The sequence below is a fragment of the Planococcus kocurii genome (genome assembly GCF_001465835.2).
In the GTDB taxonomy this organism is placed as follows: Bacteria; Bacillota; Bacilli; order Bacillales_A; family Planococcaceae; genus Planococcus; species Planococcus kocurii.
The window spans coordinates 403,700-461,370 of sequence record NZ_CP013661.2 but is presented as its reverse complement, the minus strand read 5'-3'; the positions used below and the strand labels follow the sequence as shown (position 1 = coordinate 461,370).

At 41.0% G+C, this 57,671-nt stretch carries 60 protein-coding genes, 1 pseudogene, 1 riboswitch and 3 other annotated features (2 of these 65 running past the window's edge); of the genes and pseudogenes, 53 read left to right on the top strand and 8 right to left on the bottom strand.

What is annotated here, in order from left to right; genetic code table 11:
* From rarD to AUO94_RS02285, 11 genes are all read left to right on the top strand, one after another.
* Positions 1–70: the end of an EamA family transporter RarD gene (gene rarD / locus AUO94_RS02330; RefSeq protein ID WP_058385748.1), read on the top strand. It extends 848 nt beyond the left edge of the window; the window shows 70 of its 918 coding nt (coding positions 849–918); its start codon lies beyond the left edge, outside the window; its stop codon occupies positions 68–70.
* A 73-nt stretch (positions 71–143) separates the two neighbouring features.
* A complete protein-coding gene (gene sppA / locus AUO94_RS02325) occupies positions 144–1,157 on the top strand; it encodes a signal peptide peptidase SppA (protein ID WP_058385747.1) in 1,014 nt (337 codons plus the stop codon).
* Positions 1,158–1,169: 12 nt separating this feature from the next.
* Positions 1,170–1,748, top strand: coding sequence for an RDD family protein (locus tag AUO94_RS02320; protein WP_058385746.1), 579 nt, complete (start codon positions 1,170–1,172; stop codon positions 1,746–1,748).
* A 36-nt stretch (positions 1,749–1,784) separates the two neighbouring features.
* Complete coding sequence (tpx, locus tag AUO94_RS02315) at positions 1,785–2,291, top strand: thiol peroxidase (protein ID WP_058385745.1); 507 nt, start codon at positions 1,785–1,787, stop codon at positions 2,289–2,291.
* Positions 2,292–2,342: 51 nt separating this feature from the next.
* Complete coding sequence (locus AUO94_RS02310) at positions 2,343–3,266, top strand: class I SAM-dependent methyltransferase (RefSeq protein WP_058385744.1); 924 nt, start codon at positions 2,343–2,345, stop codon at positions 3,264–3,266.
* Between the two features lie 75 nt (positions 3,267–3,341).
* Positions 3,342–3,527, top strand: a complete 186-nt coding sequence (locus AUO94_RS02305) for a hypothetical protein (protein ID WP_058385743.1) — start codon at positions 3,342–3,344, stop codon at positions 3,525–3,527.
* A gap of 133 nt (positions 3,528–3,660) precedes the next feature.
* Complete coding sequence (locus AUO94_RS02300) at positions 3,661–3,924, top strand: RDD family protein (RefSeq protein WP_058385742.1); 264 nt, start codon at positions 3,661–3,663, stop codon at positions 3,922–3,924.
* A 91-nt stretch (positions 3,925–4,015) separates the two neighbouring features.
* Positions 4,016–4,171, top strand: coding sequence for a hypothetical protein (locus tag AUO94_RS17190; RefSeq protein ID WP_156423924.1), 156 nt, complete (start codon positions 4,016–4,018; stop codon positions 4,169–4,171).
* Positions 4,172–4,584: 413 nt separating this feature from the next.
* Positions 4,585–5,961, top strand: coding sequence for a Na+/H+ antiporter NhaC (gene nhaC, locus AUO94_RS02295; protein WP_058385741.1), 1,377 nt, complete (start codon positions 4,585–4,587; stop codon positions 5,959–5,961).
* A 143-nt stretch (positions 5,962–6,104) separates the two neighbouring features.
* The gene (locus AUO94_RS02290; protein WP_058385740.1) at positions 6,105–6,524 is read left to right on the top strand and encodes a universal stress protein; all 420 of its coding nucleotides are present in this window, start codon (positions 6,105–6,107) and stop codon (positions 6,522–6,524) included.
* Positions 6,525–6,615: 91 nt separating this feature from the next.
* Positions 6,616–6,957, top strand: a complete 342-nt coding sequence (locus tag AUO94_RS02285) for a zinc ribbon domain-containing protein YjdM (RefSeq protein ID WP_058385739.1) — start codon at positions 6,616–6,618, stop codon at positions 6,955–6,957.
* Between the two features lie 58 nt (positions 6,958–7,015).
* Here the strand turns inward: AUO94_RS02285 and queE are convergent, their stop codons facing one another.
* From queE to queC, 3 genes and pseudogenes are all read right to left on the bottom strand, one after another.
* Positions 7,016–7,723 carry a 7-carboxy-7-deazaguanine synthase QueE gene (gene queE, locus AUO94_RS02280; protein WP_058385738.1) on the bottom strand — a complete coding sequence of 236 codons (708 nt, stop codon included), beginning with the start codon at positions 7,721–7,723 and terminating at the stop codon, positions 7,016–7,018.
* Positions 7,720–8,144: pseudogene (queD, locus tag AUO94_RS02275) on the bottom strand (6-carboxytetrahydropterin synthase QueD). The gene queE and the pseudogene queD overlap by 4 nt, the downstream one beginning before the upstream one ends.
* Positions 8,141–8,806: a 7-cyano-7-deazaguanine synthase QueC gene (gene queC / locus AUO94_RS02270; RefSeq protein ID WP_058385736.1), complete on the bottom strand. Its 666-nt coding sequence runs from the start codon at positions 8,804–8,806 to the stop codon at positions 8,141–8,143. Before queC ends, queD begins: the two are co-directional and overlap by 4 nt.
* A gap of 6 nt (positions 8,807–8,812) precedes the next feature.
* Positions 8,813–8,856, bottom strand: a riboswitch (PreQ1 riboswitch).
* 120 nt (positions 8,857–8,976) lie between these two features.
* On the opposite strand from queC, the gene AUO94_RS02265 reads away from it, so the two are divergent.
* On the top strand, positions 8,977–9,915 hold the full coding sequence (locus AUO94_RS02265; RefSeq protein ID WP_058385735.1) for an NADP-dependent oxidoreductase: 939 nt from the start codon (positions 8,977–8,979) through the stop codon (positions 9,913–9,915).
* A 52-nt stretch (positions 9,916–9,967) separates the two neighbouring features.
* Here the strand turns inward: AUO94_RS02265 and AUO94_RS02260 are convergent, their stop codons facing one another.
* Positions 9,968–10,435, bottom strand: coding sequence for a universal stress protein (locus AUO94_RS02260; protein WP_058385734.1), 468 nt, complete (start codon positions 10,433–10,435; stop codon positions 9,968–9,970).
* Positions 10,436–10,664: 229 nt separating this feature from the next.
* Positions 10,665–11,762 carry a M24 family metallopeptidase gene (locus tag AUO94_RS02255; RefSeq protein ID WP_058385733.1) on the bottom strand — a complete coding sequence of 366 codons (1,098 nt, stop codon included), beginning with the start codon at positions 11,760–11,762 and terminating at the stop codon, positions 10,665–10,667.
* A gap of 100 nt (positions 11,763–11,862) precedes the next feature.
* Between AUO94_RS02255 and AUO94_RS02250 the strand changes: the two genes are divergently transcribed.
* Together AUO94_RS02250 and AUO94_RS02245 are read left to right on the top strand one after the other, a co-directional pair.
* Positions 11,863–12,543, top strand: a complete 681-nt coding sequence (locus tag AUO94_RS02250; protein ID WP_058385732.1) for a metal-dependent hydrolase — start codon at positions 11,863–11,865, stop codon at positions 12,541–12,543.
* 390 nt (positions 12,544–12,933) lie between these two features.
* Complete coding sequence (locus AUO94_RS02245) at positions 12,934–14,241, top strand: DRTGG domain-containing protein (protein WP_058386927.1); 1,308 nt, start codon at positions 12,934–12,936, stop codon at positions 14,239–14,241.
* An 87-nt stretch (positions 14,242–14,328) separates the two neighbouring features.
* On the opposite strand, the gene AUO94_RS02240 is transcribed toward AUO94_RS02245, so the two are convergent.
* The gene (locus AUO94_RS02240) at positions 14,329–14,634 is read right to left on the bottom strand and encodes a YtpI family protein (protein WP_058385731.1); all 306 of its coding nucleotides are present in this window, start codon (positions 14,632–14,634) and stop codon (positions 14,329–14,331) included.
* Positions 14,635–14,726: 92 nt separating this feature from the next.
* Here AUO94_RS02240 and AUO94_RS02235 point away from each other — a divergent pair, with 92 nt between their 5' ends.
* The 30 genes from AUO94_RS02235 (at position 14,727) to AUO94_RS02085 (ending at position 48,144) form a co-directional block, all read left to right on the top strand.
* Positions 14,727–15,671 carry a DHH family phosphoesterase gene (locus AUO94_RS02235; RefSeq protein WP_058385730.1) on the top strand — a complete coding sequence of 315 codons (945 nt, stop codon included), beginning with the start codon at positions 14,727–14,729 and terminating at the stop codon, positions 15,669–15,671.
* An 18-nt stretch (positions 15,672–15,689) separates the two neighbouring features.
* On the top strand, positions 15,690–18,746 hold the full coding sequence (gene dnaE / locus AUO94_RS02230; RefSeq protein WP_237150205.1) for a DNA polymerase III subunit alpha: 3,057 nt from the start codon (positions 15,690–15,692) through the stop codon (positions 18,744–18,746).
* 113 nt (positions 18,747–18,859) lie between these two features.
* Positions 18,860–19,510 (top strand): FadR/GntR family transcriptional regulator, encoded by a 651-nt coding sequence (locus AUO94_RS02225; protein WP_082707490.1) that lies wholly within the window; start codon positions 18,860–18,862, stop codon positions 19,508–19,510.
* Positions 19,494–20,366 carry an acetyl-CoA carboxylase, carboxyltransferase subunit beta gene (gene accD / locus AUO94_RS02220; RefSeq protein ID WP_058385728.1) on the top strand — a complete coding sequence of 291 codons (873 nt, stop codon included), beginning with the start codon at positions 19,494–19,496 and terminating at the stop codon, positions 20,364–20,366. Before AUO94_RS02225 ends, accD begins: the two co-directional genes overlap by 17 nt.
* Positions 20,359–21,327, top strand: coding sequence for an acetyl-CoA carboxylase carboxyl transferase subunit alpha (gene accA, locus AUO94_RS02215; RefSeq protein ID WP_058385727.1), 969 nt, complete (start codon positions 20,359–20,361; stop codon positions 21,325–21,327). Before accD ends, accA begins: the two co-directional genes overlap by 8 nt.
* A gap of 177 nt (positions 21,328–21,504) precedes the next feature.
* Positions 21,505–22,464, top strand: a complete 960-nt coding sequence (pfkA, locus tag AUO94_RS02210) for a 6-phosphofructokinase (protein WP_058385726.1) — start codon at positions 21,505–21,507, stop codon at positions 22,462–22,464.
* Positions 22,465–22,486: 22 nt separating this feature from the next.
* A complete protein-coding gene (pyk, locus tag AUO94_RS02205) occupies positions 22,487–24,247 on the top strand; it encodes a pyruvate kinase (protein ID WP_058385725.1) in 1,761 nt (586 codons plus the stop codon).
* 24 nt (positions 24,248–24,271) lie between these two features.
* Positions 24,272–24,658 carry an FxsA family protein gene (locus tag AUO94_RS02200; RefSeq protein ID WP_058385724.1) on the top strand — a complete coding sequence of 129 codons (387 nt, stop codon included), beginning with the start codon at positions 24,272–24,274 and terminating at the stop codon, positions 24,656–24,658.
* Positions 24,659–24,845: 187 nt separating this feature from the next.
* On the top strand, positions 24,846–25,961 hold the full coding sequence (gene citZ / locus AUO94_RS02195) for a citrate synthase (protein ID WP_058385723.1): 1,116 nt from the start codon (positions 24,846–24,848) through the stop codon (positions 25,959–25,961).
* 95 nt (positions 25,962–26,056) lie between these two features.
* Positions 26,057–27,325, top strand: coding sequence for an NADP-dependent isocitrate dehydrogenase (gene icd / locus AUO94_RS02190; RefSeq protein ID WP_058385722.1), 1,269 nt, complete (start codon positions 26,057–26,059; stop codon positions 27,323–27,325).
* 187 nt (positions 27,326–27,512) lie between these two features.
* Positions 27,513–28,451 carry a malate dehydrogenase gene (gene mdh / locus AUO94_RS02185; protein WP_058385721.1) on the top strand — a complete coding sequence of 313 codons (939 nt, stop codon included), beginning with the start codon at positions 27,513–27,515 and terminating at the stop codon, positions 28,449–28,451.
* Positions 28,452–28,606: 155 nt separating this feature from the next.
* Entirely contained in the window at positions 28,607–29,053 is a 447-nt protein-coding gene (locus AUO94_RS02180; protein WP_058385720.1) for a MaoC/PaaZ C-terminal domain-containing protein, read from the top strand.
* Between the two features lie 75 nt (positions 29,054–29,128).
* Positions 29,129–29,836, top strand: a complete 708-nt coding sequence (locus AUO94_RS02175; protein ID WP_058385719.1) for a response regulator transcription factor — start codon at positions 29,129–29,131, stop codon at positions 29,834–29,836.
* The gene (gene pnpS / locus AUO94_RS02170; RefSeq protein WP_058385718.1) at positions 29,833–31,230 is read left to right on the top strand and encodes a two-component system histidine kinase PnpS; all 1,398 of its coding nucleotides are present in this window, start codon (positions 29,833–29,835) and stop codon (positions 31,228–31,230) included. The genes AUO94_RS02175 and pnpS overlap by 4 nt, the downstream gene beginning before the upstream one ends.
* A 14-nt stretch (positions 31,231–31,244) precedes the next feature.
* On the top strand, positions 31,245–32,462 hold the full coding sequence (locus tag AUO94_RS02165) for a carboxylate--amine ligase (RefSeq protein WP_058385717.1): 1,218 nt from the start codon (positions 31,245–31,247) through the stop codon (positions 32,460–32,462).
* A gap of 171 nt (positions 32,463–32,633) precedes the next feature.
* Positions 32,634–33,599, top strand: coding sequence for an FtsH protease activity modulator HflK (gene hflK / locus AUO94_RS02160; RefSeq protein WP_078080302.1), 966 nt, complete (start codon positions 32,634–32,636; stop codon positions 33,597–33,599).
* Positions 33,599–34,570: a protease modulator HflC gene (gene hflC, locus AUO94_RS02155; protein WP_058385716.1), complete on the top strand. Its 972-nt coding sequence runs from the start codon at positions 33,599–33,601 to the stop codon at positions 34,568–34,570. Before hflK ends, hflC begins: the two co-directional genes overlap by 1 nt.
* A gap of 67 nt (positions 34,571–34,637) precedes the next feature.
* The gene (gene polA, locus AUO94_RS02150) at positions 34,638–37,274 is read left to right on the top strand and encodes a DNA polymerase I (protein ID WP_058385715.1); all 2,637 of its coding nucleotides are present in this window, start codon (positions 34,638–34,640) and stop codon (positions 37,272–37,274) included.
* Positions 37,275–37,289: 15 nt separating this feature from the next.
* Positions 37,290–38,159 carry a bifunctional DNA-formamidopyrimidine glycosylase/DNA-(apurinic or apyrimidinic site) lyase gene (gene mutM / locus AUO94_RS02145; protein WP_058385714.1) on the top strand — a complete coding sequence of 290 codons (870 nt, stop codon included), beginning with the start codon at positions 37,290–37,292 and terminating at the stop codon, positions 38,157–38,159.
* Positions 38,160–38,168: 9 nt separating this feature from the next.
* Positions 38,169–38,774, top strand: a complete 606-nt coding sequence (coaE, locus tag AUO94_RS02140; protein WP_058385713.1) for a dephospho-CoA kinase — start codon at positions 38,169–38,171, stop codon at positions 38,772–38,774.
* Between the two features lie 102 nt (positions 38,775–38,876).
* Positions 38,877–39,896, top strand: coding sequence for a glyceraldehyde-3-phosphate dehydrogenase (locus AUO94_RS02135; protein ID WP_058385712.1), 1,020 nt, complete (start codon positions 38,877–38,879; stop codon positions 39,894–39,896).
* A 316-nt stretch (positions 39,897–40,212) separates the two neighbouring features.
* The gene (gene speD / locus AUO94_RS02130) at positions 40,213–40,596 is read left to right on the top strand and encodes an adenosylmethionine decarboxylase (RefSeq protein ID WP_058385711.1); all 384 of its coding nucleotides are present in this window, start codon (positions 40,213–40,215) and stop codon (positions 40,594–40,596) included.
* Positions 40,597–40,710: 114 nt separating this feature from the next.
* Positions 40,711–41,187, top strand: a complete 477-nt coding sequence (nrdR, locus tag AUO94_RS02125; RefSeq protein ID WP_058385710.1) for a transcriptional regulator NrdR — start codon at positions 40,711–40,713, stop codon at positions 41,185–41,187.
* A gap of 11 nt (positions 41,188–41,198) precedes the next feature.
* A complete protein-coding gene (locus AUO94_RS02120) occupies positions 41,199–42,569 on the top strand; it encodes a replication initiation and membrane attachment family protein (protein WP_058385709.1) in 1,371 nt (456 codons plus the stop codon).
* A complete protein-coding gene (dnaI, locus tag AUO94_RS02115; RefSeq protein WP_058385708.1) occupies positions 42,570–43,505 on the top strand; it encodes a primosomal protein DnaI in 936 nt (311 codons plus the stop codon).
* Between the two features lie 62 nt (positions 43,506–43,567).
* Positions 43,568–43,805: a binding site (T-box leader), on the top strand.
* Positions 43,806–44,024: 219 nt separating this feature from the next.
* Positions 44,025–45,953: a threonine--tRNA ligase gene (gene thrS, locus AUO94_RS02105; protein ID WP_058385706.1), complete on the top strand. Its 1,929-nt coding sequence runs from the start codon at positions 44,025–44,027 to the stop codon at positions 45,951–45,953.
* Between the two features lie 57 nt (positions 45,954–46,010).
* Positions 46,011–46,151: a sequence feature (ribosomal protein L20 leader region), on the top strand.
* An 83-nt stretch (positions 46,152–46,234) separates the two neighbouring features.
* On the top strand, positions 46,235–46,741 hold the full coding sequence (gene infC / locus AUO94_RS02100) for a translation initiation factor IF-3 (RefSeq protein WP_038703546.1): 507 nt from the start codon (positions 46,235–46,237) through the stop codon (positions 46,739–46,741).
* A gap of 27 nt (positions 46,742–46,768) precedes the next feature.
* A complete protein-coding gene (gene rpmI, locus AUO94_RS02095; RefSeq protein ID WP_008432253.1) occupies positions 46,769–46,969 on the top strand; it encodes a 50S ribosomal protein L35 in 201 nt (66 codons plus the stop codon).
* A gap of 167 nt (positions 46,970–47,136) precedes the next feature.
* Complete coding sequence (gene rplT, locus AUO94_RS02090; protein WP_058385705.1) at positions 47,137–47,496, top strand: 50S ribosomal protein L20; 360 nt, start codon at positions 47,137–47,139, stop codon at positions 47,494–47,496.
* 369 nt (positions 47,497–47,865) lie between these two features.
* A complete protein-coding gene (locus AUO94_RS02085) occupies positions 47,866–48,144 on the top strand; it encodes a DUF1294 domain-containing protein (RefSeq protein ID WP_058386924.1) in 279 nt (92 codons plus the stop codon).
* Between the two features lie 9 nt (positions 48,145–48,153).
* On the opposite strand, the gene AUO94_RS02080 is transcribed toward AUO94_RS02085, so the two are convergent.
* Positions 48,154–48,540: a hypothetical protein gene (locus AUO94_RS02080; RefSeq protein ID WP_058385704.1), complete on the bottom strand. Its 387-nt coding sequence runs from the start codon at positions 48,538–48,540 to the stop codon at positions 48,154–48,156.
* A 93-nt stretch (positions 48,541–48,633) separates the two neighbouring features.
* Here AUO94_RS02080 and AUO94_RS02075 point away from each other — a divergent pair, with 93 nt between their 5' ends.
* The 3 genes from AUO94_RS02075 (at position 48,634) to AUO94_RS02065 (ending at position 51,482) form a co-directional block, all read left to right on the top strand.
* Entirely contained in the window at positions 48,634–49,119 is a 486-nt protein-coding gene (locus tag AUO94_RS02075; protein ID WP_058385703.1) for a dUTP diphosphatase, read from the top strand.
* 76 nt (positions 49,120–49,195) lie between these two features.
* Positions 49,196–50,284 (top strand): M42 family metallopeptidase, encoded by a 1,089-nt coding sequence (locus tag AUO94_RS02070; protein WP_058385702.1) that lies wholly within the window; start codon positions 49,196–49,198, stop codon positions 50,282–50,284.
* A 235-nt stretch (positions 50,285–50,519) separates the two neighbouring features.
* Positions 50,520–51,482 carry a nuclease-related domain-containing protein gene (locus AUO94_RS02065; RefSeq protein ID WP_058385701.1) on the top strand — a complete coding sequence of 321 codons (963 nt, stop codon included), beginning with the start codon at positions 50,520–50,522 and terminating at the stop codon, positions 51,480–51,482.
* Here AUO94_RS02065 and AUO94_RS02060 read toward each other — a convergent pair.
* Positions 51,465–51,776: a hypothetical protein gene (locus AUO94_RS02060; RefSeq protein ID WP_062429925.1), complete on the bottom strand. Its 312-nt coding sequence runs from the start codon at positions 51,774–51,776 to the stop codon at positions 51,465–51,467. The genes AUO94_RS02065 and AUO94_RS02060 overlap by 18 nt on opposite strands.
* Before the next feature lie 142 nt (positions 51,777–51,918).
* Between AUO94_RS02060 and AUO94_RS02055 the strand changes: the two genes are divergently transcribed.
* The 6 genes from AUO94_RS02055 to pheT all read left to right on the top strand — a co-directional run.
* Positions 51,919–52,134, top strand: a complete 216-nt coding sequence (locus tag AUO94_RS02055; protein ID WP_058385699.1) for a helix-turn-helix transcriptional regulator — start codon at positions 51,919–51,921, stop codon at positions 52,132–52,134.
* Complete coding sequence (locus AUO94_RS02050) at positions 52,124–52,627, top strand: hypothetical protein (RefSeq protein ID WP_058385698.1); 504 nt, start codon at positions 52,124–52,126, stop codon at positions 52,625–52,627. Before AUO94_RS02055 ends, AUO94_RS02050 begins: the two co-directional genes overlap by 11 nt.
* Positions 52,624–53,067: a small multi-drug export protein gene (locus AUO94_RS02045; protein WP_058385697.1), complete on the top strand. Its 444-nt coding sequence runs from the start codon at positions 52,624–52,626 to the stop codon at positions 53,065–53,067. The genes AUO94_RS02050 and AUO94_RS02045 overlap by 4 nt, the downstream gene beginning before the upstream one ends.
* A gap of 170 nt (positions 53,068–53,237) precedes the next feature.
* Positions 53,238–54,005 (top strand): TrmH family RNA methyltransferase, encoded by a 768-nt coding sequence (locus AUO94_RS02040; protein ID WP_058385696.1) that lies wholly within the window; start codon positions 53,238–53,240, stop codon positions 54,003–54,005.
* Between the two features lie 45 nt (positions 54,006–54,050).
* Positions 54,051–54,277 (top strand) — a binding site (T-box leader).
* Between the two features lie 38 nt (positions 54,278–54,315).
* Positions 54,316–55,353 (top strand): phenylalanine--tRNA ligase subunit alpha, encoded by a 1,038-nt coding sequence (gene pheS, locus AUO94_RS02035; protein WP_058385695.1) that lies wholly within the window; start codon positions 54,316–54,318, stop codon positions 55,351–55,353.
* A 14-nt stretch (positions 55,354–55,367) separates the two neighbouring features.
* Positions 55,368–57,671, top strand: partial view of a phenylalanine--tRNA ligase subunit beta gene (gene pheT, locus AUO94_RS02030; protein ID WP_058385694.1) — the 5' portion only. 96 nt of this gene lie beyond the right edge of the window; only the first 2,304 of its 2,400 coding nucleotides appear in the window; it begins with the start codon at positions 55,368–55,370; its stop codon lies beyond the right edge, outside the window.

Sequence of the window (57,671 nt, the reverse complement as noted above, 5' to 3'; positions counted from 1 at the left end):
TTTGTTTACTTCTTCAAAAATTTTGGAGGCACGGGGAATTCGAAAGGCAAGCAGGAAAATTTCGGTTTAGTGTTTCTTTTTGTTGAAACATTTGTGCGTGTTTCACGTATAGTAAGAGTAGAACTAAGGAGGGAATGGTATAAATGAATACAAAAAGATGGATTGCTCTAGTTGTAGCGGCAGCTGTACTCGGAATTTCATTGGTTATCAACTCGGCATTTGCTTTTCTTCAAGGTGGTTTTACTGAAGGTGTTGACGAACTCGTAGCGAATACGCAATCAAGTTTTTCGGAAGTTGTGGTAGAAGATGGAGATTTTGATAACCGTGTAGCTGTTTTAAATGTAGATGGTGTGATTCAAGACACGGGAGATGCAGCTTCACTGTTTGGAACGACTGGTTATAACCACTCTTTCTTTATGGAACAATTAGAAAATGTTAAAGAAGATCCTACGGTTAAAGCCGTTGTACTTACCGTAAATTCACCGGGTGGTGGCGTTGTGGAGTCGGCGGAAATTTACGATAAGATTATTGAAATTCAAGAAGAAACAAAAAAACCATTTTACGTATCAATGGGAGCAGTAGCTGCATCAGGTGGCTATTATATTGCAGCACCAGCAGAAAAGATTTTTGTTAACAAGGAAACCGTAACTGGCTCTATCGGTGTCATTATGCAAAGTGTCAATTATGGTGAACTAGCAGACAAACTGGGTGTGGATTTTGTGACGATCAAGTCGGGTCCATATAAAGATATTATGAGCCCAACTCGTGACATGACAGAAGAGGAACGCGTAATTCTTCAAGAAATGCTAGATGATTCATACGAGTCGTTTGTCGATGTAATTGAAGAAGGTCGTGACATGACAGAAAAAGAAGTAAAAGCTGTGGCAGACGGACGTATCATGAATGGACGTCAAGCAGTAGAGGCGAATTTAGCGGATGATTTCGGATTCGAGGAAGACGTAATCGCACAAGTAAAAACTGATTTCGATTTAGGTAATGCACAAGTATTCCAATACGGAGCTTCGCAAGGCTGGGGTTCGCTTTTATCCATGAAAATGAATTCGTTTTTCGGTAACGATCTCGAAACACAAATGATTACAAAAATGCTAACTGAATACAGTTCTCCACGTATGATGTATTTATACGGTGAAAAATAAGGAGGGACCACAATGACAGACCACGAAACGAATGAAACCACAGTGGAAGTGCCCGTCACGAAACAGCGTCCTGAAAGCGGAGGATTTGAAGAAGTTCTTTTTTACGAACGGAAACCGGCTGGATTTTGGGTGCGATTTTGGGCTTATTTAATCGATTTACTGGTTATTGCGGGTCTTACTGCTATTCTAGTCAAACCTATATTTGCTTTGACAGGAATAGAAACAACCAGTATTCCTTGGTATGCGCCGTATGCAATTGTATCGGCCATCCTCTTTTACGGCTATTTTGTGTTAATGACAAAATTCTTTTGTCAAACTGTCGGAAAGATGGTTATGGGGATCCGTGTAGTGTCTTTGAAGTCCGATAGCATCTCTTGGATGACGCTCCTGTTCCGCGAGTGGATTGGTCGCTTTCTTTCCGTGACCATTTTGCCGCTCTACTGGATTGTTGGCTTTACACCGTTAAAACAAGGCGTCCACGACTACATTGCTGACACGACAGTTGTTCATGAAGAGTCTTTTAGAAAAAATAGATTGATGAAGAAAAAGCATATAGAGGGGTCTGGGTTGCATGACACCCAAGCATTTTAGTATGATAAAGAGACTAATGAAAGGGAGGCGTATTGATTGGTACAAATTACATTCAAGAATAATCCGATGACTTTACCTAACAAAGAAGTGAAGGTTGGAGATCAAGCTCCAGATTTTACTGTGTTATCACCAGACTTATCACCTGTAACACTTAAAGACACAACTGGAAAGATTCGGTTGGTTAGTGTGGTTCCATCATTGGATACGGGTGTTTGTTCAGATCAAACGAGACGTTTCAGTGACGAAGCCGCATCTCTGGGGGACAATGTAGAAGTACTCGCCATCTCAGTTGATTTACCATTTGCTCAAAAACGTTGGACAGACATCAACAAAGTAGATGCTATTACAACTTTGTCGGATCATCGTGACTTGTCATTCGGTGAAGCTTACGGATTGACGATGCAAGAGCTTCGACTTCTAGCTCGTTCAGTTTTCGTACTTGATGAAAACGACAAAGTTACTTATGTAGAGTATGTAGCTGAAGGAACAGATCATCCCGATTACGAAAAGGCTTTAGATGCAGTTAAAGAATTAACAAAATAATACAAGAAACCCACTCGAGAGAGTGGGTTTCCTTATTGAGGACGGCGAATTATGAATTCAGCAATGGAAAAAACGTTTAATTTTATTGATAATCACACAACAGAAATTCAGAAAGAACAAGAAAACGCCTACCTGGAAAGTTTATTGACGACTACTGAAAATTGGTTGGATGGACTTATCAAGTTAGAAGCGGATGCCAGCAAAGAAGAAGTTCGTAAAGCACTTCAGCTAGCTGTGTTAAAAGGCATGAAAGAGCACATTCAACCACATCATCAAATGACGCCTGACGCACTTGGGTTATTGGTTGGTTATTTGGTTGAGTTGTTTGTCAAAAAAGATCAAGCAGTCATTTTAGACCCGGCAGTTGGAACAGGTAATCTATTGTTAACAGTCATGAATTACTTGGACGGCCGCTTGACAGGAGCGGGCGTAGAGCTAGATGATCTTCTCGTGCGTCTTGCTTCAAATGCAGGGAATTTAGTAGAACAACCCATTACGTTCTATCTACAAGATGCACTTCAGCCTTTATTGATTGATCCAGTAGACGTTGTCGTTTCAGATTTACCGGTCGGTTATTATCCCGACGACGAAACCGCAGCCACTTATGAACTAAAAGCAGATGAAGGCATGACGTATGCACATCATTTGTTTATCGAACAATCGTTAAAACACACGGCTGATGGTGGTTATTTGTTTTTCATCGTCCCGAAAGCGTTATTTGAATCCGAGCATGCCAGTCAATTGCATAGTTTTTTGAAAAAACATGCGCATATTCAATCCGTTATGGAATTGCCAGATAGCTTATTTAAAAACTCAGCGCATGCTAAAGGGATTCTCGTCTTACAGAAAAAGCAAGAAGGTATTAAAGCGCCGAAAGAAGTTTTGTTGGCACGTGTTCCGAATATGTCTAAGCCCGAATCCATGTCTCAATTCTTTTCTCAAGTTACTAGTTGGTTTAAAGAAAACAAAGAATAGAGCAGGGAAGTTATGCTATACTAAAGGTATAAAAACATCCATATGCACCATTTTTAACGAAAAGAGGGATGCGCAATGACTGAGTCAAACGAAGAACCAAAAAAAGTGAGTCTTCAAGAAGCTGTAAAACGCCAACTTGAAGCTAAGAAAAACCAAGCTTCAGACAAATTATCTGGTGGTAACGGTTCACTATCGACTAAAAAGATGAAGAGCCAGCAATCAAAGAAAGTTAGTAATAACCGCCGTAAAATGGGTACGTGATCGATTACGTTACTTAATGTTAAGATGGGGTTAAAAGAGACAAGGATTATTCCTTGTCTCTTTTTTTAGAATTAGCCGTTAAACCTTTATTTTCAACTAGGTCGTGAATAGTGACTGAGGGTGGAGGTCTTTGATGTATGCGGGATTGTGGCTTCGTTTAAAAGCGTTTGCACTTGATTATGTGTTGATTTTTTCCGATATGGGAGTATTGTTTATTGTATCCGTGATTTTCATTCCTTCCATACAACAGGGGTTTCAAGCTTCACGAATTATTGCTCAACTAACGGGCTTCATATTGCTTACGCTACCTGTTTCTCTCTGTTTTATCGTTGCAGACTCAAAAATGGGTAAGCAATCGTTTGGGAAATATAAAATGGGTATTGTCGTAACAGATTAAGAACCAAAAGCCTTTGTTGATAGGTCGAGCAATGAGTCGGACGTTTTTGAAGTTTTTACCATGAGAGCTTTCTCACTTTATGGTGTATCGAATGATTCAGTTAAGAGCTGAGGAATTAGAATTACTAGACTATCTAGTTTGGGGATGGATTTATGGATGGGTTTTTCTTTCTATTTTGATGGTTATTTTTACAAAAAATAAACAGACGCTTTATGATTGGTTAACGAAAACCTATGTCTTCAAATAAAACTTAACTCAAAGTATTGACTTGTCAGAGAAGACTGGTAAAATTTATTTCAATATACTTTTAAAAATGACTAGTCGAGTCGTTCGAAAAAATTTTCTTATGTCGTTGCTCTAGATTAGTATGAACTTTACTGGATTTAAAGTGGTAAGCCGTATTTTTTCATTACGTAAGTGTTTAAATAAGTCGATCGATGGTTTAGTAGGCAATTTGTGTGCAGCAGCAAGAGACTGAATGGTAGGTGTAAATTCAGGCAGCAAATGGGATGAAATACGTCATCAGTTTTGATCGATTCGCAAAGAGTGGATGTTTGGTAAGCTAGAACATCAAATTGGGTGGTAACGCGGAGAAAACCTTCGTCCCTTTATTGGGACGGGCGTTTTCTCTTTTTTTTTTATAAAAAAGGAGAGTTTGTCATGCATAATATCAAATCAGTCATCACGCCAAGAGTTTCAGAAGCTATTTTAATAACAACTGCTATCTTTCTATTAATCAGTGTCAGTATTATTCGATTTAAATCAGTTCCACATCTTCCTATCTTATTTTCGGTTTTGTTGCTATTCGGTTATGGATTGTTAAAGAAAGTGTCCTACCGAACACTGGAAAAAGGATTAGTTGATGGTGCAGGTGCGGGAATGAGCGCAGTTTTTCTGTTTTTCTTTATCGGTATGCTCATTAGTAGCTGGATGATTAGCGGTACCATTCCAACGTTGATATACGCAGGCTTTACCTTGATTTCTATGACGTTTTTTTATGCTATTGTCTTTATCGTCACATCATTAATTGGATTGTCTATTGGTAGCTCACTCACGACGGTTGCAACGATTGGTGTGGCTTTTATCGGGATGGCGACGGCAATGGATTTGTCATTAGCCATAACAGCTGGTGCAATTGTTTCAGGCGCATTTTTTGGGGATAAAATGTCTCCGTTGTCAGACACAACAAATTTATCTTCGACCATTGTCGGTGTAGATTTGTTCGACCACATTCGCAATATGGGATGGACGACAATTCCCGCTTTTGTCATAACTCTAGGGTTGTTTGTATGGCTTTCTCCGGAGGCGACGGGAGCTAGTGTGCAGAACATCTCGATCTTTAAAGAAGGACTGTTAGCTACAGGCATGATTCACGGGTATACGCTTGTTCCATTAGTCGTGCTTATTGTTTTAACCTTGGCGAAAACACCTGCTTTAATGACGCTGGCATTAAGTTCAATATCAGCCATTGCGATTTCTTATCTGCATCAAACGTCTACAGCTTCCGAGATTTTTAAGGTGCTATTTAGCGGATATGTGTCTTCTACTGGTATCACAGAGATTGATAGTTTGTTGTCACGTGGTGGAATGGAGAGCATGATGTTCACGGTAGCCTTAGTACTGCTCGCGCTTAGTATGGGTGGATTGCTATTTACTTTAGGGATTGTTCAATGTTTGTTAGCTAAAGTAGAGAGCGTACTGAGAAAAGTTTCGTCGGTTATTGCGGCTTCGGCATTAACCGCAATCGGTATCAATATTCTGATCGGTGAACAATACTTGTCCATTTTATTGACGGGACAGGCATTTAAAGAGCCTTACGACAAAGTAGGACTCGCAGGGAAAAACTTGAGTCGCGTGATGGAAGATGCTGGAACAGTCGTCAACCCACTTGTTCCTTGGAGCGTATGTGGAATTTTCATTACGGGTGTTATTGGCGTTCCGACACTGGAGTATTTACCATTCGCATTCTTTTGTTTGCTATCGCCTGTTCTAACGATTTTATTTGGATTCACCGGAAAAACGCTAACATACAAGTAAATAACGACTATAAAGAGAAAACAGCTGACGTTTATCGTCATCTGTTTTTCTAGAGAAGCAGGGAATTTCAATAGAAAGTCGAATAGTGTCAGTAGAGGGTACTTATTGCAAAGTCACGGAAACTAGTTTAAAGGGGTGGAGAAATGTATCAATCAATTTTAGTCGCTATAGACGGTTCTGAAAATGCTGAACGAGCTGGAAAGCAAGCTGCCCAACTCGCAACGTTAGTGAAAGGGACAGAAGTGACAATCGTATACGTTTCTGATTTTGATGAAGACAGCAATGAAAAGGTTCACGATGGTGGTCAGCTCGAGTTTGAATTGTCGCGAAAGAAAAAAATTCAACCGATCAAAGAAGCTTTAGAACGTGGAGAAGTCTTTTACAAAATTGAAATGATGCACGGTCGTCCAGCACCCGTGATTATTGAAATGGCCAATGAAGGGGAATTTGATTTGGTTGTGATTGGCAGCAGGGGATTAAAGCCAGTATCGGCGCTAGTACTTGGCAGTGTCAGTCAGAAAGTTGTCAATCACGTGCATTGTCCCGTACTAGTCGTAAAATAACTCAGACGGACGAGTGGATAGTTCTGGTATACTGGTAAAAAGATTGTTGGTATTACTGATTAACTGACTAAAAGATCAGCTGGAGGAGAAAATGACTACATTACCGAATTGTCCTAATTGTAATTCTGAATATACGTATGAAGACGGCAATCTGTTTGTCTGTCCTGAATGTGCACATGAATGGAATTTAGCGATTGAAGCTGAACAGGATGAAAAAGAAAAAATCGTCAAAGATGCAAACGGAACGGTATTAAAAGATGGGGATGCTGTAACAGTCATTAAAGACTTGAAAGTCAAAGGCAGTTCGTCAACTTTGAAAATTGGAACAAAAGTAAAAAGTATCCGTTTGGTTGATGGTGATCACGACATTGATTGTAAGATCGATGGTTTTGGTCCGATGAAACTAAAATCGGAATTTGTTAAAAAAGCATAACACGAAAAAAACTCCGTCGACCTTTTGAGGTCGACGGAGTTTTTTCGTGTTTATCTGTTTAAACGCCGCGTTTATTGCCCCATACTAAAGTATGCAATTGCGGCAACACTTTGGCATCATTCATAATAGGGGACTGAATATGGTAATCAATTAATTGTTCGTATCTATGAAGTAAGGTAGTCACTAACTGCAAATCATCTGTCGTTGCAGTGTCTTCGTTACCTGTTTGTAAGAAAAATGGAACTGCCGGGTAACGCTGGTGAAGTTTTTCTGCATAAGCAAAGTCAATTTCGTCAAAAATAACAACTTTCAGGCTGACATTGGCATTTTGCAGTTTTTCTATAAATACATCTAGTTTCGTTACATCTGTTTTCATACCAGAACTAGGTGGTTTTGGTGACAAGGTAATATCATCGATTTCTATCATCCACTCTTGCCAAAGAGATGCCTGCGTTTCTACAGCCACTTTCCAGCCTTGCAAATGGCACAAATCAACGAGTTCACCGATACCTTTATGGAGAGCGGGATTGCCACCGGATATGGTGACATGCGAAAAGGCCTTGCCACCGGTTTGGATGAGTTCCTCAACGATTTCAGTAGGTTGTTTGGAGACGCTTGTGCCTGTGCCATCCCAAGTGAATTTAGAATCACACCAAGAACAGGAATAATCGCATCCTGCTGTGCGCACAAACATGGTTTTTTGTCCCATTACCATGCCCTCACCTTGAATGGTTGGACCGAAAATTTCCATCACTGGAATTCTCATAACAAGTCCTCTTGTTTCGGACGGAATACAACATAACTGGTTGGTGTTTCACGAACGATAACTTGCAGACAGTTGGGACGGTTGCTGGTCGCTTGCAGCATCGTTTGAATCGACTGCCACACTTGCTTAGCAAGAAGCTCGGTGGTCGGAAATTTAGTGGCAAATTCCGGATGATCGTTCAAGACACTGTGGTCGTATTTTTATGAATCAGTTCTTTTAATAATTTAAAGTCAATTAGAAAACCAATGGCGTCAAGTTCGTTACCTGCGATTGTAATGTTGAGGTGATACGTATGGCCGTGCATGACTTGGCATTTCCCTGCTTCTTCACTTGGAATAAAATGCGCTGCTGAAAAATGAAAGTCCTTATTGAGCTCAAATTGGAAATCGTGTGGAATTGTCGGATAAAATTGCTGCATCATGCTCTAACACCAGCCATTTTTTTATCCTGATAGCGAGCAAGTCCATCATTTCGCAATTTGCAGGCAGGACATTCGCCACAACCAGTGCTCGGGATGCCGTTATAGCAAGTTAAGGTCTTGTCTTGAATAAATTCAAAAGCACCAAGTGTATCAGAAAGTTCCCAAACCTCGGTTTTGTCGAGCCACATTAACGGCGTATGGATGATAAACTGCTTGTCCATTGCTAAATTTAATGTGACATTTAGTGAACGAATAAACGTATCACGACAATCGGGATAACCGCTGAAGTCGGTTTGACTTACTCCAGTAATTAAATGTTGGCAACCGATAGCGTCTGCATAAACTGCTGCAAAAGATAAAAATAAGTGATTTCTGCCTGGTACAAAAGTAGATGGCAATTCACCATCTTCTGCGGTCACGTCGATATCATCACGTGTTAACGCATTTGCTGAGAGTTGATTGATCAAAGTCATATCCAATACCTTAAATGATACACCTAGTTCTTCAGCGATTTTTCTGGCACACTCAATTTCAGCCGAATGACGCTGGCCGTAATCAAAAGTGACGGTTGCTACTTCTTTGAAATTCTTGATTGCCCAAAATAGGCAAGTGGTACTGTCTTGGCCACCGCTGAAAACGACGACTGCTTTTTCTTTTTTCATCTGTAACACTCCTTAGTTTTTTAGAGAGGGAGTTTGCGAACCTCTTTTAGCGAACAGTGTTAATAATAACATAATGTACCAGAAAAGAAGACTATAAATGCAAGTCTCCGGAAGGTGTACTATTTCTGAAATAGGGTATATTTATAGAATAAGGAAAGGGGATGTTTGACATGAGAGCAATTATTATCGACAGTTATGGTGGTACAGAACAACTGAAAGAAAGAGAAGTAGAAAAACCAACTATCAACGAAAATCAGGTGCTAGTTGAAGTTCATGCCACTTCTATAAATCCAATTGACTGGAAATTACGTGAAGGCTATTTAAAAGAAATGTTACCTTGGGAATTCCCGATTATTTTAGGTTGGGATGCAGCGGGTGTGGTTGCTGAAATTGGCACAAACGTTAAGCATTTCAAAGTAGGCGATCGTGTCTTTACGAGACCTGCGACAACACGTCAAGGGACTTATGCAGAATTTGTGCCAGTAGAAGAACAGCTATTAGCTCATATGCCAGAAAGCATGACTTTTGAAGAAGGCGCGGCAATTCCATTAGCTGGGCTAACTGCTTATCAATGCCTTGTCGACTTTGCCGAAGTTAAAAAAGGAGATAAAGTATTGATTCATGCGGGAGCCGGTGGAGTGGGAAGTATGGCCATTCAAATTGCTAACAGCATCGGAGCGTATGTAGCGACGACTGCAAGTGACAAAAACGATGAACTGGTCAAATCACTAGGTGCAAACCGTGTCATTAATTACAGTGAAGAAGATTTTAGTGAGTTACTGGAAAACTTTGATGCAGTATTAGACACAATGGGTGGAGAAGTACTAGATAAAAGTTTCAAAGTCTTGAAAAAAGGCGGGAAACTGATTTCGATTGCAGGTCAGCCTTCTGCAGAGAAAGCGCAAGAGCACGAAGTAAAAGCAAGCAGCTTTTGGTTAGAGCCGAGCGGTGAGCAATTACATCAGCTGGCTAATTTGTTTGTATCAGGAGAATTTAAACCTGCGATTGGTCACGTGTTTGAGTTTAGTGAGCAAGGGTTAAAAGATGCACACGAACTTAGCGAAACTCATCATGCTCGCGGAAAAATTATTATCAAAGTGAAATCTTAATAAAACGAAAAAATCCTTTCACATGAGTGAAAGGATTTTTTCGTTTTACGTATTAACCTGTTGGTGCATCGTCTTGAGCTTCTTCAGTACGTACAACCAATACATCACATTTTGCTGAACGAACAATGTGTTCTGAAACGCTACCGATTAGGAAACGTTCAACCGCATTTAATCCGGTAGCACCACAGATAATTAAATCCGCTTCAACTTTTTGTGCCAAATCTCTTGAAATCATTGTTTTAGGAGAACCATAATCGACAACAATGTTCACTTTTTCAACACCACCGGCTAACGCTTCTTTTTTATACTCTTCTAATAAATCTTCAGCAAACTTTTGAGCACGGTCAGCAATCGAGCGATCGTACGCTTCAATTGCAGCGAACGAACGGGTATCGATTACGTTTACCAAATTTAATGTAGCGTTATTCCGTCCAGCAATACCAACTGATTTTTTAAATGCCCACTCAGCTTCTTTCGAACCATCGACTGCTACAAGAATTTGACTGTATTTTAATGTCATCCTACATTCCTCCTTTATCTCTCTTTGTAAACATTCGCTAAAACTATCTAAGTTCCTGCTAAATTGGATGTAATTTCGTGAATTTTTTGTCTAATTAAAGGCGTCTTTTGACATGGTAATTAGATGAATAGAAATAAATAGCTAGCAGTAAAGTGATGGTTTAAACCAATCGTTCAATTTACGGTAAATGAAAAGCGACATCAGAATTTTTCTGGTGTCGCTGTGTCTATTAATTATGGATAATTTGAAGTTCTTTCGGGAATTTTGTCAGTACTTCGTAACCATCTGCAGTTACAGCGACGTCATCTTCAATACGAACGCCGATTTTACCAGGAATATAAATACCAGGCTCTAATGTAAAGACCATTCCTTTTTCCATTTTTATCGAATTCTCTCCATGAATAGAAGGGAATTCATGAACATCGATGCCTAAACCATGTCCTAAACGGTGTGTGAAATACTCACCGTATCCTGCATCTGTAATTACTTTACGTGAAATTTGATCAAGTTCAGCAGCTGTAACGCCAGGTTTGACCGCTTCAAGAGCAGCTGTTTCAGAACGATAGACAATATCATATACAGCCTTTTGCTCTTCACTAGGTTCTCCAAGCGCTAATGTACGGGTAATATCTGAGCAATAGCCTTTATGAACAACGCCAAGGTCAAACAATACCAAGTCGCCATTTTTCAATTTACGATCGCCAGTTTTACCGTGTGGTGAAGCCGCTTTGTCTCCAGCCAATACAGTTGTATCGAACGACATATGCGTAACGCCACGTTTTTTTAACGCTAATTCAATTTCTGTCATGACTTCAATTTCAGTAATGCCTTCTTTAATTGTTTTTGCAGCTACTTCAATCGCGTAATCAGCTAATGCCGCTGCTTCACGTAATATTCGAAGTTCTGCGTCATCTTTTATTACACGCATAGCATTTAACTGATCGTCTAGTTGTACAATTGTACGCGGCTCAAAGAATGAGAGAATCGCTTCGGAGCGATCTACTGTCATATGCGCTTTTTCAATTGCCATTGTTTTTAATTCAATGCCACGCGATTTTGCTGTTTTATATAAAATTTCCATGGAATTTTGTGTGTCTTCGTGACCGACGATTTCGCCTGTCCACCCAGCATTCTTTGCATCTGGAATTTCCATTTTAGGACAAATTAAAAAGGGTTCAGCTTCTGCGAATATCATGACACCTAGTAGACGTTCATGTGGATTACTTTTGAAACCACTAACGTAAAAAACGTTGTAGGGATCTGTAATAAATGCCGCATCAATTGAATGTTGTTTCAGGTAATCTTGTAGTTGGTTAATTTTTATCATATGTATTCCTCCTCTATATGTGTAGCATATCAAAAAACAGGGTATAAATCAGCTATATGACTTGAATTCACTATATTCAAACATCAATTGGAGGGATTTTATGCACGTCTCATATCATGGTCATTCTATTGTGAAAATCAAAACAGGTGAATATACTATTTTAATTGATCCATTTATTAACGGCAATGAGTTCACTGATTTAACGGTCGAAAAAGAAAGGCCAGATGTGATCCTCTTAACACATGCCCATAACGACCATGTTGGCGATACCGTCGAACTAGCGAAAAAAAGTAATGCGCAAGTTATAGCTGTATTTGAACTAGCTAATTATTTAGACAGTCTCGGTGTAAACGCAGTAGGTATGGGGTTAGGCGGCGCACACGAATTCGAGTTTGGTGTGGTAAAGTTCACAAAAGCATTTCACAGTTCTTCTTTCACAACAGCAGAAGGTGAAGTCGTTTATGGTGGCATGCCAGCTGGAATTTTATTTACAGCAGAAGGCAAAACAATTTACCATGCAGGTGATACAGAAGTGTTTGGTGACATGAAGATGTTAGGTGAGCGAAATGATATTGATGTGGCGTTTGTACCAATTGGCGATCATTTTACAATGGGGCCAGAAGATGCAGCTTATGCGGTCGAATTATTACAACCGAAAGTGGTTGTTCCGATCCATTACAATACATTCCCGCCCATTAAGCAAGATCCTGAGTACTTTAAGTCGTTAGTAAAAGATGCACAAGTAAACATTTTACAGTCAGGCGAAAGCATTAAACTGTAGCACATAAAACAACCCGAAGAGTAAAAACTTTTCGGGTTGTTTTATGCCGTTTATGCCTGTCGGACCAAAACGCCCGTCTCCACTTTTCGATTTGTCTAGTTGCGCCGGGCTGCTCCTCGGGACATAAGCCACAGTGTCAGTGCGGCTGAAGAAATGCCGCTCGGCCACTGCGTCTTATGCCTGTCGAACCAAAACGCCCGTCTCCACTTTTCGATTTGTCTAGTTGCGCCGGGCTGCTCCTCGGGACATAAGCCACAGTGTCAGTGCGGCTGAAGAAATGCCGCTCGGCCACCGCGTCTTATGCCTGTCGGACCAAAGCGCCCGTCTCCACTTTTCGTGTACTTATGCTACACTGTAAGGTAAAGGAACGTAGAAAGAATGGGTGAAATCATGGCGACTAAGCATGAACAAATACTGGATCATATTGAGACTTTAGCTGTGGGGGAGAAAATCTCGGTACGGCGTATTGCGAAGGATTTGCAGGTCAGTGAGGGAACGGCTTACCGCGCGATTAAAGAAGCAGAAACAAACCGATTGGTGTCGACCATTGAACGTGTGGGGACAATTCGTATTGAACGTAAAAAGAAAGAAAATATTGAACGATTGACCTATGCTGAAATTGTCAATATTGTTGATGGGCAAGTGCTGGGTGGTAGAGCTGGGCTGCACAAATCCCTCAACAAATTTGTTATTGGGGCCATGCAGCTAGAAGATATGATGCGTTACACAGAAGCAGGCAATTTACTAATTGTTGGGAATCGTTATAAAGCACATGAATATGCACTTCGTGCAGGTGCGGCAGTACTTGTGACCGGTGGATTTGAAGCATCGGATGGCGTAAAAAAATTAGCGGATGAATTCGAGCTTCCGATTATTTCGACTAGCTACGATACGTTTACGGTTGCCACAATGATTAATCGAGCCATTTACGATCAATTAATTAAAAAGGAAATTTTGTTAATTGAAGATATTTTAATTCCGCTAGAAGAAACCGATCATTTAAATCTTAAGGAACCCATTCGTCGTTATCACGAATTAAATGAAGAAACGACACATGGTGGCTTCCCAGTAGTGGACCAATCCAATCGATTGGTCGGCATTATTACTTCGCGTGATGTGATTGGGCATCCGCCTACGGAATTAATAGAAAAAGTCATGACTAAAGATCCCATTACCGTCTCAATGCAGACCAGTGTTGCGGCGGCAGGACATCGTATGATTTGGGAAGGCATTGATTTACTGCCTGTTGCGGACGACTCTGGCAAATTGAAAGGCGTTATTAGTAGGCAAGATGTGTTAAAAGCGATTCAAACGGCTCAACGCCAGCCACAACAAGGCGAAACAATTGATGATATCATCAAAAGTCAACTTCACCAACAAACTAGCGACAAACTATTGCTCGAGTTTCGCGTGACACCTCAAATGACGAATGCTTATGGTTCGATTTCTCATGGTGCGTATACCATGATTTTAACCGAAGCGGCATCGGCAATATTAAAAACGAAAAACCGAAAAGATAGTGTATTAGAAAACTTAACCATTTATTTTTTGAAGCCGGTTCAGTTGGATGTGCTGGTGTACGTCAAACCAACCATTTTGGACATTAGTCGAAAATCTGCCAAAGTTGAAGTTGAAGTATCTTTGGAAAACGAAATCGTCGGAAAAGCCATGTTGACTTTCCAATTACTAGATCGTTAAAGCAAAAAGACCTCTAAAAGGCAGCAGGCACACTCAGTAAACGAGTGTGCCTGCTGCCTAATTAGTCTGTCGGGCAAATGGAATCACTTATGGATTCAAATCTGCTTCTTCTTCCAGAAATACATGATAATGACGCGCCGCTTTGTAGTTGTAATAAACCAAAGCTAGACCAAGAACAATGAAAATAGTTGAAATGATGTACGTAATCACGGTTTGAAAAACGAATAGTTGATTGACACCAAAAAAGGCGACAAAACTTCCCAACGCCATCGATGCACGTGCAGCATACCATTTTTTTCGAATGGGCAAAACGGTGCGTGTGCGGAATTGCTTTGTTTTGTTATAAAAATAAATGACAAATGATACAATAATTAAAACGACAAAAATGAACATAAGGACCTCCTGAATTCCAAAACTCATTATCATTGTACTGAGAACTGAGTAAAATTGCGAATGGATTTCCTTATAAATGGAGGAACTCGGAAATGAACAGTCAAATCATCGACACAATTAAGCAATACAGCACCATTATTATTCATCGTCATGTGCGACCCGACCCGGATGCGTATGGTTCACAACTTGGTTTAAAGTACTTGCTGGAACAAAACTACCCAGACAAGCGTATTTTAGCTGCCGGTACACACGATTACACGATGGATTTTTTAGATTTTCCTGACACTGTCGAAGATCAAGATTTCGAAGGGGCTTTAGTAATTGTCACAGATACTGCCAATACAGAACGTGTGGATGACCAACGCTATAAGACAGGCGACAAACTCATCAAAATTGATCACCATCCAAATGACGATGCCTATGGAGACATCGTGTCTGTGGATACAACGGCTAGTTCAGCATCTGAATTGGTTTATGACCTTTATACATATGGTCGTGAACATGAAGACTGGAACATGTCAGCAAAAGCAGCTCGTTTATTGTATGCAGGAATTATTGGTGACACTGGACGATTCTTATTTCCAAGTACCACACAAAAAACTTTTTCAGTTGCCGGTGAGTTGATCAAATACGATTTTGATCGCAATGCGCTGCATAACGGCATGTACGAAATGGATCGTAAATTATTGCATTTGCAAGGATATATGTACCAGAACTTCAAAATGGATGAAAATGGTGCGGCGTATGTTAAAATCACCAAAGACATTTTAACAGAATTTGATGTTACAGCAACAGATACTTCTTTATTGGTTGGTTCGCTTGGAAATGTAAAAAATATAAAAGCGTGGGTTATTTTGATTGAAGAAGACCGTGAAATTCGAGTTCGATTGCGTTCGAAAGGGCCCGTTATTAACGAGTTGGCTAAAGAATTTGGTGGCGGAGGTCACCCGCTGGCTTCTGGGGCAACTGCGTATTCATGGCAAGAAGCTGACCGTGTTATTGATCGTCTAAAAGAAATTTGTGCAACTGCAAATTAAGGAGGGAGTTTATTGTCAATGGTTTATCCGCATATAAGCACATCAGCCGATTTGCTGAAAAGCACGGTGCGCCTTGACGAACTTTTCCCTTATTTAAAGGAACAAGGAGCCACATCAGTCGCAATCGTTAATACAAAATTGTATGGCATTTTACCGTTTTGGGAAGAATGTCGTCGTGCAGATATTCACGGAGTAATTGGTTTATCAGTTTTTATCGAATACGAAGAGCAGCATTATCCAATCATTTTGTATGCCCAGACCAATAAAGGTTATGGCAACTTACTGAAAATCTCCAGTGCTCTTTCGACGAGAGACAAAGAGGCAATACCTGAACAATGGTTAAAAGCTTATAAAGAAGGCTTGATTTGTGTCATTCCAAACAAAGCAGAGTGGCTATTAGCTGATCGAAGTCAGGTTTTCCAATTTGTAAAAGACTTGTTTGGTGTTTGCGCTTTTGGAAGTCTTGAACGTCCAGGTGGTGTTAAGTCTCAATACGAGTCGACGTTTATTGAATTGTGCGACACCATCCAATTACCCATTATCGCAACACACGAAAGTCGTTATTTGCGTGAGCAAGATGCATTTGCTTATGAAGTGGCATCTGCGATTGGTCAAGGGCTAAAGATGAACGATCCGCAAAGGCATGAACCGGAGCACACGAGTGCCTATATTCCAAGCCCTAAAGAATTGGAATCTTGGTTTGTAGATCATCCGGAATGGCTCTTGCGTACAACAGAACTGATGGCAAGTTGTCACGTAACAATTCCAATGAATCAGCAATTGCTGCCGGTTTTTCCTGTGGATGAAAAAGTTGACAAAGCGACTTTTATTGCGGAGCTATGCAAATTGGGGTTAGCTGAACGGAAAGTCGGATTTTCAGAAATTTATCAGCAGCGTTTAGACTACGAATTATCGGTCATCGCTAAGATGGGCTTTATCGATTATTTCTTGATTGTTGCAGATTTTATGAAATATGCCAGAGATCAAGATATTTTAACAGGTCCTGGACGTGGCTCTTCGGCAAGTTCACTTGTTGCGTATTCGCTGAAAATTACCGATGTTGATCCGATTGAACATGGGTTGTTATTTGAACGTTTCTTGAATCCAGAGCGAGTTACGCTGCCAGACATTGATATCGATTTTGCTGATCACAGGCGCCACGAAGTGGTCGACTATGTAGCGAAAAAATACGGTGCCATTCGCACGGCGCAGATTATTACATTCGGCACCTTATCAGCGAAAGCCGTTGCACGTGATACTGCCCGTGTGTTTGGTTTTGAAGCAGAAGAACTCGAAGCCATTTCAAAAATGATTCCAAATCGTCCAGGAACGACATTGCGTTCAGCTCTTAAAGAGTCTACTGCATTTAACGATTGGATTATTGAAAAAGAAGAACGCAAATCTTGGTTTAAAACCGCGTTAAAATTAGAAGGCCTGCCACGCCATGCTTCGACACATGCAGCAGGTGTGATTTTAAGCCCGACGCCTCTAGTGGACCACGTGCCCATTGAAAAAGGTCATGAAGGAATCTATTTGACGCAATGGCCAATGCAAGAACTCGAAGCCATCGGTTTGTTGAAAATGGATTTTCTTGGTTTGCGTAATTTAACCATATTAGAACAAATCCGTAACTTGGTTTATTGGGATACCAAAAAGCGAATCGATTATAGAAGCCTTCCACTAGAAGACGCTAAAACCTATCAACTGCTGGCCAAGGGCGATACGACTGGCATTTTCCAATTAGAGTCTGACGGCATGCGGCGTGCGCTACAACAAATCAAACCAACGGCTTTTGGTGATATTGTTGCTGTCAATGCCTTGTTCCGACCAGGTCCAATGGAATTTATCCCTCTATATGCGAGACGGAAACACGGACAGGAATCTGTTAAATACGTTCATCCGATTCTTGAACCAATTTTGAGCGAAACATACGGCGTCATCGTCTACCAAGAACAGATTATGCACATTGCCGCGAAAATGGCTGGATTTTCTCTTGGACAAGCCGATCTATTACGTCGCGCTGTCAGTAAGAAAAAAAGAGAAATTCTAGATGAACAGCGTGCACACTTTGTCCGAGGGGCAAAAGCCAAAAATTTTACAGAAGCAGAAGCGGCAGAAGTTTATGATTTGATTGTTCGTTTTGCCGATTACGGTTTTCCAAAAAGTCATGCGGTTGCTTATAGCATAATTTCTTATCAACTAAGCTATATGAAAACCCATTATCCAGTCTATTTCTATACCGGAATGTTGACCAACAGTGCGGGTAATGTCGATAAAACAAAACAATTAATGCAAGAAATCAAAGAAAAGAACATCCCGTTGTTGTCACCATCTATTCAAAAAAGTCGTCATTCGTTTTCTGTAGAAGCTGGCGAAATACGAATCGGTTTGAATGTAGTAAAAGGAGTTCCAGGTACGACTATTAAAGCGTTACTGGCTGCTAGAGAAAGTGGACCGTTTAGTAGTTTGTTTAATATTGCCGAACGTATTTCGGCTTTGCATTTTAACCGTAAATCATTTGAGCCACTCATTAAAGCAGGTGCTCTGGATGAATTTGGTTATGACCGTGGAGTGTTACTGGCGTCGCTTGATAGTGCCATTAAGCATGCTGAACTCGTTAAGCCAACAGAAGATCCTGGCTTGTTTGATGATATGGGCTCTAGCTTCATGAAACCGAAATACACGAAGGCTACAGATATGCCTGAAACGCTAAAGCTTGACTATGAAAAAGAAGTTCTTGGTTTTTACTTGTCGAAGCATCCGATTGAACGTGAGAAAGAAAATCGTCAAAAAACCTATCAAGATCTGAAATCGCTGAAAAACAAACGGGATAGGGAATCGGTAACGGTTTTAGGTATGGTAGAAGATGTCAAACGGATTCGTACAAAAAAAGGAGATGCTATGGCATTTGTCACTTTAATGGACGATACGGGTCCAGCTTCCGTTACGTTGTTTCCAGTGGAATACGCTAAATACACTCCTCTTTTGGAACTCCATGCTGTACTCGAAATTCAAGGTATAGTCGAAAATCGTAATCAGAAAACGGCTATTATCTGTAAAACAATAGAAACTTGACTGCTTTTCTCAAAGAAAAGCAGTTTTTTCTTTACGTAACAGTATTTTTTTTGTAAGGTAAAGGATATGAGTGGCCAGACCACTTTCAAAAAAATGGGAACTGAGGAACCATCATGAATCAATCGAAACGTTATTTAGATATAGTACGGGACATTCGTGATATGATTCGACAGGAAAAAATCAAGCCTGGAGAGCGCATTCCATCTGAAAGAGAATTGGCTGAAACGATGCAAGTGGGCCGTTCAACATTGCGAGAAGCGCTTCGTAGTCTTGAACTGTTGGGGTTGATTGAGACTCGTAGAGGAGAAGGTACCTTTTTGTCTGATCACAGAAACCATAAATTGGTTGAAGTTCTATCAACTTTTGTTTTACAGGATAATCGGTCACATGAAGATGTCTGGGAAACTCGGTTGCTTCATGAAATCGCTGCTATTCATATAATTTGTCGAAATGAAACCATTAGCCAAATGAAAGTTTGGGACAGTTTTCGGTTGCGCTTAAAAGATGAAAGTTTTCAGCGTCAAGACTTTGTTAGAGAACTAATGGTCTTGTCTGGCAATCGTTTGTCGTTAAAAATTTGGTTTTTGCTTACGCAATATAGTGGCAACCCATATGATGGAACCATTTCTTTTGATGAAATTGATTTTATGAACAGTATACTAGTAGCAATCGAGCAACAAGACGCAGATACAGCTATTCGAGAGTTTCGAACTTGGAGTGACTGGCTAAAAAAGGAGAGAACACACAATGGCAATCATTCGTGATATTTTTAAACGCAATAAAGATAGCAAAGAAGCAACCATGCCGTCAAAATCTGCAAAAGATGTACCAGAAGGTTTGATGACGAAATGTCCTTCTTGCAAGGAAATTACCTTAACAAAAGATTTAGAAAAAAATAAAAAAGTTTGCCCGAAATGCGATCATCATTTTAAAATGACCGCTTACGAACGGATAAATAGTTTATTGGATGGAGACAGCTTCGAGTCAATGGACGACCATTTGAAATCACAAAATCCGCTTGGCTTTCCAGGATATACGGAAAAAGTTCAAGCAGACAGCGAAAAAACTGGTTTGAACGAAGCCGTGTTAACGGGTTCTGGTAAACTGCAAGGACAAGATATTGTGTTAGCTGTAATGGATTCGCATTTCCGTATGGGTTCAATGGGCTCGGTTGTCGGTGAAAAAATTACGCGCGCCATTGAAGCGGCTACAGAACGCAAATTGCCATTTATCATTTTCACAGCGAGTGGCGGTGCGCGTATGCAAGAAGGGGTTTTATCTCTAATGCAAATGGCGAAAACCAGTGTAGCATTAAAGCGTCACAGCAATGAAGGTTTACTTTTTGTGTCAGTCTTGACGCATCCAACAACAGGTGGTGTATCAGCAAGTTTTGCATCAGTAGGAGACATCAATATTGCCGAACCAAAAGCACTGATCGGTTTTGCAGGTCGTCGCGTTATTGAGCAAACCGTCCGCGAAAAATTGCCGGAAGATTTTCAGACTGCTGAGTTTTTATTGGCGCATGGTCAATTAGATGCAGTTGTCCACCGTGCTTCGATGCAACATACACTGGCGACCATCGTGCGCCTTCACACGAAAGGAGCTGTCACAAATGGTTAAAAAGAACGGTAAAAAAACATTGCCTTTTGAAGAACCACTTATTCAGCTGCGTGCAAAAATCTCTGAGCTAAAAGATTACACAGCAAACGCTGAAGTAGACTTGAGTTCAGAAATCAAGTCTTTAGAAGAGCGTTTCTCTAAACTAGAAGAAGAAATTTACGAAAACATGAAACCTTGGGACCGTGTTCAAGTGGCTCGTCATCCTGAACGACCAACAACGCTCGATTACATACCGATGATTTTTAACGATTTCATTGAATTGCATGGAGATCGCTTGTACGGAGATGACGCTGCCATCGTTAGTGGAATCGCTTCTTTCCACGGTCAGCCGGTTACTATTATCGGCCATCAGCGTGGCAAGGACACAAAAGAAAATGTTCGTCGTAATTTTGGTATGCCTCATCCTGAAGGCTATCGAAAAGCCTTGCGGCTAATGAAGCAAGCTGAAAAATTCAAGCGTCCTATCATTTGCTTGATTGACACAAAAGGCGCCTATCCTGGAAAAGCTGCAGAAGAACGCGGACAAAGTGAGGCCATTGCACGTAATTTAGTCGAAATGGCTGGACTTGAAGTGCCGGTTTTGTCAATTGTCATCGGTGAAGGTGGAAGTGGTGGTGCACTAGCACTTGGTGTCGGAAATCAAATTTTAATGCTAGAGAATTCGACATTCTCTGTTATCTCTCCTGAAGGAGCAGCATCCATTTTGTGGAAAGATTCTGCGTTAGCACAAACAGCTGCTGAAGCGATGAAAATTACAGCGCCTGACCTTTTGGAAATGAAAATAATTGAACATATGATTCCTGAAGTGCGTGGGGGTGCGCATCACAATCCTCAAAAGCAAGCAGCCATCATTTCAGAAGCAATCAGACGTTCATTGGAAGAGTTGAACGGGATGTCTGGAGAAGAGCTGATTGAACAGCGTTATAACAAATTCAAATCAATTGGTGTATTCAGCGAATGATGAAAAACCGCCTCGGCGGTTTTTTTGATTTCCGCAATACAAACAATAATATTTTTTCTGGAGGATAAATCAGACTACCTTCATAAACACTTAACATGTCTCACGACTTTTCAGGACTGACAGTAAGGCCATGTCGTGGTAAGGTAAAAAGAGTAAATGGACTGCAGGAGGGCTACTATGAAGAAAATTGGAGTTTTGACAAGCGGGGGAGATTCACCTGGCATGAACGCTGCTATTCGAGCAGTTGTTCGAAAAGGAATTTTTCATGGCATTGAAGTGGCTGGCGTTTATTCCGGATACCAGGGATTAATCGAGGGCACTATTAAAACGCTAGAAGCAGGGGACGTCGGTGACATCATCCAGCGTGGAGGAACGAAGTTATTCTCAGCACGTTGCGAAGAATTCCGTACAGAAGCTGGCCAATTAAAAGCAATTGAACAAATGAAAAAAGCCGGTCTTGAAGGACTGGTTGTTATCGGTGGAGACGGTTCGTACCAAGGAGCGATGGCTTTGACCGAAAGAGGTTTTCCGTGTGTCGGTGTTCCAGGAACTATTGATAACGATATTCCAGGAACCGACTACACAATCGGTTTTGATACGGCGTTGAATACAGTTATCGAAGCAATCGATAAAATTCGTGACACTGCAACGAGCCATGAACGAACGTTTATTGTCGAAGTGATGGGCCGTGATGCAGGTGACTTGGCATTATGGGCCGGGCTTGCGGGTGGAGCAGAAACTATTCTGATTCCTGAAGAAAGCTACAATATCGATGACATGATCGACCGTTTACAAAAAGGCCGTAATCGTGGCAAGCGTCACAGTATTATTATTGTGGCCGAAGGGGTTATGAATGGTAACGAACTAAAAGCTCTTATTAAAGAAAAAGCAGATATTGAAACACGGGTTTCAGTACTGGGTCATATTCAACGTGGTGGATCACCAACTGCGCGAGATCGTGTTTTAGGAAGTTTGTTCGGTGCACGGGCAGTGGAAGTTCTTCTTGAAGGCGTCGGAGGCAGGGCTATTGGCATGAAGAATCACCAAGTGGTAGACTATGATATGACAGAAGCATTTACTGCAGAGCATAATGCTGATATGAGTTTGTATACATTATCTAAAGAATTAGCAATTTAAAATAGTAAATGGAGTGAGTTTATTGAGAAAAACGAAAATTGTATGTACGATCGGTCCTGCAAGTGAATCACCTGAACTACTAGAACGCTTAATCGAAGCGGGAATGAACGTAGCTCGTTTAAACTTTTCGCACGGTAATCACGAAGAACACGCTTTACGTATTAAACGAATTCGCGAAGCAGCTGATAAAGCTGGTAAAATTGTTGGGATTTTGTTGGACACAAAAGGTCCTGAGATTCGTACACATCAGATGGAGAACGATTCGATTGAACTAGTAACAGGTCAGAAAATCGAAGTTTCCATGACTGAAGTGTTGGGGACTGCTGAGCGATTTTCAATTACTTACGACCAATTAATCGAAGATGTTAAGGCAGGATCAATCATTCTTTTGGATGATGGCTTGATCGAATTGCGTGTTGAAAGTCTCGATATGGAAAACGGCATTATCCATACATCAGTTCAAAATGCTGGAACATTAAAAAGTAAAAAAGGTGTTAACGTTCCAGGCGTTTCAGTTCAATTGCCTGGTATTACTGAAAAAGATGCACAAGATATCTTATTTGGCATTGAACAAAACGTTGATTTTGTTGCGGCTTCATTTGTTAGAAGAAGTTCAGATGTGATGGAAATCCGTGGCTTGCTTGAAAAAAACAATGGCTCGCATATACAAATTATTCCGAAAATCGAAAACCAAGAAGGTGTCGACAATATTGATGAAATCATTATGGTTTCCGATGGCTTGATGGTGGCACGTGGAGATTTAGGTGTAGAAATTCCAGCAGAAGAAGTTCCGCTAGTTCAAAAATCATTGATCGAAAAATGCAATAGTGCAGGTAAACCAGTTATTACCGCTACGCAAATGTTAGATTCTATGCAGCGTAATCCGCGCCCGACACGCGCAGAAGCAAGTGACGTTGCTAACGCAATTTTTGATGGCACAGACGCTATTATGTTGTCAGGTGAAACGGCCGCGGGTATTTATCCTGTCGAATCAGTCGAAACGATGCATCGCATTGCCGAAACGACAGAATCTGCGTTAAATTATAAGCAAATTGTTTCAAATAGAAGAAAAGAAAAAGAGTCGAATATGACAGAAGCGATTGGTCAAGCTGTAGCTTATACGGCTTTGAACTTAAAGGTTCGTGCCATTATTGCACCAACTGAAAGTGGCACAACGGCGAAAATGATTTCTAAATATCGCCCGGGAGCACCAATCATCGCAGTAACATCTTCAGAACGTCCAGCGCGCAAACTATCTTTAGTATGGGGCGTACAACCAATTATTGGTGCGTCAGTCCATTCGACAGATGAATTGCTCGAAAATGCAGTTGACGAAAGCTTGAAGCATGGCTATGTGAAACACGGCGACCTTGTCGTTATCACAGCAGGTGTCCCTGTAGGACAAGCGGGTACAACTAACTTAATGAAAGTTCATGTTATTGGCGATATCCTGGCTAAAGGTCAAGGAATTGGCAAGACAGTTGCTTTTGCAGAAACTGTCGTTGTTAGAAATGCAGAAGAAGCACTAGCAATCGATACAGAAGGTAAAATCATCGTAACAATCGGAACAGATCGTGACATGATGCCAGCCATCAACAAATGTGCAGGGATTATCACCGAAGAAGGCGGATTAACGAGTCATGCAGCAGTAGTTGGTTTGAGTCTTGGAATTCCGGTTATCGTGGGTGTTAGAGAAGCAACTACTCTAATTAAAACAAATTACGATATTACAATGGACGCAGAATCAGGCATCGTCTATCACGGCCATGCAAGTGTTCTGTAAAATTCCACAAGGAGGCTGGTCAAAATGATGAAATGGATTTTCTTGGCCTTAATTATTGTACCGTCTCTTGAATTGGCTTTGTTAATCTGGGCAGGAGGCAAGCTTGGCTTTTTCGTTACGCTGGCAATTATTGTGGCAACGGGCTTGTTAGGCGCTTTCCTGGCTAAAAAACAAGGTTTAAAAGCATTAAAAGATATTCAAGCAGGAATGAATAGTTTCGAGGCTCCTGGTGATCAATTGTTGAATGCGGCATTCATTTTAGTTGGCGGAGTTTTGCTGCTGACGCCTGGGTTTATCTCTGATGCAGTGGGATTTACACTGCTTTTTAGCCCTACTCAAAAAATGTATAAGCCATTCATTTACCGAATGATTCACAAAAAGATGAAAAACACCCGGGTTATCGTAAGATAATGCCGGGTATTTCCATCGTTTCAGAGAGGAAATTTAATTTCTATAAGCGTTTCCATTCACAAATTCTACAAAGTTGATTATAATAGCTTAGTAAGGTCAAAAAACAGAAGTTCATAAACGCAGATGAGACATCATTCTGCATTTTTTTTTGGGAATGGTGAATTAGATTAGAGAAGGAGCGATTTAAATGACATCGTCAAAAGGTTTAGAAGGTGTAGTAGCAACACAATCGGCCATTAGCTCGATTATTGATGACACACTTACATACGTCGGCTACGATATCGATGATTTAGCCGTTAACGCAAGTTTTGAAGAAGTGATTTACTTGTTGTGGCACCAGCGCCTGCCAAAAGCAAACGAATTGGCGGAACTCAAGCAACAATTAGCGGACAACATGGCCGTTCCACAAGCCGTGTTGGATCATTTTAAAACCTACGACATCAAACACGTTCACCCGATGGCTGCACTACGTACGGCAGTTTCGATGCTTGGTTTGTTCGATGAAGAAGCAGAAGTGATGGAGCCTGAAGCCAACTACCGCAAAGCCATTAAAATCCAAGCGAAAATTTCAACGTTGGTAACAGCTTTCGGTCGCATCCGCAATGGTCAAGAACCTGTTGCACCGAAAACAGACTTGAGTTTTGCGGCAAACTTCTTGTACATGTTGTCTGGTGAATTGCCAGAAGCGATTGAAGAAGAAGCGTTTAACAAAGCATTAGTTTTACATGCAGATCACGAATTGAACGCTTCGACGTTTACGGCACGCGTGGCAGTCGCAACCTTGTCGGATGTGTATTCCGGTGTCACTGCGGCAATTGGTGCGTTAAAAGGCCCTCTTCACGGTGGTGCGAACGAGCAAGTGATGAAGATGTTAACGGAAATCGGCTCGGTCGATAACGTGGAAACAGTCATCAACGAAAAACTAGCCAACAAAGAAAAAATTATGGGCTTTGGTCACCGGGTTTACCGCAAAGGCGATCCACGTGCAAAGCACTTACGCGACATGTCACAGAAATTGACCAAAATTCGCGGCGAAGAAAAATGGTACGACATGTCGGTGAAAATCGATGAAATCGTTACCGGTCAGAAAAACTTGCCACCGAACGTTGATTTTTACTCGGCATCGGTTTACCATAGCTTGAACATCGAACACGATTTGTTCACACCGATTTTTGCCGTGTCACGTACATCGGGTTGGTTGGCACACATTTTGGAGCAATACTCAAACAACCGCTTGATCCGCCCACGTGCAGAATACATTGGACCGGGCATGCAAACGTATGTGCCAGTTGAAGAACGATAAGAAATTTTTATCTATATTGTAAGATAAAAAAATACAACTTATAGGGCTAGCACTCTGTGCAGCCCTATGACTTTGACTACAGGAGGAAATTTAACATGACTAACGGCGAAAAAATCTCAGTAGAAAACGGTGTTTTGAACGTACCTAACAATGCGGTAATTCCTTATATTATTGGTGATGGAACAGGACCAGACATCTGGCATGCAGCATCGCGTGTTTTAGAACAAGCAGTTACAAAAGCATATAACGGCGAAAAATCAATTGTTTGGAAAGAAGTTCTTGCTGGACAAAAAGCATTTGACCAAACAGGCGAATGGCTTCCAGAAGAAACTCTTGACGTAATCCGCGAATACCTAATCGCAATCAAAGGACCTTTGACTACGCCAATCGGTGGCGGTATCCGTTCATTGAACGTGGCACTTCGCCAAGAATTGGATCTTTACACATGCCTACGTCCAGTTCGTTATTTCGAAGGTGTACCTTCACCGGTTAAACGCCCAGAAGATACTGACATGGTTATTTTCCGTGAAAACACTGAAGATATCTATGCTGGTATTGAATATGCTAACGGTTCGGATGAAGTGAAAAAATTGATTGCATTCCTACAAGACGAAATGGGCGTTAAAAACATCCGTTTCCCGGAATCTTCAGGTATTGGTATTAAACCAATCTCAGAAGAAGGAACAAAACGTTTAGTTCGTGCTGCAATCAATTACGCAATTACTGAAGGCCGCGAATCATTGACACTTGTTCATAAAGGGAACATCATGAAGTTCACTGAAGGAGCTTTCAAAAACTGGGGCTATGAAGTGGCTGAGCAAGAATTCGGCGACAAAGTATTTACATGGAACGAATACGATGCAATTAAAGACGAAAAAGGGACAGACGCTGCGAACAAAGCACAAGAAGAAGCACTTGCTTCAGGTAAAATTCTTGTTAAAGATTCAATCGCTGACATCTTCTTGCAACAAATCCTTACACGTCCAAGCGAGTTCGATGTTGTTGCAACAATGAACTTAAACGGAGATTACGTTTCTGATGCTTTGGCTGCTCAAGTAGGCGGAATTGGTATTGCTCCTGGAGCGAACATCAACTACGATACTGGACATGCGATTTTTGAAGCAACTCACGGAACAGCTCCTAAATATGCTGGTCTTGATAAGGTAAACCCTTCATCTGTTATCCTTTCAGGCGTATTAATGCTTGAACATTTAGGATGGACTGAAGCTGCTAAAATGATCACAAACTCTATGGAGAAAACAATTGCTTCTAAAGTTGTAACTTACGACTTTGCACGTCTAATGGACGGCGCTACAGAAGTGAAATGCTCTGAGTTTGCTGATGAATTAATCAAAAACTTATAAGCCTAAAATCAAAAGAGAGGGAATCCCTCTCTTTTTTTTATGCCCATTATTATTAGGTTTTGATGGGATGTGTTATGTTAGAACTGAAGTGTCCCGGCAATGTAGGCGACAAAAGAGAAGAGTGAATTTTAGGGGTACTCAAGGAGAGACAACAAGAAAACTAATTTTGTAAAAGGAGAGATATTTCATGACATTCAAGCGCACAAAAATTTCAGTAATTGGTTCTGGATTTACCGGAGCTACTGCAGCGTTCTTACTAGCCCAAAAGGAATTAGGCGATGTGGTGTTAGTCGATGTTCCACCAATGGAAGACCCAGCAAAAGGCAAGGCTTTGGATATGGCTGAAGCAGGTCCTGTTCTTGGTTTTGACGCGCGCATCAAAGGTACCTCTAATTACGAAGACACAAAAGACTCTGATTTAGTCATTATCACGGCAGGAATTGCACGTAAGCCTGGGATGAGCCGCGATGATTTGGTTCAAACCAATCAAAAAGTAATGAAAGCTGTAACAGCAGATATTGTGAAATACTCTCCGGAAACGACAATTATTGTTTTAACTAATCCAGTTGATGCCATGACTTACACGGTTTTTCAGGCATCTGGTTTACCAAAAGAACGCGTGATTGGACAATCAGGGGTATTAGACTCTGCTCGTTTTAGAACGTTTGTTGCTGAGGAACTCGATGTGTCGGTTAAAGATATTACAGGATTTGTGCTAGGTGGACACGGCGATGACATGGTGCCACTGGTTCGCTATTCTTATGCAGGCGGTATCCCATTAGAAACGTTAATTTCTAAAGAGCGCTTGGATGAAATTGTTGCACGTACACGTAAAGGTGGAGCAGAAATTGTCAATCTCTTGGGAAATGGCTCAGCTTATTATGCCCCTGCAGCTTCACTAGTAGAGATGGCTGAAGCGATTATTAAAGACCAGCGTCGAATTCTACCGACCATTGCTTATTTAGAAGGTGAGTACGGAATGGATGGAATTTATCTAGGGGTGCCGACCATTTTAGGTGCAGCAGGTATTGAGAAAATCATCGAAATCGATTTAAATGAAGAAGAAAAAGCTTTGTTAAATCAATCAGCAGATTCAGTGAAAGCTGTTATGAAGGTATTAACATGATGTAATAGATGATGGGTAGGGAGAATTCCCTGCTCATTTATTATTTTCTTGAACAAGCTATTCATAAACGTTACTCTTCCTGTCTCTTTCGTCGCTTGCGCTTTCATTGACTAAATTGATACTATAGAGATATTAAGAAAATGGAGGGATGTTGTTTGTTGCTTGGGAAAAAGCGGAAATTAGGCCGGCGAGTAGAAGATATCAAGATTGGTGAGAACTTAAAGCTGACAGAGAAAATTGAAGACAAAGATCTTCTCTTGTATTTGGGTTTGACAAATGACAGCAACCCGCTATATATCCAACATGATTTCGCTTTACAGACTAGTTTTGAAAAACCTGTCGTGCCGAATATTATGTTGACGGGTATTCTTACTTCTGCGGTATCAAAATACATACCGGGTCCTGGCTCTTATATTGTCAGTCAACAGTTGGAATTCTTAAAACCTGTTCATCATTACGCAACGATCGATTTTAACTTGGAAGTTGTCGAAGTGGATATCGAGCATAATAAGGTAGTTGTTCGGGTTGAAGGAATCAATGAAGACGGTGAAATTGTAGTGGCAGGACAACTTGCTGCTAACCCGCCGCGAATAGTGGAATAACTGACGGCTCATGCAACGAATTATGTTTAATGCGGTTTGAGATGGGGGTTTCAAACTGAGTGTGGAGGATGTAAAATGATGAAAAAAATATTAATCATTGAAGACGAACATTCAATTGCGACATTGCTTTCTTATAATTTGGTTCAAGCGGGTTTTGAGACGATTATTGCCAATGATGGCAAACAAGGATTTGACTTGGCACTTAGCGAAAGTCCATCATTAATTGTGTTGGATTTGATGTTGCCATCAATGGACGGTGTCGAAGTGTGTAAATCCTTGCGTCAACAAAAAATTAATACACCGATAATTATGTTGACGGCTAAAGGCGATGAGTTTGACAAAGTTCTTGGCCTGGAGCTAGGGGCGGATGATTATATGACCAAACCGTTTAGCCCAAGAGAAGTTGTAGCGCGCATTAAGGCAGTACTGAGAAGAGCCAGTAACGTTCCCACTGCACAGCAAGATTCTTCGGTACCTATTTCACTCGGTGAATTAGCTGTTTATCCTGATCGTTTTGAAGTTTTTCTTAGTGAAAAACAATTGGAATTTACTCCAAAAGAGTTTGAACTGCTTGTGTATTTGATGGAAAACAAAAATCGGGTTTTAACACGTGATCAGTTGCTTAGCGCTGTATGGAAATATGATTTCGCAGGAGATACACGTATTGTGGATGTTCATATTAGCCATTTGCGCGATAAAATAGAAGAAAACAGTAGAAAACCTACGTTTATTAAAACAATTCGGGGACTGGGCTATAAGTTCGAGGAGCCGAAAAACATATGAAATCGTTTCGTCGTCGTCTACTAGGCACTTTGCTCGTATGGATCGGAATGATGTTGGCTGGTTTGTTTATTGTCGTACTCCAACTACTGCCGATTTATGAAGGTGCTGAGAACAAGTCCGATATTTGGCTGATTTTGTTTTTGACATTTTTGAGCGCGTTGCTACTGTCAGCCATAGTTGGTAACCGCGTGATTAATGTAAACATTAAACCGGTTGAAAATGCGACTGAGACTGCTTTGGAATTAGCCAAAGGCAATTATCTTGCGCGCGCAACGGAATCCAATGCCCAAGAAAGTGTCGAATTGAGTAGGACGATTAATGTTCTGGCCCGCAATCTTCAAGAAATTACAGCTGTGCGCGTCATGGAACAAGAACGACTAAAAACGTTAATTGAGAACATGGGAAGCGCACTGATCATGATTGATAGACAAGGTGCCGTTTCGCTTGTCAATAAGCCTTTTTTAGATGAATTCAACTTAAAACCTGAGGCGATATTGGGGAAGTTTTATAAGGAAATACAAGTCCCTAATGTGGTGGAAAATTTTATCGAAAATGTGTTTATGACGGAAACACATTCACGTGCTCAGATTGAATTTGTATTGAGGTCAAAACAGAGGAATTTAAACGTTTATGGAGCACCGGTTATTGGGGAGCACGAACGTTGGTTAGGAATTGTTATCGTATTCCAAGATATTACGGAGTTGAAAAGATTGGAGCAGATTCGTAAAGACTTTGTTGCCAACGTTTCTCATGAACTTCGTACGCCTGTCACATCTATTAAAGGATTCTCAGAAACACTGCTGGACGGGGCCTACAAAGACACAGATACTTTATTGTCATTTTTAGACATTGTTCATACTGAGAGCAACCGATTGGAAATGCTGATTAATGATCTGCTTGATTTGTCGAACGTAGAACAAAGTGGATTTGAAGTAAATGCGCAACCTACTGATATGAAAGCTGTCATTAAAAGAGCGATAGAAATGATTCAGCCTAAAATTAATGAAAAATCCATTCAATTACAATTAGAAATTCAGCCAGTAATAGTACTAGGTGATCCAAATCGCTTAATCCAAGTGATGATGAACCTTTTAATTAATGCTGTTACATACTCTAGTAATTATACTGAAATAACCATTCGGCTTTTTACGAAAGAAGATCAAGCCGTTATTCAAGTGGCAGACCAAGGAATCGGAATCGAGAGTTCTGAAATCAGTCGATTGTTTGAGCGTTTTTATCGCGTCGATCGAGCACGCAGTCGAAATTCAGGAGGTACCGGACTCGGGCTGTCTATTGTTAAACATTTAATCGAGGCACATCATGGGCAAGTGGAAGTTGATAGCACAGTAGGTGTCGGAACTACATTTACCATTTGCCTGCCAATAGCTAGCTAATTTAGGAGGAACGTATGGAAACTAAACACCCATTTTTACCGATTATTATCGGTACAGACATGAACGCTTATAATATGGCTATCTCATTTCACGAGGCATATGGCATTAAGCCCATTTTAGTCGGTAAAGAACATTTATCGTTTACTTCACTAAGTTCGATTACGGAAACGATTGAAATACGTTCAGGTTTAGCGGATGATTCTCAGTTTGCTAACATTCTGATCGAAGTTGCACGTAAGTATAGAGCACCTGGTAAAACACTTTTGCTCATTGGTACTAACGATCTTTATGTGCGCTTGATTATTGAAAATGCTAAAATTTTGCGAGAGCATTATGTTTTCAATTACATCAACGAAGATTTGATGAACCAACTGCAAGTGAAAGCTAATTTCTATGAGCTTTGCAAAGTGCATGGTATTGACACACCGACAACGTTCTTTTATAGCTGCAATTCGAACAAGCCGTTTGAAGAAGAAATGATGTTCCCAGTTATTATTAAACCAAGCAACGGCATCGAATACAGCAGAAACAAGTTTGAAGGCCAGCAGAAAGTGTATAAAGTTGAAAGCCCAAAAGAAATGCACAACGTCATCCAGCAAATTAAAACTGGTGGTTACCGCGACGAATTGATCATCCAGGACTATATTCCAGGAGACGATACATTTATGTGGGATTCGGTTATTTACGCTAATTCGAAAGGCAAAACACAACTCGTTACTTTTGCGCAAGTAGTGTTACAAGAACATACTGTTACGGCAATTGGAAACTACACCGCATTGATCACACGCTTTGATAAAGACGTGATGGTCAAACTGCAAAATTTTCTTGAAGCAGTCGGCTATAACGGGTTTGCAAATTTCGATTTAAAATACGATTCGCGCGATAATACATTTAAAGTATTTGAGGTGAACATTCGTCAAGGACGTTCTAGCTATTACGTCACAGCACTTGGGCATAATATGGCTGAGTATTTTGTGGATGATTTGATCTATCATACTGAAAAGCCTATAACGTATTTAAATGAAGATTTCCTGTTCACAGTCGTACCAAAAGCAGTCTTGCGCAATTTTGTCGCGAATAAAGCAGTGCTAAAAGACATTAAGCGCTTGATTAAAAAAGGCCAATACGGTAATCCGTTATTTTACAAACAAGATAAGCATCTAAAACGAAAAATTTATTTATTGGCACGCCAAGTGAATTACTATAAAAAGTATAAAAACAATCAATGGTAAATTTACAGAAGCTTAACACTGGCTTCATACTTGGATGGTAAGGTTTACTAGAACCCCCTTCAACCGCATAATTTGAAAAAGAGTCCTTCCCCCGGACTCTTTTTCTATTTTTCTGAAACTATTTCACTATTATTCCGTATAGTCAGTAACAAGAAAAAAGGAGGGGCCATCATGACAACTAAAAAACTACTAGCGGTGATTGGTTTATCAATTACGGGAATTCTTCTGCTGATTGCGATTTTTACTTCTTGGTACACGGTAGATGAATCCGAACAAGCAATCATTATTACATTCGGTGTAGCCAATGAAACGAATACTGAAGCTGGCTTACATTTTAAAATGCCATGGCCAATTCAAAAAGCAGAAATTCTTTCAAAAGAAACTTACAGCTTGAAATTCGGCTACAACCAAAACGACGAAGGTGAAATTGTGGCATTCGACAAAGAAACTAAGATGATTACAGGAGATGAAAACATCGTTCTTACGGACTTAATTGTTCAGTGGAAAATCACGGATCCTAAGAAATATCTATTTAATGCAGAAGCTCCTCAAGATATTTTGCATGATGCAACATCTGCATCTATCCGTTCAATTATCGGCAACTCGCTGATTGATGACGCACTAACATCCGGAAAAGCGGAAATTGAATCGGACACACGCGATCTGCTTGCTTCTTTAATTGAGAAGTACGATATCGGCATAACTGTGTTAGCTGTCAAACTCCAAGATGTAGAACTACCGAACGAAGAAGTGCGCGCGGCATTTACGAATGTAACAGATGCTAGAGAAACGATGAACACGAAAATCAACGAAGCCAAAAAATACGAAAACCAAAAACGTAACGAAGCCTTAGGAGAAAAAGCTGCGATTAATTCACGTGCAGAAGGTCAAAAAGTAACGCGTATTCAACAAGCAACAGGAGACGTTGCATTATTTGATAAATTGTATAAAGAATACGAAAACAATCCAGAAGTTACAAAGCAACGGATTATTATGGAAACCTTAGAAACAGTCTTGCCAAACGCCAAATTGTATATTATGAACGATGAAGGTGGAACGATGAAATACTTGCCACTTGAAGGATTGCAGACAACTATCCCACCGGTTGCGGAAACTGAAGAAGGGAGTGGCGACTAATGGAACCAAACAAACCTTTAGGAGAAGTGAAAAAATTCAACCCTTATGATAGGCCAAAAAAGAAAAAAGAACCGAGAGATCCGGTTGACTTCAAGAAATACTGGAAATTGATTGTCGGTTTAGTTGTAGCATTTGTTCTCTTGTTAATGGTCTTAACGAATGTGTATATTGTAAAAGAAAATGAATACCGAGTTGTTCGTCAATTTGGTGAAGTGGTGAAAATTCAAGAAGAGCCAGGCATCCGCATGAAAATACCCTTTATTCAAAGCGTTACGACTTTGCCGAACTATCAAATGACTTACGATGTTTCAGAAGCGGAAATTAATACGAAAGACAAAAAACGAATCATCATCGATAATTATGCAGTTTGGCATGTTGTCAATCCACTTGACTTGATTTCAAATGCTGGGACAATCGTCAACGCTGAATCCCGAATGGAAGAATTTATTTACTCGGTAGTTCGTACAGAACTGGGCCAGTTAGATTACGATGAAATCATTAATGATGAAAACTCTTCTAGGGGCAGTGTGAACGATGCTGTCACGGCGAAAGTGAATGAATTGCTAAACAAAGATCAATACGGCATTCAAGTGATGGATGTTCGGATAAAACGAACAGATTTACCTGAAGAAAATGAGCAGTCTGTTTATACGCGGATGATTTCAGAGCGTGAATCCACGGCTCAAGAATACTTATCTCAGGGAGATGCGAAAAAACGTGAAATGGAAGCGCAAGCTGACCGACAGGCACAAGAAGTAATTGCTACAGCGCGTAAAGAAGCCGCATTAATCCAAGCAGAAGGCGAATCCGCAGCTGCTAAAATTTATAACGAATCGTTCTCAAAAGATCCGGAATTCTATGAGCTTTATCGCTCACTAGAATCTTATAAGAAAACAATTGGTGATGATACCGTCATCGTTTTACCATCTGATTCACCTTACGCAGAAATCTTATCCGGTAATTTCGAATAAGGCTAGAGCCGTTATTTCTCTTCTATTTGCCCGCGTGGTAAAATAGAGGGAATGATGGCTTTTTTTTATGGAGAGGGGTAATTTTGTGGCAAAGAAAATACTTTTATTAGATGGCAATAGCTTGGCATATCGTGCGTTTTTCGCCTTGCCGCTATTGACCAATGAAAATGGCATTCACACGAATGCTGTCTATGGATTTACGATGATGCTTCAAAAAATAATCGAAGAAGAAAAACCAACGCATATGATTGTGGCGTTTGATGCAGGCAAAACGACTTTCCGTCACAAGACATTTAGTGAGTATAAAGGCGGGAGACAAAAGACGCCGCCTGAGTTGTCGGAACAATTTCCTTATCTGAGAAAAGTGATTGATGCTTACGGCATTAAACGCTATGAATTGAACAATTACGAAGCGGACGATATTATCGGAACTTTGAGTCTTGAAGCAGAACAAGCGGGTGATGAAGTTGTGATTATTTCTGGAGATAAGGATATGACGCAATTGGCATCATCAACGACGACCGTCTTTATCACGCGAAAAGGGATCACGGATATCGAAAAGTACACAGTCGAGCATATTAAAGAAAAATACGGCCTGACACCCAATCAGATTATTGATATGAAAGGTCTGATGGGCGACGCATCGGATAATATTCCGGGTGTGCCAGGTGTCGGCGAAAAAACAGCGCTAAAATTATTAGCAGCACACGGTTCAGTTGAAGGTGTCTATGAAGCAATTGACTTGCAAAAAGGCAAGATGAAAGAAAAACTAGTCGCCAATGAAGATCTTGCTTATATCAGCAAGCAACTGGCGACCATAGAACGACATGCCCCCATTGAAATTAGCATTGAAGAATTGAGTTATGCTGGACCAAATCAAGACGAATTGGTAAAAGTATGGACGGAATTGGCATTTAAATCTTTACTAGAAAAAATGGAATATACAGCAGAAGAAACAGTTAAAGAGGAATTGCACTTCGAGGTACTGACTGCCATTGACCCAGCTATATTAAAAGACGAGATGGCTGTTCACCTAGAGTTATACGATGAACATTACCATAGCTGTGATTTACTTGGTGTTTCTTTAGCGACGGAGACAGAAACCTATGTAATTCCAATGACAGTTGTTGAGCAATCAGAAGAATTCAACAGGTGGTTTAAAGATCCATCGAAAAAGAAATTTATGGCAGACTCAAAAGCAGCAACTGCCGCATTTTTACGTATGGGCATTGAATTAAAAGGTGTCGATTTTGACTTGATGCTAGGTGCTTATATTGTGAATCCGTCGTTAACTTATACGGATATGGCGAGTATTGTCCAAGAGTACGGTTATAGAGACGTATCAACAAACGAACAAATCTACGGCAAAGGTGCTAAAAAGAAAGTGCCGGAAGAAACGATTCTAAACGAGCATATTGCTAGAAAAGCACGCACTATCTGGAAAGTCCGGCCATTAGTTATGGAAAAACTCGAAGAAAACGAGCAATTTGATTTATACGACAAATTAGAATTGCCACTGGCGACAGTTTTAGGTCAAATGGAGTCACTAGGCGTCAAAGTCGATCGCGATCAATTGTCCGAAATGGGCAAGGAATTGTCTCATAAACTCGAAAAAATTGAATCGGATATACATGGGCTGGCCGGACAAGAATTTAATATCAATTCCCCTAAGCAATTAGGTGTCATCCTGTTTGAAAAACTTGGATTACCAGCTTTAAAGAAAACCAAAACCGGTTACTCAACAGCAGCAGATGTTCTAGAAAAACTAGAGGGGCAGCACGAGATCATCTCGCATATTCTCATGTATCGTCAATTGGGCAAACTATTATCCACTTATATAGAAGGATTGCTAAAAGAAGTACACGAAGACGGCAAAGTCCACACCCGGTTCCAACAGGCTCTTACAACAACTGGTCGACTTAGTTCAACTAATCCGAACTTGCAAAATATCCCGGTGCGCCTTGAAGAAGGACGGAAAATCAGGAAAGCCTTTATTCCTTCAGAGCCGGACTGGGTAATGGTCGCAGCGGATTATTCACAAATTGAATTGCGTGTCTTGGCAGATATGTCGGAAGATGAGCGTCTCGTGCAAGCTTTTAAAGATGACCGAGATATTCATACAACAACGGCTAGCGATGTTTTTCATGTTCCTGTAGAACAAGTGACAGGCGATATGCGAAGAGCTGCTAAAGCCGTTAACTTCGGAATTGTTTATGGCATTAGTGATTATGGTTTGTCTCAAAACTTAAGCATTCCACGGAAAGAAGCAGCAGACTTTATTGAACGTTATTTCACAAGTTTTCCTGGCGTCAAAAGTTATATGACAACGATTGTGGCAGACGCAAAGCGTGATGGATTTGTCACGACATTGATGAACCGGAGACGCTATTTACCGGATATTACGAGTTCTAACTTTAATTTGCGCAGCTTTGCAGAGCGTACAGCGATGAATACGCCGATTCAAGGGAGTGCAGCGGATATTATTAAAAAAGCGATGATTGATATGGATGCAGCACTCGAGCGTGAAGGGATGCAAACACGTATGCTGTTGCAAGTACACGATGAATTAATCTTTGAAGCGCCACCTGAAGAATTGGAGAAACTGATGAAATTAGTACCTGAAGTAATGGAACATGCAGTGAAACTAATTGTGCCGTTAAAAGTAGACATCGCCAATGGTGCAACTTGGTACGATACTAAATGATCGGAGGGTAACGATATGCCTGAACTTCCAGAAGTAGAAGGTGTCGTTCGGCAGATCCGCCCTGTTTCTATTGGTAAAAAAATTGAGGCAGTAACGGTATCGGACATTATTCGCTTATCGAAAGCGAATGGCAAAGAAGCAATCATTAAGCGGATGGAAGCCGACCGTTTTGTTGATAGCTTAACAGGAGCGCAAATTGTCCGTGTCGAGCGACGCAGCAAATATATTTACTTTACATTGCGAAAAGACCATGAATTTTTATTAGTTAATCATTTGGGAATGTCAGGAGCTTGGTTTTACGTCGACCAGCTTCAGTCTATTCCGGAAGATAAATTCCGGCGACACGTTCATGTCATTTTGACATTGAGCGATGGCAACTTACTAGCGTTTTCGGATATTCGTCGTTTTGGGGAAATGAGGGTATTGCAAGAAGAGGCAGAATTCCCTCCTTTACTGCTGATGGCACCGGAGCCTTTTGAGCCAGGTGCACGAGAACATTTTTTGGCGATAGCTGAGAGTGCTAAATATCAAAACAAAGCAATCAAAGAACTTATTATGGACGGCCAAATTATTTCGGGCTGCGGTAACATTTATGCAACAGAAGCCCTTTTTAAAACGAAAATACATCCCAAACGAGCGGCTAGACGCATTAGTCGGAGACGAAAAGTAGAACTATTTGAGTCAATTGTTGCTATTTTGCTAGAAAGCATAGAAGCAGGCGGAAGTACGATTTCGGATTACCGCAACATCAATGGTGAATCAGGCAGCATGCAAGATCGTTTTGGTATGTATGGAAAAAAACAGTGTATGGTTTGTGGCACGATGACGAAGACGCTGAAAATCGGAGGTCGGGCATCTGTATATTGCCCAACTTGCCAGAAATGAGGATGAATAATGATCATTGGATTGACAGGTAGCATTGCCAGTGGAAAAAGTACCGTATCCGAAATGTTAAAAAATTTAGGCTATCCGATTATTGATGCGGATCTTGTAGCGCGGTTAGTAGTAGAACCAGGTTCTGACACCTTAGGACAAATCGCTTTAGCATTTGGCGATGAGATACTGCGCGAAGACGGAACGATGGACCGTGCAAAACTAGGCGAAATCATTTTTAACGATCCGGCAAGTCGCAAAATATTGAACGATATTATTCATCCGGCAATTCGTCAGGAAATGCTCCGGCAGCGGCAGGATTTTTTGGCGCAAGGATTCAAGACCATCATCATGGATATTCCGTTATTATTTGAGAGCCGCCTACAGCACTTGGTCGATAAAATTTTAGTGGTCAGTGTTACCGAAAAAAATCAATTTGCTCGGCTAGTGGAACGCAACAACTTTACTGAAAAAGAGGCGCGAGCACGTATTAGTTCACAACTGCCAATGTCTGTAAAAGAAGATGGAGCGGATGCGGTTATCTACAATAACGGTACATTGAACGAGACGGAAAGCCAATTAAATCGAATTTTAGCAAATTGGCAAACCAGCCTTGAAAAAGAATAAAAGATATGTAATTTTAAAGGTTCTCTAAATAGGTGATTGTGTTATACTATATAAGAAATTAAAAATATGAGTATAACTTAATTACAAACGGAGGATTCCTACATGACAGTTTCTATTGCAATTAACGGATTTGGCCGTATTGGCCGTATGGTTTTCAGACAGGCGATATTGATGGATGATGTTAAAATAACAGCAATCAACGCTTCGTATCCAGCTGAGACCCTGGCGCATTTGATTAAGTATGACACAAATCACGGTACCTTTACGGGTGACGTATCTTCAGAAGAAGATGCTTTAATTGTTAATGGAAAACGGGTTCAATTGGTAAGTGAGCGCGATCCACTGAATTTGCCATGGAAAGAAATGGGCATTGATATCGTTATCGAAGCAACTGGGAAATTCAATTCACGTGAAAAAGCAGCGCTGCATTTAGAAGCAGGAGCTAAAAAAGTGATTTTGACAGCGCCTGGAAAAAAAGAAGATATCACAATCGTTATGGGAGTTAATGATGACAAACTAGACATTGATAAGCATGATATCATTTCCAACGCTAGCTGTACGACCAATTGTCTAGCGCCTGTTGTAAAAGTGCTGAATGATACATTTGGAATTGAAAATGGCTTGATGACGACCATCCATTCTTACACAAACGACCAGCAGAACTTAGATAACCCGCACAAAGATCTTCGGCGCGCGCGTGCTTGTGCACAATCCATTATTCCAACTTCTACGGGTGCTGCGAAAGCGCTATCATTGGTGTTGCCTGAGATGGAAGGGAAACTTCATGGTATGGCATTACGAGTGCCAACTCCAAATGTATCCTTAGTCGATTTAGTTGTTGACTTGAACACAGCAGTGACAATTGAAGAAGTTAATAGAGCTTTCAAGGAAGCTTCTGAAAATAGCTTAGAAGGAATTTTGAGCTTGACGATGGAACCATTGGTTTCTGTTGATTTTAATAGCAATTCAGATTCGGCAATTGTTGATGGATTATCGACGATGGTTATTGGCGATCGCAAAGTAAAAGTTTTGGCATGGTACGATAACGAGTGGGGCTATTCAGCACGTGTAATCGACTTGACTAAAAAAGTTGCCAATGCGATGGTTCTTGTTTCTAAATAAGCCTGAATGCCCTGTTCTCTAGTTTTTTTAAAAGAGAAACAGGGTTTTTCTCTGCCTATGTGATCGTAAAAATTCTGAATCAATAAGATATTATTATTGCATTTGCGATAAATACGTTTTATACTATGAATCGTAGTTGAAAAATGGCTACCACTTCTGAATTTCCATCATGTAACTCGGAATTAGGAGCGTAAGATTTTTATTCACATGACTGCTTAAAGGGTTAGGACCTCTTTGGACTAACTTTCCCCCGTGGTAGTCAACTTTGAATATTTTGCGCAAAAACCAAAATGATATCAAAGGGGGAAAACGAACCATGGAAACGATGGGACGTCACGTAATTGCAGAACTTTGGCAGTGTGATTTTGACAAATTAAACGATATGGATTTTATCGAACAAACTTTTGTTGATGCAGCACTCAAATCTGGAGCTGAAGTAAGAGAGGTAGCTTTTCATAAATTCGCACCACAAGGTGTTAGCGGAGTTGTGATTATCTCAGAATCTCACTTAACTATTCACAGTTTTCCAGAACACGGCTATGCGAGTGTAGATGTTTACACTTGCGGCGATTTAGATCCGACTATTGCAGCGGAATATATCGCAGACGCACTAGGTTCAACATCACGCGAACTTGTAGAAATACCACGCGGTATGGGACCAGTAAGTGTTGAGAAATCCAAAGTTTCAGTAACAGCATAATCCATTTAACCAAAAACACGTAAGCAGGGGATGAAATCCTCTGCTTTTTCTATTTTTTCAATGATTTTTTGTTATACTAGATACACGAGATAGAGAAGTTAGGGAGATGTAAAAATGAAATGTCCAGCTTGCCAACATAACGGCACACGTGTTGTCGATTCGCGGCCAATAGACGAAATGAAATCCATCAGAAGGCGAAGAGAATGTGAGTCTTGCGGTTATCGCTTTACGACATTTGAAAAAGTGGAAGAAATGCCACTGATTGTTGTCAAAAAAGATGGCTCGCGTGAAGAGTTCAGCCGTGAAAAAGTTTTGCGTGGCGTTATTCGCGCATGTGAAAAACGGCCGGTATCTCTAGAAGTGTTAGAAGAAGTCGTCTTTACGATTGAGAAAGACCTTCGCCGTGCGGGTAACCCAGAAGTGAAATCTGAAGAAGTCGGAGAATTGGTCATGAATCGACTAGCAACAATCGACGAAGTAGCATATGTTCGCTTTGCTTCAGTGTATCGCCAATTTAAAGACATCACTGTTTTTATTGATGAACTCAAGGATTTGCTAAATAAAACTCCGGAAGACAAGAAAATCGATTAAGGCGGTGACTTATGACTGCATATTATAAAGAGTTGCAGCCTGCTGATCCATTTCGAATTCGCTTACCTTATCCGTTTTCAAATTACGATCGGCAACTTCTAACATTGCTCTATCAACCTATGATTGGTGCGGAAGCCATTGCATTGTATTTAACTTTATGGGCTGAAGGAGAAGCGACTAGTGAAGAGTCGAGTCATTATACATTGATGAATATGTTGGGGAATTCTATTTCGAAAATATTTGACGCTAGAATCCAGTTAGAAGCAATTGGATTGCTTAGAACGTATAAAAATCAAAGCAGTGAGCGTTCTTTCATCTATGAACTGTGTCCGCCACTCGATCCAAAAACGTTTTTTATGGATCCGTTATTGTCTATGTTTTTATTTAGTAAAATTGGTGAAACGTCTTACCGAAAAGTTCGTAAACGTTTTGCCATCGAAACGGAGATTCCGACTGATTACGAAGAAGTGTCAAGAACCTTTACCGATATTTTTCAACCAGTTCATGCCAAAGCAGGCTATCCCGCTAAGAAAAAAGATTTACAAGAACGAAAAAATGGGGGATACAGCACGGAATCAGATTTTGACTTTGGTTTATTGCAACAAGGGCTTTCCGAGCAATTAGTTCCCAAACGTGTATTAACGGGCAGCATAAAAGCCTATATTGCCAAATTGGCTTTTTTGTATAGTTGGGACCCGCTTGAAATGCAAACAGTTGTCTTAATGGCGATTGATGACAATTACAAATTGACGACTGATCTTTTAAAAAAAGCAGCAACCGAGCATTACAAAATGAAAGTGTCCACTACAGCGCCGCAACTGGTTCCTGTACATAAAGCAACAGAACCTATTGAAGCAACAGACGAAACGTCAAAAACAAAAGAAGATGAGTTATTGGTTTATTTAGAGACTGCAGCTCCTATCCAAGTACTGAGAGATATTGCGGATGGTCACGAACCGTTGCCGTCAGATGTGGAACTAGCAAACCAATTAGTCACTTTCCACAAGATGGAGACAGCGGTTGTAAATGTATTGCTTCACTATGTGTTGCTACGAACCGATATGAAGCTAACCAAAGCATATGTGGAGAAAATCGCTTCGCACTGGCTACGCAAGAATATTACAACCGCAAAAGATGCAATGGAAATTGCCCGTGTCGAGCACACGCAGTATATGAAGTGGAAGTCTGAAGGCTCGCTAACGACTATCGCCAAACCATTCACAGGCAATCAAAAGCCGCTGCGTGAAGAACGATTGCCGGAATGGTTCCATAAAAAAGACGATGTACCTGTTGCTAAAGCAGAGCCAAGAAACGAAAGCTTAGAAGTAGAAAAACAAAAACTTCTTGCGAAACTTGCGCTGAAGAAAGGAAAAGGTGGTTAAATGGAACCGATTAGCGAAACCTTAAAACGTGTAGTCAATGCCCCTGCTTTTTCTGAGCGTTATGGTGAAATGCGTAAAGAAGTATTGGCGCATGCAGGAGTTCAAAAATTCTTGGAAAATCATGCAGATGAAATTGACGCACCTACTATTGATAGAGGGCTTCACAAGTTATACGAATACATCGACCAATCCCATGATTGCAACAAATGCCCTAGCTTGGATGGCTGTATTAATCATTTAAAAGGTTTTGAGCCGAATCTTGTATTAGAACGTGGAACTATCGGGATTTCGTATACAAAATGTCGCTCAAAGGATATTCACGACAACAAACGCCATGCATCTTCTTTAATCCATAGCATGTATATGCCAAAAGAAGTGATGCAAGCGACACTGGACGGCTTTGAATTAGATGACAGTCGCATGGAAGCGTTTCGAGCGGTTGGTGATTTCCTCGATCAAGCAACGGGTCCTGACAATTTACCTGAGAAAGGATTGTATCTTTATGGACAATTCGGTATTGGGAAATCGTACTTATTGAGCGCAGTGGCCAATGAACTGGCTGAGATCAATGTGAAATCTGTGTTGGTGTTCGTTCCAGAATTTATGCGAGAAATGAAACAGGCGATTGGTGATCAAACATTGCAGGAAAAAGTGGATTATGTGAAAAAAGCAGACGTCTTGATGCTAGATGACATTGGAGCTGAAGCAATGTCAAGCTGGACACGAGACGAGGTACTTGGAACAATTCTCCATTACCGGATGTCTGAAAAACTGCCAACATTTATGTCGTCAAACTTTAGCTATACCGAGCTGGAGTACCATTTAACCTATTCGCAGCGCGGAGAAAAAGAAGATTTAAAAGCGGCGCGCATTATGGAACGAATTCGTGCATTAACGAGTCCAGTTAAACTTGATGGACGCAATCGAAGAAATTAAGTGCGAGAACTATTGCCTTTTGGAACAATTCGGTTTATAGTAATAACAATCGAACCAAGATTTTACATGCCTTGACAAGGACATGAGCGGAATTTACGACTTTCAGAGAGAGAAGCCTAGGCTGTGAGCTTCTTAAGTATCGTTTTTTCGCTTACCCCCTTTGAGCAGCAGCTGTGAACAGTTTTTTAGTAGCAGCTGACGGTACCGGCCCGTTAGCCGATGCAGAGCTTCATTTTGAATGGTTTCAGCTGTTCAAAATAGAAGAAGGGTGGAACCGCGAGCTAAAGCTTCGTCCCTTTTGGGATGGGGCTTTTTTCTGTGGAAAAAAAGAAAAGCGGAGATGGCCGTTTTGCTCTGACAGGCATAAGGTGGACTTCCGAAGCGGCGCTTTTGCCGCACAGGAAGGACAGTTTATGACCCGAGGAGCAGGCCATTGCAGCTAGACAAGAATAAAGAAATGTCTACCAGACCCTGTGGTTTAGACATTTCGATCAGAGTTAACTAAAAGGAGAGATTGACATGGCAAACATGATTCAACTGAAATTCCCAGACGGAGCAGTAAAAGAGTTTGAACAAGGCGTAACTACTGAGGAAATTGCTCAATCAATTAGCCCAGGATTACGGAAAAAAGCATTGGCTGGTAAAATGGGCGATAAATTAGTCGATTTACGTGCACCTTTAAAAGAAGATGGGGATATTGCAATCATCACACCAGAATCTGATGAAGGTCTAGAAGTATTGCGCCACAGCACAGCACATTTATTGGCACAAGCGATCAAGCGGATGTACCCAGATGCGAAGCTCGGTGTGGGACCGGTTATTGAAAACGGTTTTTATTATGATATCGATACAGAATCAGCAATTACTTCAGAGGATTTGCCATTGATTGAAAAAGAAATGAAGCAAATCATCAATGAAAATGTTGAAATTATTCGTCATGACGTGACTCGTGCAGAAGCACAAGAACGATTTGCAGCGATTGAAGATCCGTACAAATTAGAACTTCTTGAAGCCATTCCTGAAGATGATCAAGTATCTATCTATGAGCAAGGTGATTTTTTCGATCTTTGCCGAGGTGTTCATGTACCATCAACAGGTAAATTAAAAGAGTTTAAGTTATTAAGTGTGGCCGGAGCATATTGGAGAGGGAACAGCGACAACAAAATGCTTCAGCGTATTTACGGAACTGCCTTTTTCAAAAAAGAAGATTTAAAAGCGCATCTTGAAATGCTAGAAGAAGCAAAAGAACGTGATCACCGTAAAATCGGGAAAGAATTGAATTTGTTCATGAACTCTCAAAAGGTCGGTCAAGGCTTGCCGATGTGGTTGCCAAAAGGCGCAACAATCCGCCGCATTATCGAGCGTTACATTGTCGATAAAGAAGAGCGCTTAGGCTACGATCACGTGTATACGCCTGTAATGGGTAGCGTGGAGTTATACAAAACAAGCGGACATTGGGATCATTACCAAGACGATATGTTCCCAGTGATGAAAATGGACAATGAGGAATTGGTATTGCGTCCAATGAATTGCCCGCATCATATGATGATTTTCAAACAAGGTATTCACTCGTATCGTCAGTTGCCAATTCGTATTGCTGAACTTGGGTTGATGCACCGCTACGAAATGTCAGGTGCATTGTCGGGTCTTCAACGCGTTCGCGGAATGACGTTGAATGATGCGCATCTTTTCGTACGCCCAGACCAAATCAAAGAAGAGTTCAAACAAGTCGTCAACTTGATTGTTGAAGTTTACAAAGATTTTGATATCAAAGATTATTCATTCCGTTTGTCTTATCGCGACCCAGCAGATAAAGAAAAATACTTTGATGATGATGCCATGTGGAATCGTGCACAAGCGATGTTAAAAGAAGCAATGGATGAAATGGAGATTGACTATGAGGAAGTAGAAGGCGAAGCGGCATTTTACGGACCGAAAGTAGACGTTCAAGTGAAGACAGCTCTTGGTAAACAAGAAACTTTGTCAACTGTCCAACTAGATTTCCTTTTGCCAGAACGCTTTGACTTGTCTTATGTCGGAGAAGATGGCAAACAGCATCGTCCGGTCGTTATTCACCGCGGAGTCGTGTCAACAATGGAACGTTTTGTTGCATTCTTAATCGAAGAATACAAAGGAGCTTTCCCAACGTGGCTGGCACCTGTCCAAGTGGAAATGATTCCAGTATCGCTTGACGCTCATAGTACTTATACAAAAGAACTTCAAGAAAAACTGCAGTCGCATAAAATTCGTGTAGATATCGATGAGCGCGATGAAAAATTAGGCTACAAGATTCGTGAAGCACAAATGCAAAAAGTACCGTATATGCTTGTGATCGGAGATAAAGAACTAGAAGATGGTTCGGTGAATGTTCGTAAATACGGCGAACAGAAATCTGAAAGTATGCCGTTTGAAGATTTTGTTAAACTGGTTCAAAGTGAAATTCGTTAAACAACTTGACTTCTTTTACAACGCGTGATATTATGAATAAGGTTATAGAATACTTATATGTGCAAGCAGGAGCACCCGCTTCTCACCTGATCGACCGATTGTTGGCAGGTATACACGATTGACTTTTACACGCAGAAAGACGCGTGTTGTCATATTTGCGGGTGGACCTCATTGGTCCATCCGCTTTTGTTTTGATCGGAACCCTGTAAACCGGTTCGGCCGGTTCACACATTTAAGCTATTCGCGACACTATCCGGAGGTGGATTACTATTAGCAAAGACATTAATGTAAATGACGGTATTCGTGCACGTGAGTTGCGAGTTATTGATCAAAACGGTGAACAACTTGGCATCAAAACACGTATCGAAGCACTTGAAATTGCAGCTCGTGTCAACTTGGATCTTGTTCTTGTGGCTCCTCAAGCTAAGCCGCCGGTTGCTCGGATCATGGATCATGGTAAATTCAAGTTTGAGCAGCAGAAGAAAGATCGTGAAATCCGTAAAAATCAGAAAGTGATTATCGTTAAAGAAGTGCGCTTAAGCCCTTCAATTGACGATCACGATTTCAACACGAAACTTCGCAACGCTATCAAGTTCCTTGAAAAAGGCGACAAAGTGAAAGCTTCTATTCGTTTTAAAGGCCGTGCAATTACGCACAAAGAAATTGGACAACGTGTACTTGAACGTTTCGCAGAAGCGTGCAAAGAAGTTGCAACAGTTGAGCAGCGCCCGAAAATGGATGGCCGCAGCATGTTCTTGATGCTTGCACCAGTCAACGAAAAAGAATAAGAGATCATTGTTTAGGAGGAATTCGAAATGCCGAAAATGAAAAGCCACAGCGGTGCATCAAAACGTTTCAAAAAAACGGGTACTGGTAAAGTAAGACGCCACAGCTCACACACTAGCCACTTATTCGCAAACAAATCTACAAAGCAAAAGCGTAAACTTCGTAAAGGGAAACTTGTTTCTTCAGGCGACTTAAAACGTATCAAATCGTTAATCTATAACATGAAATAATAAAAGCTAAAGCGCCCGTATAGATTCGACGGGCATAAGGCGAAGAGGTGAAGCAGCGTTTTTTGCCGCACAGCCACTTTGACTTATGACCCCGAGAATCTGGGTGCTTGAGTCTAGACATGTAACAAAAAATCGAATTTTTTATATTCAGCAGGAGGTAATGTGATATGCCACGCGTAAAAGGTGGAACAGTGACGCGTCAGCGTCGTAAAAAGGTCATTAAATTAGCAAAAGGTTATTATGGTGCAAAGCACATCCTTTTCAAAGTAGCAAACCAACAGGTAATGAAGTCAGGTAACTATGCTTACCGTGACCGTCGCAACAAAAAACGTGATTTCCGTAGACTTTGGATCACGCGTATCAACGCAGCAGCACGTATGAACGAAATTTCATACAGCCGTCTTATGCACGGATTAAAAGTTGCTGGTATCGACATCAACCGCAAAATGCTAGCTGAAATCGCTGTATCTGATGCAGCTGCTTTCACATCATTGGTTGACCAAGCAAAAAAAGCAGTAACTAAGTAATTAAAAGCGAAAGTGCCTGTTAAGACCCGACAGGCTTAAGACAGACCACCAAAGCGGCGTTTTTTGTCGCACAGGTGGGCTGACTTAAGTCCCGAGGGTCTAGGCACTGCAGCTAGATAATAAAAGCGGAAATGACCGTTTTGCTCCGATAGGCATAAGATGAACTTCCCTAGTGGCTTTAGCCGCGTAGGAAGGGCAGCTTATGACCCGAGGAGCAGGTCATTGCAGCTAGATAATAAAAGCGAAAGTGCCTGTTCATTGCAGTTCATAGACATCACACAACTAGAAAGCTGCAATGCACTAGCATTTAACGCTACAATAAAAAGACTGACGAATTTTCGTCAGTCTTTTCTTATGGAGGAAAATCCGATGTTTTTGATTATTGTTGGTTATTTTGCAATTGTAACAGCGATGGCTTTCGTTATGATGAAAGTCGATAAATCTCAAGCGCAGCGTCACGGTCAGCGAATTCCTGAAAAAAACTTGTGGACCGTCGCTATTTTTGGTGGCGGCATTGGGGCTTATTTGGGCATGATGGCATTTCGTCACAAAACGAAGCATACTAATTTTCGTGTTGGTTTTCTGATTTTGGCTCTACTTGATATTCTTATTTTGATGTGGAGTTATCAAACTTTTGTTAACGGATGAGTCTCATGCTCATCCATTTTGCTTCATTAACTGTTCTATTGGGTTTTTCCAACTTATACGAGCTTCTGGATAATTCATCAAAATTTCTTTTTCTAGAAAATGAAAATCTGCTTTTGTGAATCCCTGTAATTGATCAGGTTTTTCGACCCATACAAAAATAGAGACGACTTCAAAAGAGTGTTCAGTTGTGCCTAAGTATTTTTCGCCTTCAAACAACACGCCACGAAGTGCGATAAAAAAGTTTTTTTGCACATTTTTCACATCGTCTAAAAAATAATAAGCACCCGATTCAAGTGCGTTATCGAGTTTTCTTTTAGGATCTACAACATAACGGATCAGTCGGTAAAATAAGTAGATAATTAATGCCAATACAATAAAGCGTATGAGAAAAGCCAAATGAATTACCCCCTGATTTACATAATCCTACTCATTACTATACGATTAGGAAGTAGTTTGGTTTCAAGAATGAATGAAATAAGGAGAGGTTTTATGAAACTACATGAATTGTTTAAAATGCAGGAAGAACTAGATCGCTTTATTCAATCCAATCAAAAAATTAACGAAGATGTTTTTCGTAAAAAAGGCTTAGCATTACTAGTAGAGTTAGCGGAACTGGCAAATGAAACGCGCTGCTTTAAATTTTGGAGCACAAAAGGTCCATCAAGTCGCGCTGTTATTTTAGAGGAATACGTCGATTCTATCCATTTCTTGCTGTCACTTGGTATTGAAAAGCATTTAAACACACTCGAAAATTGGCCAGATCCCATTAGTGAAACAGACTTGACCGAGTTGTTTTTGCGAACTCAAAAAGCCATTCAAGAATTCCTTAGAAATTATTCAATGTCTAATTTTATGGAAATTTGGAGCTGTTATGGCGGAATAGCGGTGGCATTAGAGTTTAGCTATGAGGAAGTGCTGGAAGCCTATATTCAGAAGAACCAAACCAACTACGACCGCCAAAACAACGGCTATTGATAGAACGAATGTTTTGATAATTGGTGGAGATTCCTTTACAATAAGTGAGCAATGAATTATTTAGGAGGTCGAAGGAATGACTAATTTGGATGAAACACAATTAATGCTAAAAGAGTTGACAGATGCGAACGCTATTCCAGGAAATGAGCGTCAATCGCGTGAAGTCATGAGAAAATACATAACACCATTCGCTGACTCGATTGAAACAGACGGTCTTGGCAGTTTGATTGCTAGAAAAGAAGGATTAGCTGACGGACCTAAAATTATGGTAGCAGGTCATTTGGATGAAGTTGGATTTATGATTTCGCAAATTGATGATAAAGGATTTTTAAAATTTCAAACAGTAGGTGGCTGGTGGTCACAAGTTATGCTAGCGCAGCGCGTGACAATTACAACACGAAGCGGTAAAGAAATCACAGGCGTAATTGGTTCAAAACCACCGCATATTCTTTCACTAGAAGCGCGTAAGAAGCCTGTTGAAATCAAAGATATGTTTATTGATATTGGTGCCTCTTCCCGTGAAGAAGCAAAAGAGTGGGGAGTCACACCAGGAGATATGGTCACTCCGTATTTTGAATTCACGGTGATGAACAACGAAAAATTATTAATGGCAAAAGCCTGGGATAATCGAATTGGTTGTGCGATTGCGATTGATGTTTTAAAAGGATTAAAAGGTGTCAATCACCCGAACGTCGTTTACGGTGTTGGAACAGTGCAAGAAGAAATTGGCTTGCGCGGAGCGAAAACGGCGACTGCGAAGATTCAACCAGATATCGGATTTGCAGTAGATGTGGGTATTGCAGGAGACACACCAGGCATTACGAGCAAAGAGTCAAACAGTAAAATGGGAGATGGCCCACAACTATTGCTTTTCGATGCTTCAATGGTATCTCACCGCGGCTTGCGCGAACTTGTGGTCGATACGGCTGAAGAAGCGGGCATTCCGTACCAATTTGAAACGATCGCAGGCGGCGGAACTGACGCTGGGTCCATTCACTTAACAGCAAACGGCGTTCCTGCACTTGCAATCGGCGTAGCTACTCGCTATATTCACTCGCACGCTGGAATCTTGCATCGCGATGATTACGAAAATGCAGTGAAATTAATCATCGAAGTGATCAAAAAGCTAGATAAAGATACCGTCGCGCGTATTACATTCGAATAAAATCCGGAAACCCTTCGCTTTGGCGAGGGGTTTCTTTGTTGTGCAAACAAAGTGATCTTTTGCGCAAATAAAGACTTTCTTGCCGCAAACAAACAGTGAGGTAGCGCAAACAACAGCGTGTATACCGCAAACAACTAAAGGTTTTTCGCTTTTCGCTAGCGAAAAGCATCCATTTAGAGATTTTCAGGTTTTAAAAAGAATGCTATACTCTATTTATTCTGATAGGAGGTGCTCTATGCACAAAAAAGAACTCGTTTTATTATCTCAAACAACAGCGCTCGAAAGGTTATTATACCGGTTGCCAGAGCAGCATCCACAACGCCAATTTCTTCAAGTCGAATTGTACCGAAGCGCTGCTGGAGAACGAGGAGAAGCTAGACTGGTACGAAAGCTGGTTGAATTCAGCCCTGAAGAAAACTACCGCTTTTTGCAGAATGTTTGCTTATCACTTGGTGAGTGGAAAATCCAAATGGACGGATTGCTGCTAACAGAACGTGGTGTGATTATTATTGAGTCGAAAAACATTAGTGGACGGCTACATTTCGATAATCAAACAGGCGAATTTGCTCGAACAGATGTAGAAGGCGTGCGGACCGTGATGGAAGATCCCGCGATTCAATTAAATAAACACATTCGCTTTTTAACGAAATTTTTCAAACTGCATAAAATCCAGTTGCCGGTCAAAGGAATTGTTGTATTCACATCCAAACAATGTGAATTTATTACGAAACCGCAAACCACCGATGTTTGTAAAACTTATCAACTAATCGATTATTTACTCAACATACTCTCCTCTTTCCCCGACTCGAATATCCGACCGAATTTAGTGAAAATCGATAAACTTCTTCAAAAACATCAAACTCCTTATAAGCGACTTCCTTTATGTCAGCTGTATGCTATAAATCCTGGCGAACTACAGACCGGTATTTTTTGCGATTCATGCAAAAGCCTGCGAATGGTTCGAAAAAAACGATGTGGCTGGATATGCGAATTGTGCCAATCGATAGATATAAATGCATTTGAAACGACGATTCGGGAATATTTTTCGCTCGTTCATAATCAGCTGAGTAATAAGATGTTGAGGCAGTATTGTAATATCGAATCGCCTTTTGTAGCGTCTCGCTTATTGTCGACTTTCGAATTTGACACAGCTGGTGCATTGCGCAATCGAACCTATCAGTTAAAGAAAAAAGACTAGCTTTTCACTTAAGTGAGAAGCTTTTTTTGATTTTGCAAACAACGTCTCGACTTGCGCAAACAAACTTTCAGCTTGCGCAAACAAAGCGCGAGATAATGTAAACAACCGAGTGTATCCCGCAAACAAAGTCGCTTGATCCGCAAATAAAGAGTAGACGAATAGTCGCGCTCTTGTGTAAAGCTTCTGGAGCACTATTAATTTTAAGGTCCGCTTTTCACTCAAGTGAGAAGCTTTTTTTGGTTTTGCAAACAACGTCTCGTCTTGCGCAAACAAAGCGCGAGATAATGTAAACAACCGATTTTATCGCGCAAACAAAGTCATTCAATCCGCAAATAAAGCGTCTCTAGCTTCGAAAATGTACATAATAATTGACATGATGTTAAGTATAATATACATTATGTAATATAAACCGAACATAAAAGGGTGGATGAAGCAGATGCTTAAGAACCGAGTAAAAGAACTAAGAGCTCGTTACGGCTTTACCCAAAGCGATCTCGGCAAGCAAGTGGATGTCACGCGACAAACGATTGCTTTTATTGAAAAAGGGGAGTTTTCCCCTTCAATTACCTTAGCGTTAAAACTCGCAAAAGCTCTGCAGACGAACATCAACGACTTATTTTGGTTAGAGGAGGACGGAGGACATGAAAAATGATTTTCGTATGCAGTATCCATTGTGGATGATGGGATTTATCATGGTGTTAGGAATTTTCTTGTTCGGAGTCAATTCACCCGAAACGACTGAAATTGTCAATACAGAAATAGAACAAAGCATATTAGTTGAGTATGGCGTCATTCAAGGATTTGTTATTGTAGGGTCAATCATTTTATACCTGATCATGTTGTTCATTTTTTACATGAAAATAAGACGCCATAACAAGCTGTATCCAACACAAAAAATTCCGTCTTTTGCAATTCGTCCACCTGAATATTTAGAACAAGATGAAGGCATGACACATATTACGCGCATTGCTTCTCAAAAAGTCTATACCTTTATGACTTGGAGTTTGCCAGCACTCGCAGTATTTGCAATGTTTTCGCCGCTGCCACGGATTTATACCGTGCTTGCCATTTTGGTAGTCGCGTTACTTCAATACGTCATTTACTACAGAGAAATTCGCGCGCATTTAAAGGAGGAAGATGAATGATCTATGAATATTTTCTCGTTTTTTTAGGAGCGGCCATTCCGTGGTTTGAAATTGCGTTGGTTATTCCGCTTGGCATTGTTTGGGGGTTATCCCCGTTATGGGTGATGGTACTTGCATTTGTTGGAAATATGGTCACCGTCCTGGCATTAATTATTGGCTTTGACCGCTTCCAACTTTGGTACACAAAACGACAACAAGCAAAAGGTAAAGCCACTTCGAAAAAAAGTGAACGGGCCAAACGAATTTGGAACAAGTACGGTCTGCCGGGACTAGCGATGCTTGGACCTATTTTAATTGGTACACATATTGCAGCTTTTATCGGGATGACACTTGGTGCTACTAAAAAGAACACGACGGTTTGGCTGACGATCAGCATTGCTGTTTGGACATTAGCATTCGGTATTTTGACAGCGCTTGGATTTGATTTTTTTACGGCTTGAATAAATGAAGGTGAAGTTGCTTAGATCTCATTAATACGTGGCGAAAAATGTTGGTTCGTCAAAATATCTTGCATAAGTAAAGTGGCAATAGCTCGACATCGACTTCTAGGTGACTGCGCTTTTGGGTATGTTATACTGGTGTTATTCTGAAATAAAGGCGTGAAGCTATAATGAAAAGAATTGAATCTAACCAAAACTCGCTCGTCAAGCATTGGAAAAAGCTTGGAACGACACGAAAAGAACGCGATAAATTTGCAGAATTCCTAGTCGAAGGCTTTCATTTGACAGAAGAAGCTTTGCGTAAAAAAGATCTTGTCAAATCATTAATTGTCCGTGAAGGCGTAGATATCCCAGCAGACTGGGATATTGAAGGCGTTCCTCATTATTCGGTCACGGCAGGAGTAGCGAAGGAAATTTCGGAAACTGAGCACACGCAGGGAATTTTCGCGCATTGTGCACAACCCGAATTTACAGAAGATGAGCAAAAAACATGGTCTAAGCTATTGATGATTGATGCTGTTCAAGATCCTGGCAATATCGGGACGATGATTCGGACAGCTTCAGCAAGCGGCATTGACGCAGTCATTCTTGGAAAAGGCTGTGCAGACCCTTACAACCCGAAAACGGTTCGATCTGCTCAAGGTTCACATTTTCAGATTCCTGTTGTTAAAGGCGAACTGATTGAATGGACAGCGCAAGCTAAAGCAAATGATATCCAAATCTTTGGAACAGCGCTTCATAACTCGACACCGGTTCACGAAGTTGAGACATGTGAAAAGTTTGCTTTACTTGTTGGCAATGAAGGCAGTGGCGTTGACGCTGTACTTTTGCAGCAAACCGATCAGAATTTGATGGTCCCGCTATACGGTAGCGCAGAATCACTGAATGTTGCAGTGGCGACAGGGATTCTTTTGTATAGCTTGGTTCCTAAAAACTAAGTTTGATAAAAGTCTAGAACTTTCGTATAATGAGAAAGTAAATAAGTAAAAGCGAAGAACGGGAAAAGTATGTTGCGCCCTTACATCACAGAGATTCTGCACCTTGACTGGAAGTGTGGATATGTAAACGCCTCAGAAGTTCACCCCGCGAGCTGCCTAACGGGACCAGTAGACATACTGTAAAGATGGGCCGGTGAAGAGCCGTTATGTAAACAAGTGATTGCGATTTGCAATAACTAGGGTGGTACCGCGAATAATGCCTCGTCCCTTTTCTGGGACGGGGCTTTTTACTGTCTAAGGAGGAGAAAAAATGGAAGCACAATTGCAGGAATTGAAAACACAAGCACTCGAAAAAATTGCCACAGCGTCGACTGTTAAAGAACTGAATGATGTTCGTGTCGCGTATTTAGGGAAAAAAGGACCGATTACGGATTTATTAAAAGGCATGGGGAAACTCCCGGCTGAAGAGCGTCCGAAAATGGGAGCTTTGGTTAATGTGGTACGCGAGGAAGTTACAACGCAACTCGAAGAACGCATGGCCATCTTAGAAGAACAAGCGATCTATGAGAAGTTGCAAAGCGAAACAATTGATATTACATTACCAGGACGTCCCGTCAAAACAGGTAATGCACATCCACTGACGCGTGTAGTAGAAGAAATTGAAGACTTATTTATTTCAATGGGTTACGAAGTAGCAGAAGGCCCGGAAGTAGAAAAAGATTACTACAATTTTGAAGCGTTGAATTTACCTAAAGGTCATCCAGCTCGTGATATGCAAGATTCTTTCTATATAACAGAAGACATCCTACTACGCACACATACATCACCAGTTCAAGCGCGGACAATGGAAGCAAAAGGCGGCGAGCCGATCAAAATCATTTGCCCGGGCAAAGTGTATCGCCGTGATAGCGATGACGCGACCCATTCACACCAATTCACACAAATTGAAGGATTGGTTATCGGCGAAGACATTCGCATGAGTGATTTAAAAGGAACACTTTCTGTATTTGCGAAGAAAATGTTCGGCGATGATCGCGAAATTCGCCTTCGTCCAAGTTTTTTCCCGTTTACAGAGCCTTCTGTTGAAATGGATATTTCATGCTTTAAATGTGGCGGCAGTGGCTGCAACGTGTGTAAGAAAACAGGCTGGATTGAAATTCTAGGCGCTGGAATGGTGCATCCGAATGTACTTGAAATGGCTGGTTATGACTCCAAACGCTTAACTGGATTTGCTTTCGGTATGGGTCCAGAACGGATTGCGATGCTGAAATACGGCGTTGAAGATATTCGTCATTTCTACACAAACGATGTTCGCTTTTTATCTCAGTTCCAACGTACAGAACTTTAAGGAGGAAATAAAACATGCTCGTATCCATTAACTGGTTAAAAGACTATGTAAACACACAACAATTACCACCCGCTGAATTAGGTGAAAAAATAACGCGTTCAGGTATTGAAGTAGACGCAGTGATCGACCGGTCACACGGTATGACAAATGTCGTAGTGGGCTATGTTGAATCTTGTGTTAAACATCCCGAAGCTGATAAATTATCAATTTGCCAAGTAGATGTTGGAGAAGAAACAACACAAATCATTTGCGGTGCACCGAACATTGCAGCAGGCCAAAAAGTAATCGTGGCACGTCCTGGAGCGAAACTTCCAGGTGACATCAACATCAAAAAAGCGAAACTTCGAGGAGAAGAATCGCATGGCATGATTTGTTCGTTGCAAGAACTCGGAATTGAAGGCAAGCTTGTGCCAAAAGCCTACGCTGAAGGCATTTATGTGCTGCCAGAAGATGCAAAAATCGGTTCTGATGTCATTGTAAATTTTGGTTTAGATGACACTGTATTAGAACTAGGACTGACACCAAACCGCGCAGACGCGATGAGCATGCTGGGCGTTGCTTATGAGGTAGGAGCTATTTTATCAGAAGAAATCAACCTGCCTGAGATTAGCTATACAGAAGCATCTGACACAGCAGCTTCGATGCTATCCTTGTCAGTCGATGCGCCTGAAGCCAACCCTTTGTATGTCGCAAAAGTCGTTCGTAACATTAAAGTTCAAGAGTCACCTATGTGGCTGCAACAACGACTAATGGCAGCTGGTGTCCGTCCACACAATAACGTAGTTGATATTACAAACTATGTATTAATGGAATATGGTCAGCCACTTCACGCATTTGACTATGAGTTATTGGAAACAGGGAACATTACGGTTCGCCATGCTAAAGAAGGCGAAATGATTAACACTTTAGATGACGCAGAGCGGAAATTATCTAGCCGTCAATTAGTGATTACCAATGGAGAAAAACCAGTGGCGATTGCAGGAGTTATGGGCGGCGCTAACTCGGAAGTAAGCGAAGCAACGACGACTGTTGTCATCGAATCTGCTTATTTTGAATCGGGTTCTATTCGTCAAACTTCTAAAGATCATGGCCTACGCAGTGATGCTAGTTCACGTTTTGAAAAAGGCGTCGATCCAAATCGTGTCATTCCAGCCGCAGAACGTGCAGCACAGTTGTTGTCCCAACTTGCGGGTGGCGAAGTATTAGCTGGCTCTGTCATATTCGATGAATTAAACAAAGAAGAGAAAATTGTTAAAGTGTCTCCAGATTTCATTAATAGCCGTCTGGGTATGAAGATTTCCTTTGAAGACATGTGGGATATTTTAAACCGCTTGAAATTTAACACAGAAGCAACGAATGGCCAACTGGTCATTTCTGTGCCAACACGTCGACAAGACATTCAAATTCCTGAAGACGTAGTCGAAGAAATTGCTCGTCTATACGGCTACGATGAAATTCCAGCAACATTACCAGAAGCTGAAACGACACCAGGTGGCTTGACTCCCTATCAGGCAAAACGCCGCATTGTTCGTTCGCTTATGGAAGGTGCTGGATTATTACAAGCGACGACGTATTCGTTAACTTCTGCAAAATCAGTAAAACAATTTGCTTTGGAAGAAACGGAAACAACGCGTCTTTTAATGCCGATGAGCGAAGAGCGTAGTTTGTTGCGTCAAAGCTTGTTGCCGCATTTGTTGGAATCTGTTACGTATAACACAGCAAGAAGAATGGATTCGGTCGCTTTGTATGAAACCGGTTCTGTTTTCCTTAAAGGTCAAGATGAGTTACTAAACGAGCAGGAACATTTAGCGGTCGCTATTACAGGTCTTTGGCTCGATCATAGCTGGCAAGGTGAGAAAAAGCCCGTCGACTTTTTCGTCTTGAAAGGTATTGTGGAGGGGCTTAGCGATAAACTTGGTGTTGAATTGACTTTTGAACGTGGCCAAATGGATGATTTGCATCCCGGAAGAACGGCCTTTATCATGCATAGCGGTCAGCGTATTGGTGTGATCGGTGAGTTGCATCCGTCTGAACAAAAAGCGCGCGACTTGAAAACTACGGTTGTCATGGAGTTGAACTTGGCTGTGTTGTTAAGTAAAGCAACAGAGGCACTTGTTTACACGCCAGTACCACGTTACCCGTCCATGTCACGTGACGTGGCGTTAGTTCTTTCTAAAGTGGTAGAAGCGGCAACGATTGAAACCGTCATCCGCAATGCAGGAGGCAAACTATTGAAAGACGTCCGCGTGTTCGACCTTTATGAAGGCGATAAGATGGAAGCAGGCAAAAAATCAGTCGCCTTCTCGTTAACTTACTTT

Coding starts and splice junctions, on each gene's coding strand:
- queE (WP_058385738.1), bottom strand. CDS start 7,723: ATGAGAATTCCAGTGATGGAAATTTTCGGTCCAACCATTCAAGGTGAG.
- polA (WP_058385715.1), top strand. CDS start 34,638: ATGGAGAGGGGTAATTTTGTGGCAAAGAAAATACTTTTATTAGATGGC.
- icd (WP_058385722.1), top strand. CDS start 26,057: ATGACTAACGGCGAAAAAATCTCAGTAGAAAACGGTGTTTTGAACGTA.
- AUO94_RS02075 (WP_058385703.1), top strand. CDS start 48,634: ATGAAACTACATGAATTGTTTAAAATGCAGGAAGAACTAGATCGCTTT.
- pheS (WP_058385695.1), top strand. CDS start 54,316: ATGGAAGCACAATTGCAGGAATTGAAAACACAAGCACTCGAAAAAATT.
- hflK (WP_078080302.1), top strand. CDS start 32,634: ATGACAACTAAAAAACTACTAGCGGTGATTGGTTTATCAATTACGGGA.
- AUO94_RS17190 (WP_156423924.1), top strand. CDS start 4,016: ATGATTCAGTTAAGAGCTGAGGAATTAGAATTACTAGACTATCTAGTT.
- AUO94_RS02065 (WP_058385701.1), top strand. CDS start 50,520: ATGCACAAAAAAGAACTCGTTTTATTATCTCAAACAACAGCGCTCGAA.
- AUO94_RS02285 (WP_058385739.1), top strand. CDS start 6,616: ATGACTACATTACCGAATTGTCCTAATTGTAATTCTGAATATACGTAT.
- AUO94_RS02165 (WP_058385717.1), top strand. CDS start 31,245: ATGGAAACTAAACACCCATTTTTACCGATTATTATCGGTACAGACATG.
- AUO94_RS02250 (WP_058385732.1), top strand. CDS start 11,863: ATGCACGTCTCATATCATGGTCATTCTATTGTGAAAATCAAAACAGGT.
- AUO94_RS02260 (WP_058385734.1), bottom strand. CDS start 10,435: ATGACATTAAAATACAGTCAAATTCTTGTAGCAGTCGATGGTTCGAAA.
- pfkA (WP_058385726.1), top strand. CDS start 21,505: ATGAAGAAAATTGGAGTTTTGACAAGCGGGGGAGATTCACCTGGCATG.
- AUO94_RS02055 (WP_058385699.1), top strand. CDS start 51,919: ATGCTTAAGAACCGAGTAAAAGAACTAAGAGCTCGTTACGGCTTTACC.
- AUO94_RS02070 (WP_058385702.1), top strand. CDS start 49,196: ATGACTAATTTGGATGAAACACAATTAATGCTAAAAGAGTTGACAGAT.
- AUO94_RS02310 (WP_058385744.1), top strand. CDS start 2,343: ATGAATTCAGCAATGGAAAAAACGTTTAATTTTATTGATAATCACACA.
- AUO94_RS02120 (WP_058385709.1), top strand. CDS start 41,199: ATGACTGCATATTATAAAGAGTTGCAGCCTGCTGATCCATTTCGAATT.
- pnpS (WP_058385718.1), top strand. CDS start 29,833: ATGAAATCGTTTCGTCGTCGTCTACTAGGCACTTTGCTCGTATGGATC.
- AUO94_RS02040 (WP_058385696.1), top strand. CDS start 53,238: ATGAAAAGAATTGAATCTAACCAAAACTCGCTCGTCAAGCATTGGAAA.
- AUO94_RS02290 (WP_058385740.1), top strand. CDS start 6,105: ATGTATCAATCAATTTTAGTCGCTATAGACGGTTCTGAAAATGCTGAA.
- queC (WP_058385736.1), bottom strand. CDS start 8,806: ATGAAAAAAGAAAAAGCAGTCGTCGTTTTCAGCGGTGGCCAAGACAGT.
- AUO94_RS02045 (WP_058385697.1), top strand. CDS start 52,624: ATGATCTATGAATATTTTCTCGTTTTTTTAGGAGCGGCCATTCCGTGG.
- rpmI (WP_008432253.1), top strand. CDS start 46,769: ATGCCGAAAATGAAAAGCCACAGCGGTGCATCAAAACGTTTCAAAAAA.
- AUO94_RS02245 (WP_058386927.1), top strand. CDS start 12,934: ATGGCGACTAAGCATGAACAAATACTGGATCATATTGAGACTTTAGCT.
- citZ (WP_058385723.1), top strand. CDS start 24,846: ATGACATCGTCAAAAGGTTTAGAAGGTGTAGTAGCAACACAATCGGCC.
- rplT (WP_058385705.1), top strand. CDS start 47,137: ATGCCACGCGTAAAAGGTGGAACAGTGACGCGTCAGCGTCGTAAAAAG.
- dnaE (WP_237150205.1), top strand. CDS start 15,690: ATGGTTTATCCGCATATAAGCACATCAGCCGATTTGCTGAAAAGCACG.
- AUO94_RS02050 (WP_058385698.1), top strand. CDS start 52,124: ATGAAAAATGATTTTCGTATGCAGTATCCATTGTGGATGATGGGATTT.
- AUO94_RS02305 (WP_058385743.1), top strand. CDS start 3,342: ATGACTGAGTCAAACGAAGAACCAAAAAAAGTGAGTCTTCAAGAAGCT.
- AUO94_RS02200 (WP_058385724.1), top strand. CDS start 24,272: ATGATGAAATGGATTTTCTTGGCCTTAATTATTGTACCGTCTCTTGAA.
- AUO94_RS02175 (WP_058385719.1), top strand. CDS start 29,129: ATGATGAAAAAAATATTAATCATTGAAGACGAACATTCAATTGCGACA.
- nhaC (WP_058385741.1), top strand. CDS start 4,585: ATGCATAATATCAAATCAGTCATCACGCCAAGAGTTTCAGAAGCTATT.
- thrS (WP_058385706.1), top strand. CDS start 44,025: ATGGCAAACATGATTCAACTGAAATTCCCAGACGGAGCAGTAAAAGAG.
- AUO94_RS02300 (WP_058385742.1), top strand. CDS start 3,661: ATGTATGCGGGATTGTGGCTTCGTTTAAAAGCGTTTGCACTTGATTAT.
- AUO94_RS02240 (WP_058385731.1), bottom strand. CDS start 14,634: ATGTTCATTTTTGTCGTTTTAATTATTGTATCATTTGTCATTTATTTT.
- AUO94_RS02255 (WP_058385733.1), bottom strand. CDS start 11,762: ATGATAAAAATTAACCAACTACAAGATTACCTGAAACAACATTCAATT.
- accD (WP_058385728.1), top strand. CDS start 19,494: ATGGCAATCATTCGTGATATTTTTAAACGCAATAAAGATAGCAAAGAA.
- speD (WP_058385711.1), top strand. CDS start 40,213: ATGGAAACGATGGGACGTCACGTAATTGCAGAACTTTGGCAGTGTGAT.
- accA (WP_058385727.1), top strand. CDS start 20,359: ATGGTTAAAAAGAACGGTAAAAAAACATTGCCTTTTGAAGAACCACTT.
- hflC (WP_058385716.1), top strand. CDS start 33,599: ATGGAACCAAACAAACCTTTAGGAGAAGTGAAAAAATTCAACCCTTAT.
- mutM (WP_058385714.1), top strand. CDS start 37,290: ATGCCTGAACTTCCAGAAGTAGAAGGTGTCGTTCGGCAGATCCGCCCT.
- coaE (WP_058385713.1), top strand. CDS start 38,169: ATGATCATTGGATTGACAGGTAGCATTGCCAGTGGAAAAAGTACCGTA.
- dnaI (WP_058385708.1), top strand. CDS start 42,570: ATGGAACCGATTAGCGAAACCTTAAAACGTGTAGTCAATGCCCCTGCT.
- sppA (WP_058385747.1), top strand. CDS start 144: ATGAATACAAAAAGATGGATTGCTCTAGTTGTAGCGGCAGCTGTACTC.
- AUO94_RS02225 (WP_082707490.1), top strand. CDS start 18,860: ATGAATCAATCGAAACGTTATTTAGATATAGTACGGGACATTCGTGAT.
- AUO94_RS02265 (WP_058385735.1), top strand. CDS start 8,977: ATGAGAGCAATTATTATCGACAGTTATGGTGGTACAGAACAACTGAAA.
- AUO94_RS02135 (WP_058385712.1), top strand. CDS start 38,877: ATGACAGTTTCTATTGCAATTAACGGATTTGGCCGTATTGGCCGTATG.
- nrdR (WP_058385710.1), top strand. CDS start 40,711: ATGAAATGTCCAGCTTGCCAACATAACGGCACACGTGTTGTCGATTCG.
- AUO94_RS02320 (WP_058385746.1), top strand. CDS start 1,170: ATGACAGACCACGAAACGAATGAAACCACAGTGGAAGTGCCCGTCACG.
- AUO94_RS02235 (WP_058385730.1), top strand. CDS start 14,727: ATGAACAGTCAAATCATCGACACAATTAAGCAATACAGCACCATTATT.
- AUO94_RS02085 (WP_058386924.1), top strand. CDS start 47,866: ATGTTTTTGATTATTGTTGGTTATTTTGCAATTGTAACAGCGATGGCT.
- mdh (WP_058385721.1), top strand. CDS start 27,513: ATGACATTCAAGCGCACAAAAATTTCAGTAATTGGTTCTGGATTTACC.